Source organism: Streptosporangium sp. NPDC050148 (assembly GCF_055586505.1).
The window spans coordinates 170401-227310 of sequence record NZ_JBVJIA010000005.1; the positions used below are offsets into that span (position 1 = coordinate 170401).

Consider the following 56910-nt stretch of genomic DNA (forward strand, 5'->3'; position numbering starts at 1 on the left):
CGCGGTACCTGGGCGCGACCGAGTCCTCCACCGCCTGGCTGGAGCGCTGCTACCCGCCCGCGATCGAGGAGATCCCCGAGCCGTGGCGCGGCCGGGTTCGCGACTTCATGACGGGGGAGATCGGTCTCATGAGCGAGGACGAGGCGCGGCGCGTCGAGACGTGGGGGGTGGCGTGAAGGTCTACGTCTCGGTCGACATGGAGGGCGTCAGCGGGCTGACCGACCCCGAGGAGATGCACGCCGGAGGGCGCGGCTACGAGCGCGGCTGCGAGCTGATGACCGCGGACGCCAACGCGGTCGTGGCCGGGGCGTTCGACGGGGGCGCCACCGCCGTGCGGGTCAACGACGCCCACGGGTCGACCAAGAACCTCAGGATCGACCTGCTCGACGAGCGGGCGACCCTGCTGCGGGGGCCGGGCAAGCCGCTGCGGATGGGCGAGGGGCTCGACGCGAGCCACCGGGCGGCCTGCTTCGCCGGCTACCACGCGCGGGCCGGCGTCCGGCACGGCGTCCTCAACCACACCTGGATGGGCAGGGAGATCCACAACGTCCACCTCAACGGCGAGGTGTGCGGCGAGATCCGCCTGGTCGCCTCCTTCGCGGGGTCGCTCGGCGTGCCGGTGGCCCTGCTGACCGGGGACGAGGCGGCCTGCGAGGAGGTCAGGGAGCTGCTCGGCGACGTGGAGACCGTCGCGGTCAAGCGGGGCGTCGACCGGTTCGCCGCCGAGCTGCTGCCGCCCGCCGTCGCCCAGGCGCGCATCCGCGAGGCCACCGCCCGCGCGCTGGGCCGGGTGGCCGACTTCCGCCCTTACGCGCCCGAGCCTCCGTTCACCCTCGGCATCGAGTGGAACTCCACCGCGATCGCCGCCGGGTGCGCGCTGGTGCCCGGCGTGACGGCCGCGGGCCCCCGGCACACCGAGTTCACCACCGACGACTTCTCGCAGATCATGTCCCTGATGGGTGTCTTCGCCATGATCGGCGGCCAGGTCGCCTGCCGCAGCGGCGTGTACGGCTGATCCCGCGATGCCCTCCCCGGTGCCCCCGGCCTCTACGCTTCGACCACCCCCTTTGCGGCCTTTCTCGTGATTCCCCTCTTCCTAGACGTCTCCGGCCCTCCACCCCCAGCCCTCCCCCCGGACGTCCACCCCGAACCTCCACCCCGAACGTCCTCCACCGGACGGATCCCCGTACCCGACCACGACCACGACGGTGCCCGATGCCCCTGACGACCGCCGATGAGTGACGAGACCGGCGACTCCCCTCCCGTCCCCCCCGCTCCCCCCGCTCCCTCCGCGACCGCGTCCCCCGCGCCCGCTCCCTCCGGTTCCGCGCCGGAACGCGCCCCGGGCGGGTCCGCCGGTGGCCTGACGCGCAGGGCGCTGCTGGTCGGCGTGGGCGCGGCCGGGGGCGCCGGGGCCATGTTCGCGGCCATGGGCGCCCTGGGCCTGGCCCCGGACTCCCAGGACCGGAACTACACGCCCCCGCAGCCCTCCGACTTCACCCTGGGCGGCAGGGCGGCGGCCAGCGTGGTCGTCCTCGGCGCCGGTGTCGCCGGACTGACCTGCGCGTACGAGCTGGGCAAGGCCGGGTACGACTGCACGGTCCTGGAGGCGTCCGACCGGGTGGGCGGCAGGAACCTCACGCTGCGCGCGGGCGACCGGCTGGACGAGCTGGGCGGCGCGACGCAGACGGCCGGGTTCGGCGAGGGCGTCTACTTCAACGCCGGGGCCGGGCGGATCGCGCCGTGGATGGTCACCATGGACTACTGCCGCGAGCTGGGCGTCCCCATCGAGACGTTCGTCAACAACAACGCGTCGGCGTACGTCTACACGCGCGGCATGACCGCCCCGGTGCGGGCCCGCGCGGCCCGCGCGGACCTGTACGGCCACGTCGCCGAGCTGCTGGCCAAGGCGAGCGACGCGGGCGCGCTGAACCGCCGCCTCACCGCGGACGACCGCGAGCGGCTCGCGGAGTTCCTGCGGCGCTTCGGCGACCTCGGCCCCGACCTGTCCTACCGGGGCTCCACCCGCCGGGGCTTCGAGACCTGGCCCGGGGTGGGCGAGGGTGTGCCGCTGGGGGCGGCGCCCTCGCTGCGCCAGGTGCTCGCCGCGGGCACCGGCAGGGCCGTCACCATGGACTTCGGCTACGACCAGGCCACGCCGATGTTCCAGCCGGTGGGCGGCATGGACGGCATCGTCATCGCGCTCGCCGACGCGGTCGGGCGCGACCGGATCAGGACGGGCACGCCGGTCACCGGCATCAGGAACCTGCCCACCGGGGTGGAGGTCACCCACCCCGGCGGCGTCGTCCGCGCCGACTACTGCATCGCGACCCTGCCGCCCCACCTGCTGGCCCGGCTGCCGCACAACCTCGGCGCCCCGGTCACGGCCGCGCTCCGCACCCCCGTCCCGGTCTCCGCGGGCAAGATCGGCCTGGAGTACGGCAGGCGCTGGTGGGAGACGGACGACCGCATCTACGGCGGCGTCACCGAGACCGACCTGGACATCACCCACATCTGGTATCCCTCGCACGGCTACCACTCGCGCGGCGGCCTGGTCGTCGGCTACTACAACACCGAGGAGAACGCCGACCGGTACGCCGGGCTCACGCACGAGGCCCGCCGCGCCCGCGCGCTCACCCAGGGCAAGAAGATCCACGGCGAGAAGTACCGCGCCGAGCTGCGCTCCAGCGTCTCGATCGCCTGGCGGCGCAGGCCGCACGTGGAGGGTGGCTGGGTGCGGTGGCCCTCCTACACGGGCGCCTTCACCCTGCTGCAGCAACCGGCCGGCCGGGTCCACTTCGCCGGTGACTGGCTCACCCACCTGATCGCCTGGCAGGCGGGCGCGATGGAGTCCGCGCGCAGGACGGTCACCGAGCTGCACCACAGGGTGCTGCGGGCGACCTCCTGACCGGTCGCCGTACCCGCGACCCGGAGGTCCTCCGCGCCGTCAGCGCCGTCAGCGCCGCCCGCGCCGCCCGCGCCGTCCGCGGCCCGCGTCACGCGCTCCGCCGCCGTAAGGTCTTCGGTGCGGAGCCCGTCGGTACGGGAGGGGCTCCCGGTACGGAGGAGTGAGGGGGCCGACGGCGATGGCGATCGGGACGTTGGACTGGACGAGTGCCGGGAAGCGGCCGGACCTGCTGGCCGAGCCGGTGGCGCGGGCGGTCGCGGAGCTGGCGGGACGAGACGGTGCAGGGGACGTCACCGTCGCCGAGATCGACCCGGAACTGGCCGACACCGCGGCCTTCTGCGAGCGCTACGGCGTGGACCCGGGCGAGTCGGCCAACTGCGTGATCGTGGCCGCCAGGCGGGCCGGGGAGACCCGCTACGCGGCGTGCCTGGTCCTGGCGACCACGAGGGCGGACGTCAACGGCGTGGTCCGGCGCCACCTGGACGCGCGGAAGATCTCGTTCGCGCCGATGGACGACGCGGTCACGCTGACCGGGATGGAGTACGGCGGGATCACCCCGCTCGGGCTGCCCGCCGGCTGGCCGGTGCTGGTCGACGAGGCGGTGGCGGCCCACCCGGCGGTGGTGATCGGCAGCGGTGTCCGCCGCTCCAAGCTGGCCGTGCCCGGTTCGCTGCTGGCCGGACTGGGAACCGCACGGGTTCTCGGCCTGGCGAACCGAAGCGAAAATGAGATTAAGTGAGAGAAGGAATCGGGAAACCGTCGGGGTTCCATGGACGTTGTTCAGTCGGAGAATGTGGCCCGATGGTTCATCTCGTGGGCGGGGTCTAAGCCGATATGGTGCTTCATGCCATGAATCAGGACGACCGATTGGGTCCTTACCGACTGCTGAGGCGGCTCGGCGAGGGCGGTATGGGCGTGGTGCACCTCGCGGTGGATCCGCAGGGCCGTCAGGTGGCCGTCAAGGTTCTGCGCGCCGAGGTGGCCGGTGACGACGTCGCCCGCCGCCGCCTCTCGCGCGAGGTCGAGACCATGCGCCGCGTGCGCAGCGAGTACATCGCCGAGGTCCTCGACGCCGACGTGACCGGTCACCGTCCCTACATCGTGACGCGCTACGTCCCCGGCCGCCCGCTGGACGAGGTGATCAAGCAGGACGGGCCGATGGAGCTGCCCGCGCTGCTGCGGGTCGCGCACGGCGTGGCCTCGGCGCTGGCCGCGGTCCACTCGGTCGGGGTGATCCACCGCGATCTCAAGCCCGGCAACGTGCTGATCCTGGACGGCGATCCGGTCCTCATCGACTTCGGCATCGCGCAGGCGGTCGACGCCACCCGCCTCACCCAGACCGGCATGTTCATCGGCACCCCCGGCTACCTCGCCCCCGAGATCATCGAGGGGCACGAGGCCGGTCCCGAGGTCGACGTGCACGCGTGGGCGGGCACCCTGGTCTTCGCCGCCACCGGCCAGCCGCCCTTCGGCAAGGGCACGCTGGAGATGATCTTCTACAACATCACCGCGGGCAAGGCGAACGTCGACGCCGTCCCGCAGCCGCTCCAGCCGGTGCTGCGCGCCGCGCTCCAGCGCGACCCGTCCAGGCGGCCCCCGGCCGCCGAGCTGGCCGCGCAGGTGGCGCGCCTGCTGCCGTCCACCGGCAGGCACCCCGTGCCCGACGAGATCAGCACGGTCGCGGCGTTCGACGACCAGGTCCGCGGCTCCGGCGTGTTCGGCGTCCCCGGCCCGCCCGGCGGTCAGGGTGTCCCGGGTGTGCCCGGTGTGCCGTCCGGCGTTCCCGGCACGTCGGGCGCGTGGCCCGGCGCGGGGACCCCGGGGGCCGGTGGCCGGGGCGAGGCGGACGGCGACCCGGGCGACGTGCCGACCCCGGTGGCCTCCCGGCTGTCCGTCCCGCACCCCGTCGTGCCCCCGCCGACCCCGGCGGCCCAGCCCCACGAGTACGTCTCGCTGCTCGGGCAGGACCAGGCCGACCCGTGGCCCACCCGCCGGGTGACGCCGGAGGAGCTGCGCCAGGCCGCCGAGGCACAGCGCTCCTCCCACGACCTGCCCACCGGCATGCTCGCCCCCGAGGACGTCCCCACCCGCACCCCGGGCGCGGCGCCCGAAACGCCGGCAGGCGGCCCGGCGGCCACGACGCCCGTCCCCGACGGGGACATCCCCACCCAGCGCGTCCGGCCGCAGGACCTGCAGGACTACATCCGCCGCCACGGCGACCCGCAGGGGGCGCCGGGCCCGCGGGACCGGCCGGGGGACCGTTCCGGCACACAGGCGGGCACGCAGGCCGGCGGGGCGGCGCCCGAGGCCGGTCCGCCTCCCTACCTGCACCCCCAGCCGTTCGAGCAGCAGACCCCGCACCGGCCGCGTCCCGCCGTGCCGCCGCCCTACCCCTACCCGCACCCCCAGCCGCAGCAGTACCCCCAGCACCCCCAGCATCCCTACCAGCACCAGCCCGTCACGCAGTCCCCGGCGCCCACGCCGCTGCATCCCGGACAGCGGCCGGGGAACGCGTTGCAGCGTTCCAAGGCGTACGGGGTGGCGAGCCTGCTGATGCTGGCCGTCATGACGGTCGCGGCGGTCCTCGCCCCGGTGCTCGTCGCGGCGGTGGTGATCCCGGCGGTGATCCTGCTGCGCGCCGCCGACATCGCCCAGCCGGTGTTCAACGGGCGCAGGGCCGCGGCGGCGGCGGCGACCGACGTCCTGCGGGTGCTCGGCCGGCCGGCCGAGCTGGCGAAGTCGATCGGCATCACCGTCGCCCTCGTGCCGTACGCGCTGATCCTCGGACTGCCGGTGACGCTCCTGCTCACCGTGCTGGTCGGGCGGATGCCCACCACCAACGCGCTGAGCTGGGGCGCCGCCGTGGCGCTCTGGACCGTCTGCGCCGGACCCGGCGTGGAAGGCCCCGGCCGCCAGATGCGACGTACGCTGGCATCACTGCTGCCGTCGCGCGGCGCGGCCATGGTCGCCGCCGCGGTGCTGGCCGCGGTGACGGTGGCGGTGCTCTTCGTGGCGAGCGGCACGGTGGGCGGTGGAGCACGGAAGGCGGTGTGGGCGCCGGTCGACGTCACATGGGTGGTACACGAACTGGACGACCTACGAGAGAAGGCGGCGTGATGACGGGGGACACGCGGGCGCCCGAGAGACTGGGGCCGTACCGGCTGCTGAGGAAGATCGGCGAGGGCGGCATGGGCGTCGTCCACCTCGGTCTCGACGAGGACGGGCGCGAGGTGGCCGTCAAGGTCCTGCACCCCCACGTGGCCGCCGACCTCAAGGCCCGCGACCGGCTCACCCGCGAGGTGGAGACCATGCGGCGGGTGCGCAGCCCGCACGTCGCCGAGGTGCTCGACGCCGAGCTGACGGCCAGGCAGCCCTACATCGTGACCCGGTTCGCCCCGGGCCGCACGCTGGAGGAGACCGTCCTGCAGGACGGCCCGCTCCCCGACGACCAGGTCATCCGGCTGGCGCGGGGCATGTGCGCGGCCCTGGTGGCCATCCACGCCGCCGACGTCATCCACCGCGACTTCAAGCCGTCCAACGTGATGATCGTCAACGGTGACCCGCTGGTCATCGACTTCGGCATCGCGCACCTGGTGAACGCCACCCGGCTGACCCAGACCGGCATGTTCGTCGGCACGCCCGGCTACCTCGCCCCGGAGATCATCCGGGACTCGGAGATCACCCAGGCCGCCGACGTGCACGCGCTGGCCTCGACGGTCTTCTTCGGCGCGACCGGCAAGCCGCCGTTCGGCACCGGCAGCTTCGAGGTCGTCTGCTTCAACATCATGGAGGGCCGGGCCAACATCGACCTGGCCCCGGCGTGGCTGCGGGGCTGGCTCAGGCGGGCGCTGGCCGTCGACCCGGCGGCCCGGCCGGCCGCCGTCGAGCTGCTGCGGCTGGCCCGCGACCTGGACCCGGCGGTGACGGCGTTCCAGGAGACCCCGCCCACCTCGGTCCTGGACGGCGGCGGGACCAGGGTCCTCGACGCCGACGGCACCAAGGTCCTGGACGGCCAGGCCCCGCCCCCGCCCGTCAACGGCACCCGGGCGCTGCCGCAGGACGCCTCGGGCTACTCCGACCTGCTCCCGCCGGTGAGGTACGCCGAGCCGGAGCGGCGTGAGCGCCGGCCCCGGCAGGAGCGCGGGCAGGCGTCCGGCTCGGTGGCGCCCTCGCCGTACACACCGGCCGCCGATCCCTCGCGGCCCCCGCCGTACGTCCCGGCCCCGCCCTCGGCGCAGGCCAGGGCGGCGGCCCCGCCGCCCTACCCCGACCAGCGGGTGGCCGGGTACCCGGCCCCGCCGCCGAGCGGCCAGGCGAGGCCGTACCCGCCGCCGGAGCGGTCACGGCCGCACGTCCCGACGCAGCCCTCGGGCCGCGCGCAGCCCGCGCCCCGCACCCCGCCCCGGGAGCGCTACCGCGCGGCCCACCCACTGGCCGGGATGCTGCTGCTGACGATCCTCGTGGCGCTGGCCTGCGTGCTGCCGGTGGTGGTGGGCGTGTTCGCCGTGGCCGCGGCGCTCTGCCTGCGGGTGGGCGAGTACCTCTTCGCCGACCTGGCCCAGCGCCGCTCCATCCGGGGCAACAGCGCCGGAGACCCCCTGCTCGCGCTGGTCGGCACGCCGTGGGCGCTGATCAGGTCGGCGTTCGCGACGGCGATCACCGCCGGAGTGTCGATCATGCTCGGCATGTGCGTGTGGGGGTTCCTGGTCTACGCCGGCGACATGAACAGGAACTTCGCCGCCGCCTACGCGGCCGGTGCCTTCGTGGCCGGGCTGTTCCTGCTGCCCGGCGGCGGCAAGCCCAGGAAGGCCGTCGCCCGCACGCTGAGCGCGGTCATCCGCAGCCCCGGCGCGGGCATGGTGACCACGATCGTCCTGGGCACGCTGGCGTTCTTCGCGGTGATGGCCGCGCTGAGCGTGGTCCCGTCCTTCGAGCCGTGGCAGAACCCGACCGACGCCGTCAAGGACCTCACCGACCAGTGGCGGCGGTCGGCGAACGAGGGCGCGATGGGCGCGTTCGACCTCGTCACCGGGCTGGTGGACGACCTGATGAAGAGCCTCGGCCTGGGGTTCCTGACGTTCTGGAAGTGACGGCCCGCCCGGGGCGGCGCGCCTCGGCGGGCGCGTCGTCCCCGGCACCCGGGCCGTGTCCGGTACCCGCGGTCGTCCCCGCAGGGCACGTCCGCCCGGCGTGCCCGTTCCGGGGTCCGGGCGGTCCCGGCCCGCGCGTCCGCCCGGTGCCCGATCCACGTCCGGCGCGGACGTTCGCGGCCCGCACCCGGTGCGGGATCGGCCTTCCTGCGGCACGATGGAGGGGACGAGCCGAAGGAGTCGCATGGTCGCGCCGGACGGTGAGAAGCTCGGTCCGTACCGCCTGTTGTCGAAGCTCGGCGCCGGAGGGTTCGGTGAGGTCCACCTCGCGCTGGACCCCGGCGGGCGCACGGTGGCGGTCAAGATCCTGCATCCGCACGTGGCGGCCGACGAGACGGCCCTGACCAGGCTCGCCCGCGAGGTGGAGACGATGCGGCTGGTCCAGGGCCCGTACGTCGCCGAGGTCCTGGACGCCTCGCTGACCGGGGCCCGACCGTACCTGGTCACCCGTTACGTGCAGGGCCGGCCGCTCAGCGCGGTGATCGCCGCGGACGGGCCGGTCGGCGGTGACGACCTGACGAGGCTGGCCCGTGGCCTGGCCGAGGCGCTGGCCGCGGTGCACGCGGCCGGGGTGGTGCACCGCGACCTCAAGCCCGCCAACGTGATCCTGGCCGACGGCGAGCCGGTGGTCATCGACTTCGGGATCGCCTGCGCGCTCGACTCGCCCTCGGTCACCGCCTCGGGGGCCGTGCTCGGCACGCCCGGCTACCTGGCGCCCGAGGTGCTGGAGGGCACCGGGTCCGGCGCCGAGGCCGACGTCTTCGCCTTCGGCGCGACGCTGGCGTACGCGTCCACCGGGCGGCACCCCTACGGGACGGGCCCGGCGTCGGCGATCGGCTACCGGGTCGTCCACCGTCCGCCGGACCTGGAGGGCGTCCCCGGGTGGCTGGAGCCGCTGTTGCGGGAGTGCCTGCTGCGCGATCCGGCCGCCCGGCCGCCCGCGGACGCGCTCCTGGCCCGGCTCGGCGTCGCCCCGCCCCCGCGGCCGGTGGTCGCGGAGCCGCGCGGGCGGTGGTCCCGGGGCGCGGGCGAGGCCGCGGTGCACGGCCTGGTCACCCGCGAGTGGCGGCCGGGCCGCCGTCCGCCCGCGGGGAGGCCCTCGCCCGAACAGGCCGCCGAGCGCCGCAGGGCCGTCCTGCACCGCCGCTGGGTGGTGGGCACCGGCCTGCTCGTCTCGCTGGCGGCGGCCACCGCCTCCGACCCGCTGCCCGAGGTGTCGCTGCTGTTGCTGACCGGGTACGGCTCGGTGCTGCTCGCCGACGCCGGGATCGCCCTGTTCGCCCGGCGGGACCGCGGGCGCCTGGCCGTGGACCTGGCCGCGGCGGCCGGGACCGTCGCGCTCTGGGCGGTCCTCGGCACGTTCTTCAGCACCCTCACGCTGGCGCTCGCGCTGGGGACCGTGGTCTTCGTGCTGGTCGCGATCCTGATCGCCGGTTGAGCCCGCCGGCGACACCCGGGGGCACGCGCCACCACCGGAACATAGTTCGGTATGGTAGGGAGGTGGCCGCCGGGGGAGGTTCCGGCGGTCCGGGGCGAGCCGTGCAACCTGGCGGTTTGCGCCTAAGCTACCGATGGGTAACATAATCTCGGGAGGCCGGGACGGGGCATGTCCCGACCGGGTCACCCGCTGCCACACCGCCTCCGGGCACGTGGCAGTCTTGGCACCGCGTGCACGTGCCCCGCGTGCACGTACCGAGCCGGCGTCAACCGCAGCGACGCGGTGGCGTACGCGAACACGGGAGGTCGGCCACCGGCCATGAACATCGTCGTCTGCGTGAAGCAGGTCCCCGACACGGCGACCGAGCGCAAGCTGAAGTCCGATGACAAGACGCTCGACCGCGACGCCGCCGACGGCGTCATCAACGAGCTGTGCGAGTACGCGGTCGAGGAGGCGCTGCGCCTGAAGGAGGCCCACGGTGGTGAGGTGACCGTCCTCACCATGGGTCCCGACAAGGCGAGCGACACCATCCGCAAGGCCCTGGCCATGGGCGCCGACAAGGCCGTCCACCTGGTGGACGACGCGCTGCACGGCTCGGACACGCTGGGCACCTCCCACGCCCTGGCACAGACCCTCAAGAAGATCGGTTTCGATCTGGTCGTGCTCGGCTCGGAGTCCACCGACGCCCGCACCGGCGTCCTCGCCGCCATGCTGGCCGAGCGCCTTGGCGTGCCGCAGCTCACCTTCGCCAACCAGGTGGAGGTCGACGGGAGCGCCATCTCCATCCACCGCGTCACCGACTACGGCTACGACCGGGTCGAGGCCTCGCTGCCCGCCGTGATCTCCGTCGTGGAGAAGATCAACGAGCCGCGCTACCCGTCCTTCAAGGGCATCATGGCCGCCAAGAAGAAGCCGGTCGAGAAGCTCGGCGTCGCCGACGCCGAGATCGACGCCTCCCAGGTGGGCCTGGTCAACTCCTGGAGCGAGGTCGCCGACTTCGAGGCCGCCCCGGCGCGCGCGGCCGGCACCGTGGTCAAGGACGAGGGTGACGGTGGCGTGAAGGCCGCCGACTTCCTCGCGTCGAAGAAGTTCGTCTGAGAGCGGGGGTAGCTGGAAATGTCTGAGGTTCTCGTTCTGGTCGAGCATGTCGAAGGCCAGGTGAAGAAGGTCACCCTCGAGCTGCTGACGCTCGCCCGCAGGCTGGGCACCCCGTCGGCGGTCTGGACCGGGGCGGGCTACTCCCCGCAGGCCCAGGCCAGGCTGGCCGAGTACGGCGCGGAGAAGATCTACCTGGCCGACTCCGCGGAGGTCGCCGACTACGTCGTCGCCCCCAAGGCGGAGCTGCTGGCCCACCTGGTGACCGAGAAGTCCCCGGTCGCGGTGCTCGTCGCCGCCACGGCCGAGGCCAAGGAGATCGCCGGGCGCCTCGCCATCAAGACCGACTCCGGCGTGCTCACCGACGTGGTGGGCATCGAGGAGGGCCTGGTCGCCGACCAGTCCATCTTCGGCGGCGGCGTCAACGTCCGCTCCCGGGTGACCAAGGGCATCCCGATCATCGCGGTGCGTCCCAACGCGACGCCGGTCGAGGTCTCCACCGGCGCGGGGACCGAGGAGCAGGTCTCCTTCACCGTCTCCGACGCCGCCAAGAGCGCCAGGATCGTGGAGCGGGTCAAGGAGGACAAGGGCGCGCGTCCGGAGCTCACCGAGGCCGCGATCGTGGTCTCCGGCGGCCGGGGCGTGGGCTCGGCGGAGAACTTCTCGATCATCGAGGAGCTCGCCGACTCGCTCGGCGCGGCCGTCGGCGCCTCCCGTGCCGCGACCGACGCCGGCTGGTACCCGCACCAGTTCCAGGTCGGGCAGACCGGCAAGACCGTCTCGCCGCAGCTCTACATCGCGGCGGGCATCTCCGGGGCCATCCAGCACCGGGCCGGCATGCAGACCGCCAAGACGATCCTCGCGATCAACAAGGACCCGGAGGCGCCGATCTTCGAGCTCGCCGACTTCGGGGTCGTGGGCGACCTGCACCAGATCGTCCCGCAGCTGACCCAGGAGGTCGGCAAGCGCAAGTGATCGGCCTCACCCGGAGGGCCGGACGGTGCGGACCGTCCGGCCCTCCGGCATGTGCGGCCGGCATGTGCGGCCCCTCCGGCAGGTCCCTCCGGTAGGCGGCCCTTCCGGAGGGTGCACCTCCGGCCGGTGCCTTCCGGCCGGTGCCTTCCGGGCCGCCGGGGTGTTCTCTCAGGCCGCCATGGACAGCTCGCGCGGGGCGGTCCGCGCCGGAGCGGGCAGGGCCGTCGCGCGGAAGCGGGGCAGGAACCAGGCGAGCGCGGCGATCAGGACTCCGAGCACCACGGCGATGCCGAGGCCCGCCCTGAGCGTGGCCACGTCGGCCAGAAGGCCGATGAGCACCGGCCCCAGCAGCAGCCCCGCGTACCCCATGGCACCGGTCTGGGCGATGGCCGGTCCGGGGTCGGTGGTCGCGCCGCCCGCCAGCGACATCGCCATCGGCGAGACCGTCGCCACCGCCACGCCCACGAAGAGCATGGCCGAGAGCGCGACGAGCGCCGTCGGGGCGGTGAGGACCACGCCGAAGGTGGCGGCGGTGGCCAGGCCGGAGGCGACCATCATGCCGCGGGCGCCGAACCGGGCCCGGACGCGGTCACCGGCCAGCCGCCCGGCCAGCATGCCCGCCTCGAAGATCGGGTAGCCCAGCGCGGCGGCCGCCTCGGTGGCGCCGAGCACGTCGCGCAGGTATAGACCGTTCCAATCGGCGACCGTTCCCTCCACCATGAACGCGCAGAAGGCGATCACGCCGAGCAGGTAGACCACCGGCGGCATCCGCCTGCCGGAGGCCCGTGCGGCGCCGCGGCCGGGGGAGAGGGCCGGGTCGGGCAGGCAGGTACGGCCGGCGAAGGCCGTCGCCGGGAGCGCGAGCAGGGCGACCAGGGCCAGGTGGACCGTGACCGGGAGTCCCGCCGCGATGGCCGCGGCGCCCAGCAGGCCCGCGGAGATCGCCCCGGCGCACCAGCCCGCGTGCATGCCGTTCATCAGCGGGCGCCCGTAGGCGCGCTCGACCACCGATCCCTGCGCGTTCATCGCGACGTCCACCGCGCCGAACGCCATGCCGAACAGGGCGCTCGCGGCCAGGGCCAGCGGGAACGACGGCGCCAGGGCGAGCAGGACCAGGGTGACCGCGGTGAGGGGGGCCGCGACCCGCAGGACGCTCCGGCTGCCGACGCGCGCCATCACCACGCGCATGGACTGCATGGTGACGAGCGCCCCCAGGCCCCAGACGAGCAGGATGGCACCCACCGACGCCTCGGACAGGCCGAGTTTGTCGGAGAGCGCCGGGATGCGGACGGTCATCGATCCACAGAGCAGTCCGGCGAGCACGAATGTGAGAACCGCCCCGGTTCGAGCCGTCCTCAGGTCGCGGGTCATGACGAAGTCCTTTCAATACACGTTTTGACAAAGTGCGGAGCGGGCACAACAGAATCGGTCGCTTCCGCGCAGGCGGAAGCGACCGCCAATCCGTCGGAGGGCCGCACCCCGGCGGGGTGGATGATCGATCGGCGAGGCCGTGGTCGGTCCGGCGAGGCATCCGGCAGCGGGCCCGGTCGACCCGGAAGACAGGGTCGTGACCGGCCCGGTGGGACGCCGGATCCGGCAGGAAGCCCGGCGGGCTTCGGACGATCAGTGCGGCAGGGCTCCGGTCAGGGGGCCAGCAGCGCCAGCAGACGCCTCTCCAGACGCGCGTAGTGCCCGGCGTCGTAGAGATCGGGGTCGTGACTGGCCACGTCCCACAGGCCCTCGCAGGCCAGGCGCACGATCTGCGCCGCCTCCGGATCCGGCTCGTCGCCGAGCCCCTCGCGGTGCCAGCGGGCCATCGCCGTCCGCAGCGGCGCGAGCAGGTAGGGGTTGCCCGAGGCGCCGGTCACCACGGCCCAGCGCCGTAACCTGCCGCTCTGCACGGCGGCGAACGTGGCCGCCAGGTAGTTCTTCGTGTAGGTGTCGTGGCCCTGCGCGGCGACGAGCTCGTCGAACTCCTCGATCAGGCGCTCCACCATGCCCTTGATCAGGGCTTCCTTGGTGCCGAAGTGGTAGAGCAGGCCGCCCTTGCTGCATCCGGCGCGCTCGGCCACGGTCGCCAGGGTGAGAGCCTGGGAGCCCTGGTCGCCGAGGAGATCCTCCGCCGCGTCCAACAGCTCTTCCCGTCTCATGAAAGCGACTGTACCGTCTGGACGGTTCAGTGGTCAACTCCGGGGGTGAGCTCCCCGACGGGCGCGGATACCCTGGGGAGGTTGACAGCCGACTTGGGGAGGGGAATGCGGTCGTGAAGTCCGCCTATCTCGATCACGCGGCGACCACGCCGATGCTTCCCGAGGCGATCGAGGCCATGACGGCCCAGCTCGGCCAGGTGGGGAACGCCTCCTCGCTGCACGCCGCGGGCCGCCGTACCCGCCAGGTCGTGGAGGAGTCGCGGGAGACCATCGCGGCCGCCCTCGGCGCCCGTCCCAGCGAGGTCGTCTTCACCTCCGGCGGCACCGAGGCCGACAACCTGGCGGTCAAGGGGCTGTACTGGGCCCGGCGCGCCACGGGTGCCCACAGGATCCTGATCAGCGCGGTCGAGCACCACGCCACCCTGGACCCGGCGCACTGGCTGGCCGACCACCAGGGCGCGACCGTCGAGCCGCTGGAGGTCGACGAGTTCGGCCGGGTGAGCCCGGACACGCTCAGGCGGGCCGTCGAGCGCGACCCCGCGAGCGTCGCCCTGATCAGCGTCATGTGGGCCAACAACGAGGTCGGCACCGTCCAGCCGGTCGAGGCGCTGGCCGGGACGGCCCGGGAGTACGGCATCCCCTTCCACACCGACGCGGTCCAGGCGGTCGGCCAGCTCCCGGTGTCCTTCGCCGACTGCGGGGCCGACGCGCTGACGCTCTCCGGGCACAAGGTCGGCGGGCCGATGGGCGTCGGCGCCCTGCTGCTGGCCCGGGGCGTCGATCCGGTGCCGGTGCTGCACGGGGGCGGCCAGGAGCGCGACGTGCGCTCCGGCACGCTCGACGCGCCCGCCGCCGCCGGCCTGGCCACGGCCGTGCAGATCGCGGTGGCCCGCCAGGCCGAGACCGCGGCCCGCCTGTCCGGGCTCCGCGACGACCTGATCCACCGGGTCCGCCTGGCGGTGCCGGACGTGATCCTCAACGGCGATCCGGTGAACCGCCTGCCCGGCAACGCCCACTTCTCCTTCCCCGGCTGCGAGGGCGACGCCCTGCTCATGCTGCTGGACGCCAAGGGCGTGGAGTGCTCGACCGGCTCGGCCTGCTCGGCCGGGGTGGCGCAGCCCTCCCACGTCCTGCTCGCGATGGGCGCCGACGGCTTCCGGGCGCGCGGCTCGCTGCGCTTCTCCCTGGGACACACCTCGACCGAGGAGGACGTGGACCGGCTGGTGGAGGTCATCGGCCTCGCGGTCGAGCGGGCCCGCCGCGCGGGCCTGAGCTGACCCGGGCCTGAGCCGCTACGACGCCGAGCCGGTCAGGTGAGGAAGGGGGAGACGGCGATCCAGCCGGGGTCGGCGGTCACGTCGACCCGGGGACGGCCCTCCTCCCAGCCCTCGACCAGCTCCCTGGCGCGGACGGCCGCCTCGCTCAGCGGGTCGGCGTAGACGTGCAGCACCCGCTGTCCCTCGGCGCTCAGGTGCGCGGCCAGGACGGCGCGGCCGCTCAGCCGGCCGATCCACCCGGCGAGGCGTTCCTCGACGTCGCGCAGCGCCTCCAGCGACGAGCCCGCGGGCAGCCCTTCGGCGTCCCGGTGCGCGTACGGCAGCGTGATCTCGATGTGCTGGTCGAGCAGGGGGTGGTCGACCGGGCGGAGAGGGTGGCGGGCGGTGGCGACCAGGCGGGCACCGGAGGCGGTCCGCCCCTCCAGCAGCGCCCACTGCTCGTCCCGGTACCCGGAGGCCAGGTCGGCGACCACGCCCGGCAGGTGCACGGCGGGTACCGCGTCGATCGGCTCGTAGGCCGCGGCGGAGACGTCGCCCACCCAGCGGGCCACCTCGTCCTCGCCGAGCAGCCGGTCCAGGGCGAGCAGCGCCGCCTCGGTACGGGTCTCCTCGTCCAGCAGGGTGAAGACCGGGTGATGGGCGACCACGTCGATCCGGGGGCTGCCGTGCGGGACGCGCAGCCCGAGCACCAGCCCGTCGAGCGCGAACTCGTAGCCGCCGACGTCGAGGACGAGGCCCGTCGCGTCCGGGACGGCCCGCCGGGACGGGTGGAACTCCCACGACCCGTCGGCGGGCGGGGCCGCCGCGGCCCAGCGGTGCGCGGTGGGACGCAGCTCCGGGTCACCGGCCGAGGTGACCACCAGGGCCCGCTCGGCTACCGGGCCGGGGACGATCTCCCAGACCAGCGAGGGGTGCACGACCCGTACCGCCGGGCCGATCCACTCGGCCAGCCGCCCGGTCTCGCCCGCGGCGGCCATCGCGTCCAGCTCGGGCCTGGCCTGTGCCCACCACGCCCAGAACTCGGCGATGCCGCCCGCGGGGTCGGGGGCGGGCTCGTTCCTCCGGCCGAACAGTCGCATGACCCCGGATTCTCCCAGCCCGCCGGGGCACCTGCCAACGCGGGTACGCTCAAGGGGTTATGAGTCTCCGTGTGCTTGCCGCCATGTCCGGCGGCGTCGACTCCGCCGTGGCCGCCGCCCGCATCGCCGATGCGGGCCACGACGTCACCGGCGTCCACCTCGCCCTCTCCGCCAACCCCCGCTCCCACCGCACCGGCGCCCGGGGGTGCTGCACGATCGAGGACTCGCGCGACGCCCGCAGGGCCGCCGACGTGATCGGCATCCCCTTCTACGTGTGGGACATGGCCGAGCGCTTCCAGCGCGACGTGATCGAGGACTTCGTCAGCGAGTACGCCGCCGGCCGCACCCCCAACCCGTGCCTGCGCTGCAACGAGAAGATCAAGTTCGAGGCGGTGCTGGACCGGGCCCTGGCGCTGGGGTTCGACGCGGTGGCCACCGGCCACCACGCCCGCATCGCCGACGGCGTGCTGAGCCGCAGCCCCGACCACGGCAAGGACCAGTCGTACGTGCTGGGCGTCCTGACCCGGCAGCAGCTCGCTCACGCGATCTTCCCGCTGGGCGACTCCACCAAGGCCCAGGTGCGCGAGGAGGCGGCGCGGCGCGGGCTCACGGTGGCCGAGAAGCCCGACAGCCACGACGTCTGCTTCATCGCCGACGGCGACACCCGGGGCTTCCTCGCCGACCGCCTCGGCGCGGCGCGGGGCCCGATCGTCGACGAGTCCGGCGAGGTGGTGGGCGACCACGAGGGCGCGTACGGCTTCACGGTCGGCCAGCGCAAGGGGCTGCGCATCGACCGCCCGGCCCCCGACGGCCGCCCGCGCTACGTGCTGTCCATCGAGCCGGTCTCCAACACGGTCACGGTCGGCCCGCGCTCGTCGCTGGAGGTCACCTCGATCGTGGCCGGGCGCCCGGTCTGGAACGGGCCGGTGGACGCGCCCCGCGAGCCGCTGGCCTGCACGGTCCAGCTCCGCGCGCACGGCGAGGTGTACGGCTGCCGGGCCCAGCTCTCCGGCGATCAGGTGCACATCACGCTGGACGCCCCGGCCACCGGGGTCGCCGCGGGCCAGGCCGCGGTGCTCTACCTCGGCGACACCGTGATCGGCTCCGCGACCATCGCCTCGGCCTCCTGAGCCCGCGGCCCGGTCACCGGGCCGGCGGGCGGAGGTTCGTCGCGCGGGTCCGGTCTCCCGCCCCCGGGGTTCCCGCCCCGCGGGTCCCGGGCCCCCGGGGCGCCGGACGGGATCACGGCAGGGTGACCGACTCGCCCGGCGGAAGGCGCCGCATGTCCGCGTGCTGGTGGTCCGACTCCATCGCCAGCCACCTGTCGACCATGCGGAGCCCGTCGTCGTTGAGCAGGCCGTCATGGGTGGAGAAGGCGCGGGCCGGGCGGATCTCGCGCAGGTAGTCGATCATCTCCCGGACCTTCATCCACGGGGCGTTGGCCGGCACCAGGAGGGTGGGCACCTCCTGCTCGGGCACCGTGAACGCGTCCCCCGGGTAGAAGACCTCCTCGTCCACCATGAAGCCGACGTTGCCGATGATCGGCATGTCCGGGTGGACGGGGGCGTGCCACTCGCCGACGACCCGCACCCCGAAACCGGCCGCGTCGAAGGTGTCGCCGTCCCGTACCGTGTGGACCTTCGCGGGGAGGCCGGTCAGCGTGGCGGCCACCGCCTCGCCGGTCCAGATCTCCAGGGCGGGATCGGCCTCGGCCGCCCGGCGCAGCCGGTCGGCGTCCACGTGGTCGAAGTGCTCGTGGGTGATGAGCACGGCGCGGGCCCCGTCGAGCGCGGACTCCTCGCTGAAGGACCCCGGATCGATCACCAGGGCGAAGCCGTCCTTCTCCAGGCGTACGCAGGCGTGCCTGAACTTCGTGAGTCTCATCTTCCCAGGCTAGGGGGCCGGTTCCCGGGGAGCGCGGCCCGGTCGTGGCCGGGGCGCGCCCGGCCACGGTGCGTCCCGCGTCGCGGCCGGAAGGGGGCCTTCCCGGTCCCGGACGCAAGACGGGGCCGGCCCGGGACGCGGTACGCCCCGGGCACGGTACGTCACGGGTCCCGCCCGGGGGTGGGGTGCCCCCGGGCGGGACCCGGTCAGGTGAGTCAGGTGATCACGGCCGGAGCCGTGCCGCCGTCACCGCCCCAGACGTCCTCGTCCTCGACGAGCCAGGTGGACCGCTCGCGGTCCTGGTTCCCCTCGCCCGGCGAGCCGCCCATCGGCATGAACGGCATGCCGCCCATGCCCATACCGGTGCCCATGCCGGCGCCCCGCGTGCCGCCGACACCGTTGACGGCGTTGAGGCCGCCCCCGGCCCCGCCGGTGGTGGCGCCGTTGCCGACCCAGGTGCCCGGCCCGGCGCCGGTGGGGTTGTTCAGGCCGTTCGGCCCGTTCAGGCTGTTCGGTCCGTTCAGACCGTTCAGGCTGTTGGGGCCGAGCGAGGTGGTGGTCGGGCCCGTGCCGATACCCGGGCCGGTGCCGTTGTAGGGAGGCAGGCCGACACCCGGGCCGGTCCCGGGACCCGTCGGCACCGCCGGTGTCGTGGGCTCGAAGCCGGCCAGGTGGGTGGCGCGCGGGTCGTTCGGGTTCAGGCCGCCCTGCTGGTCGGGGGAGTACCCCGCCGGCAGGGTGCCGGTCCCCGGCTGTCCCGAGCCGGGACCGCCGACGCCCGGATACCCCGGGTTGTTCCCGCCACCCGGCAGGCCCGCGCCGGGGTCGGTGACCCCCGGGTAGCCTCCCCCGCCGGGCAGGTTCCCCCCGCCCGGAAGGTTGCCGCCACCGGGAAGGCCGCCCCCGCCGGAGCCGCCACCCGGGTAGCCGCCGGGCAGGCCGCCCCCGCCGGAGCCGCCACCGGGATAGCCCGGCAGGTCGGGGCTGGAGTAGCCGCCCCCACCGCCGGGATAGGCTCCGGAGCCTCCGGGATAGCCGCCGTACCCGCCACCGCCCGGGTAACCCCCGCCGGGCAGGCCCCCGCCGGGGATCCCGCCACCGGGCAGACCTCCGCCGGGGAGACCCCCGGGGAGACCTCCGGGGTAGTTCTGGCCGGCGAGCGCGGGGTCGGTCGGGGCGCCCAGGAGGGGCAGGTTCTTCTCCACGGTCGGCGGGATGTTGTTGTAGAGCTCGACCAGGTTCTTGTTGAGGTTCACCAGGTCGTCGCGGGCGAAGTCGTTGTTCGACTTGTTGGTGAACAGGACCGTGTTGCCGATCTTCCCGAAGGCGATGTCGTCCCCCGGGAGGATGTCGACCCCGTCGAGCATCGACCCCATCGACGGCCTCTGGACGGCGGCCTCGATGAACTGGGGGAGCACCTGCCCGCCGTAGTGGACCAGGGGCGGTCCGAGCTGGCCGCAGCGGTTGGCCAGCTCGTGAACCGTCCCGTGGACCAGCTGGAGCGCCTTCTGCGCCTCGATCGAGGCGTCACCGCTCCAGACCTGGGCGAGTTCACCGGCGACCTGCCGGAGCAGGGCGCGGCTCTCGCCCAGCGTGCTCGCCGCGGTCTTGTAGGTGTGGCCGGCCTCCTCGATGGCCCGGGGGTTGGTGGCCTCGAGCATCGACTTGATCTCGGCGGCGCCGTAGCCGCTGTAGTGGTCGCGGCTGCCGATGGCCGGTGCGCTCTCACCGTCGAACTTGATGTGGTGAATCGCGTGGTCGTTGCCCATCGCCTCAGCTCGCCTTGTTCGTGGTGCTGGCCTGCTCGGCGTCCTGGTAGTTGTAGGCGGCGACCCGCAGCAGCTCGATCGCGGCCCGGTACCTGGCGATGGTGTCCTGGTAGACCGCGCCGATCTTCATGTGGGCCTTCTGGGTGGTCCTGGCGACGTCCTTGGCGGTGTCCCAGGTGCCGAACTCGGCCTCCGTCAGGTTGGTCATGGCCCGCAGGTCCTGCAGGGCGCCCTCGTTGGAGCCCTCCAGGCGCGCGACGTCGTCCTCCAGGGCCTTGAGGAGCTGCTTGATCCGGTCGCGCTTGATCTCGACGGCGGGACGGTTCTTGTCGATGCCGGGCCAGGAGGGCTCGGGTCTGTCCTCGGGAGGTAACATGCCTCTCTCCCCGTTGCTGAGGGGCCGCGGCGTCACCGCGACCCGATCGGTCCTACCCGGTGACGAGGGGCCCCGGCGTCGCCGTGGCCCGCTCGGTTACCAGGTGTCAGCGCCCGTCGAACATCGACACGTTGACCTTCTCGGTCTGCGAGAAGTTCTCCCTGCCGACCTCGATGACGCCACCGAGGCGCTGGAGCAGCTGGGCCATCCGGCCGGACGCGGCGTCCCACTGGGCGCGTGCGGCGTAGTAGGCGGTGCGGGCGTCGCCCTCCCAGTCGCCGAGCAACCGGTCGAGGTCTCCTTCGAGCGTCTGGAGGGTTCCCTCCAGCATCTGCCACTGCCGCGCGAAGTCCGCGGCAGAGCGGTCCATCTGGCCGAAATCGACAAGAGTGCGGTCAAGGTCGTTAGCCATTGGTGATCCCCGTTTCTGAGCTGTGTCAGCTGTTGATGTCGGCGGAGAGCCTGCTCGCGAAGGCGGCCTGGTTCTCTTCCGTCGACTGGTAGTTCTTCTGGGTGAGCTTGAGCTTCTCGGAGAGGCCTTCCAGCTCGCGCAGGATGATGGCCATCTCGGTGTTCCAGGCGTTGAACACGCTGTCGAAGGAGACCGCGGACTGGCCGTCCCAGCCGGAACGCAGCTCGCCGCGGTGTCCCTCGAGCTGGGTCTTGATCTGGGTGATCGTGTTCTTGGCGTCCTGGGTCTTCTGCGAGGACTCGACGAGCCGCGCGTGATCCGCATTGGTTCTAACCACGTGGCACCTCCATGGTGCTCGATGGACATGAGTGCTTCGATCATTACAAAGTGGACAGTGAGATGATCTCGCCCTTATAACGGGGCGATGTCCCGTTGGTAACGGGAATCACCGCTGCCCCAGTGGCACCGGGTTTCTCGCCGCTGCGGGGTCGAGCGTAGGCCCCTGCGGGATCAAATGCACGATATGGGCGGGTAAGGGGGCGACGTCGGCGGCCGTGTACCCCAGGCTCGGCAGCGACTCCGCCGAGGTGATCGCGTGCCGCCGCCCCTGGTCGCTGATCAGGAAGAGCGAGCCGACCGCGTCCAGCCTGCCGTTCCCGGGCAGCACGCCCACCAGTGAGGCGCTGCCCGGCGGCAGCACGACCTGGTCCACCGAGTCCTGGTCGAACCGCCCCCCGGGCGGCGCCGGGATCCGCACCGTGCTGCCGACGGTCAGCCGGGCCCGGGTCGATCCGCGCTCGGTGTCGGCGTAGACCGCGCACACCGGCGAGGCCGGGTCGGGGGAGACGACCTTCGGCATGACCTCGGGCAGACCGGCCTGCCCCATGCGGGTGGCCGAGCGCCGCATCCCGTTCGCGGTCGCCGCGTCGATCTCCACGGCGCGCACCGGTGCCCTGCCGTACGCCCGCTTGCTGGCCGGGTCCTGGAGCAGCAGCTCGGCCTGGGCGGGGGTGAGCGGGGCCAGGCCGTCGGCGAGCAGGACGTACCACTTGGCCGTGCCGCCGGCGACCGCCGGCACGGTGTAGATCCTGCCGACCGCCGAGCGCCCGCCGTCGGGGCCGCGTGCCGCACGGCCGCGGGCGGCCATCGCGGGCGCGCGGAAGTCCGGGCCGATGGGCAGCGCGTTGAGCCAGACCGCCGGGACCTGCCGGGGCTGCTCCTCGGTCAGCGCCCGCAGGCTCTGGGGCGGTACCCGCATCCGCCGGTCCCCCCACAGCAGCCAGGTCTGCGATCCCTCCTCCACGACCATCGCGGCGCTCCGCCCGAACGGCGCGCCGCCGACCCCGGAACCACCGATCAGCGAGGTGTACGGCGCCCGCGCCCCGGTCGCGTCCACGCCCTCGACCACGCAGGCCGACCAGGGCGAGCGCACCAGCCGGGTACGCGGCGGCAGCGACTCGGGGGCCCCGGGGATGCCGACCATCAGCCCGCGGGAGAAGCGCGACAGGGAGGCGTTGGTGACCGTGCGCACCTTCACGCCCTGCGCGCCGCCGATCAGCAGCCGGGCCGAGGTCACGTTGGCGACCGGGATCATCCGGTTCTGGGACGCGCTGTAGACGAAGGTCGCGCCCGACTCCTCCTCGACGATCACCGTCCCGGGCGCGGTGAGCGCGGTGGCGCCGCCCGGCCGCAGCAGCCCGTAGATGCCGAACCCCGCCGTCACCAGCACCGCGACCAGCACGCCGCAGAGCGTGGCCACGTTGTGCCTGCGCATCGGCGACTCGGGCACGTCGGGCTCACCCTGGAGCAGGGCCATGCCCAGGCGCTGGGTCATCAGCCTGTGCGCCTGGTAGAGATCACGACGGGTCTGCATCCCACCTCCGCCTCGCAGGGTGCGCGGTCGCCGACAGCATAGAAGCGCCGGTGACGCGTGGGGTACGCGGTGCCGATGGTGAACGGTGAGGGGCGCGGACGTTTCCGATCATCGGCGAGCGTGTGAACAGGCCTTCGAAGCAGCCGGAAGGGCCGGGTGGGGATGGTAGGAGATGTCCGGGAACATGCGATCACGGGAGGCCACATGACCCAGGAGAGGTACGTCACCTCCATGGCGATCGAGAGCATTCGCGCCGAGATCGAGGAGGACGTCATCCCGAAGCTCAAGGAGTTCCGCGCGATGATCGGCGACACCACGGTCGGTTTTCCCGGCTGGGGGGCCATCGGTGAGGTCGCGGTCGGGATGCGGTACCGGGAGGTCCAGCGGGACGTGGGGGAGAAGTTCGACGACGCCGTGGCGGCGCTGGAGTCGTGGACGGTCGCGCTGACCACCGCCCGCGCCAACTGGCGCGCCGCGGAGGACAACAGCACCGTCGTCTACCAGTGATCCGCGGAAGGGGGAGGCGGCATGGCCGTGGCATCGGGGGGTAGGCCGACCGCGCTGACGGCGGGCAGGAGCGCCAAGGGGGTGATCACGAACTCCGGCAAGGTGCTGTCCACCCTCAAGGGCGGCGCGCGGCTGGCCCCCACCGCCTGGGCGGGCGTGGCGGTCGCGAGCACCGCCGTGGCGAACGTGCCGGGCATGGCCGACGCCTACAACAACTGGGAGTCCATCCACTCGCGCCTGGACACCGCGGTGAAGAGCTACGTCGCCGTCCTGCTCACCAAGGAGAAGGAGGGCTGGATCGCCGACGACAGGGAGGCGTTCGACGACGCCGTCCAGCGGATGCAGGAGGCCCTGGAGAGCCTGCGCGCGTACATCAAGAACATCTCCGGGATCGTGGACGAGATGGGCGACGCCTACCGCGCGTACTGGCTGGCCATCGCCAAGGTCGCGGCGACCCTGCTGGCCCTGGCCACGATCGCGGCGGCCATGCTGGCGACCCCGTACGCGGCCACCGCCATGGTCAACCTGAGGACGCTGGGCACCCTGGCCAGTCAGATCATCGCCGTCTCGACCGGTGCGCTGGGCAAGCTCATCGCGGCGGCGGCGGGCAGCATGTCGATGTACTTCTCCGGCAAGGCGTGGGTCCAGTCGTTCAACCTGGAGCCCACCGGCACGGCCAAGGTGGACTTCACCAAGGCGAGGATCGACCCCTCGCTCCTGCCGTACCAGCCCGCCCCCGCCGTCGCCCCGGGCCAGGTGCCCCAGCTTCCCAAGGGCGGGACGTTCGAGTGGCTGGCCCCCAAGAAAGAGAAGCCGGAGCCGTACAAGTGATCCCTGTCGACCCCGACGGCCTGCGCCCGGAGGACCTGGACGCCGTCATACGGAACAGCGAGGAGACGCTGCGCCGTCTCGGCGACGTCGCCGTCGAGCTGAAGACCGTCACCGGAGAGGGGACGGGCGCCGACGGCCTGGCCCGCGCGCTGGTGGACGGCGCCGGGCAGATCAGGGAGATCACCCTTGAGCCGCGCATCATGCGGCTGGACAGCCAGGCCGTCGCCGAGGCGGTGACCGAGGCGGTGCGCGCCGCCCAGCAGGACGCCAGGCGCGCGAACGAGGAGCTGCTGCGCGCCGCCACCGGCGGCGAGCCGGTGACGCTCGACATGGACGAGGCCCGCCGCCGCTTCGAGGACATCGGCAACGACCTCGCCCGTGCCCTGGAGGACCTCAGGCGCGACTGAGCCCGCGGGCCGGAGCAGGTCAGCCGGACAGGCCCCTGACGGTGGCGTACACGTCCAGCACCCCGAGCGCGAGCGGGAGCAGGGACAGGATCAGGCAGAACTCCACGATGTCACCGGCGCGTCCCCAGAACGGCGAGGGCCGCCGCACCGGCAGGAACAGCGCCAGCCCGCACGTCAGCCCCGCCGCGCAGACCAGGCCGATCGTCACCGCCGGAGCCGAGCCCGGCACGGTGAGCGCGACGCCCACGATCAGCGCCAGCAGCCCGGTCATCCCCGAGCAGAGCAGCCAGAGCCGCTGGCCGGTCCCCTGGAAGACGCGGGCGCGCAGCAGCAGCGCCAGCGAGAGCGCGACCACGGTCGCCGGGGCGGTCCACCCGCTCGCGGTCAGCAGGGCGGGCAGCGCGCCCAGGGCCACCAGCGCGACCCCCGCGGTCAGGCCGGTGGCGAACCGCTCGGCCTCGGCGGCGCGCCGCAGGACGTCGGCGCCGTCGATGTCCTCGGTGTCGGCGCGCAGTTCCTCGGCGTTGGCCGGCAGCGCGGGCAGCGGGAGCCGCGCCAGCCGGAAGGACGTCGTCGGGATGAGCGGGGCGCAGGCCAGCGTCACCGCGGCGGCCACCGCGGCCACGCCTGCCGCCGGTACGGCGGTGAGCATCACCACGGCCGAGCAGATCGCCCCGATCACCGCGGCCAGCCCGACGCCGAAGAAGTTGGGCAGCCCCTCGGAGACGATCCAGCCGGTCACGGTGGCGACCAGCGCGGTCACCGCGAACCCGGCCAGCAGGCTGGGCGCCCCGAACGTGCCGGGACCGGCGGAGGCGGGCACGCACGCCCCGGCGAGGAACGCGTGGGGAAGCGCGGTGTAGCCGATGACCGCCCCGGCCCGGCCGTCGCCCGCGGCCCTGGACAGCGCGGCGCCGGCCACCATGGCCAGGATCGTGCAGACCGCGGCGAAGGCGACGACCACCACCCAGCCGGGCCCGCTCACCGCGAGCACGACGACCGCCGCGACCATCGCGACCGCGGCCGCGCCCAGCCCGGTGCCCCGGGTGTGGGCCGGACGCCAGCGGCCGGTCCGCTCCTTGACGCCGGTCGCCACGGTGTCGGCGACGTCGTCGAAGACCGCCTCGGGCAGCTGGGAGGCCCGGGGCAGCAGGTAGAGCACCTCGCCGTCCCTGATGCCCAGCTCGTTCAGGCCGGCGCCCGGGGGCATGGGGGCCGCGCCGATCCGCTGGAGCACCCAGCCGCCGGCCGGCGGGATCGCGTCGGCCTCGCCGGTGGCGGTCAGCAGGTCGGGCAGCAGGTGGGACAGGGGGAGGTCGGAGGGAACCGCCAGGTCGACCCGCCGACGCGGGGTGACGACGGTGATGCGGCACAGCGGGATTGCGGTCACCTGGTTCACGGGCGCATGGTAGCCATCCCGGCGGTCGTCCGATACCCGGCCCGGTCTCGGTTCCGTGCCGTTCACCCGGATTTCGCCGAGAAGGTGGAACGGGTTCGCTACGGTATGCCGGGGACAAAATTAGCTTTACTCACATCGGGGGCGAAGTGGGCATAGTGGTCGTCCGGCGGCCTGAACGACGTCCGTCGCCGGTACCACCTCGCGGCGAGATCCTGCTGGAGTCTCCGCCGGAGATCCCGGAGACCACCTCGGCGGGGTTCACCCAGGTGCTCACCTACCTGCCGATGCTGGCCGGCGCGGCCGCGATGGGGCTGATGTTCGCCGGCAACGGCGGCGGAAACCCGATCATGTACGTGGCCAGCGGCATGTTCGCGCTCTCCATGGTCGGCATGTCGATCGGCCAGATGGGCCGGGCCGGGGGAGAGCGCAAGCAGCGGCTCAACGGCCTGCGGCGCGACTACTTCCGCTACCTGTCCCAGACCCGCGCCAAGGTCCGCCGCGCCGCCCGCAGACAGCGCGAGGCGCTCGACTGGAACGGCCCCGACCCCGACGCCCTCTGGTCGATCGCGCTGAGCGCCCGCCTGTGGGAGCGGCGGCCGACCGACGCCGACTTCGCCGCCGTCCGGGTGGGCACCGGGACCCAGCGCCTGGCCGTCCAGCTCATACCACCGGAGTCCAAGCCGGTCGAGGACCTGGACGCGATGTCCGCGGGCGCGCTGCGCCGCTTCGTCCGCGCCCACTCGACCGTGACCGACCTGCCCATCGCGGTCGCCCTGCACTCCTTCGCCCGGGTCCGGCCCACCGGCCCCCAGGCGCCGGTCCGCGACATGATCAGGGCGCTCGTCGCCCAGCTGGCCGTCTTCCACTCGCCCGACGAGCTCAGGATCGCGGTCTGCGCCTCCGGGGAGTGGATGGCCCACTGGGAGTGGGTCAAGTGGCTGCCGCACGCCCTGCACCCGCACGAGACCGACGCCGCCGGGCCCGTCCGGCTGATGACGGGCGACCTGGGCGAGCTGGACCGGCTGCTGGGCGACGACTTCAAGAACCGGGCCCGGTTCAAGCCGGGCGTCTCGGCCGACGCGCTCCCGTACCACGTCGTGATCATCGACGGCGGCCACGTCCCGCAGGACTCCCCGCTGGGCGCGGACGCGATCGAGGGGGTCACGCTCATCGACCTCGACGGGACCACGACCCCGGCCGGGGAGAAGACGACGCTCCGGCTGCGCGTCACCGAGGACTCCTTCAGCCGGGTCACCACCGACCAGGGCGGCAAGGAGGTCGTCACCCTCCTGGGCAGGCCCGACCGCTTCTCCTACCTGCAGGCCGACGGGCTGGCCAGGCGGCTGGCGCCGCTGCGCGGCTCCCCGGCCGGGGCGGGGGGCGGTGACGCGCTGGCCGCCGACACCACCCTGGCCGAGCTGCTGGGACTCGGCGACCCGGCCGCGCTGGAGCCGGCGCTGCTGTGGCGTCCCCGGGCGCCGCGCAACCGGCTGCGCGTGCCGATCGGCGTCGGCACCGACGGGCGCCCCGTCGAGCTGGACATCAAGGAGTCGGCGCAGGGCGGCATGGGCCCGCACGGCCTGGTCATCGGCGCCACCGGCTCCGGCAAGAGCGAGCTGCTGCGCACGCTGGTGCTCGGGCTGGCCGTCGCGCACTCCTCGGAGGTCCTGAACTTCGTGCTCGTCGACTTCAAGGGCGGCGCGACCTTCCTGGGCATGGACTCCCTGCCGCACGTCGCGGCCGTGATCACCAACCTCGCCGACGAGCTGCCCCTGGTCGACCGCATGCACGCCGCCCTGCACGGCGAGATGGTACGGCGCCAGGAGCTGCTGCGGGCCGCGGGGAACTACGCCTCGCTGCGCGACTACGAGCAGGCCAGGGAGCAGGGCACCGACCTGCGGCCGCTGCCCACCCTGTTCGTGGTGCTGGACGAGTTCAGCGAGCTGCTCTCGGCGCAGCCCGAGTTCATCGAGCTCTTCGTGATGATCGGCCGGCTCGGCCGGTCCCTGGGGGTGCACCTGCTGCTGGCCTCGCAGCGGCTGGAGGAGGGCAGGCTGCGCGGCCTGGACACCCACCTGTCGTACCGGATCGGCCTGCGGACCTTCTCGGCGATGGAGAGCCGGGTGGTGCTCGGCGTGACCGACGCCTACGAGCTGCCCTCGGCGCCGGGCAACGCGTTCCTGAAGTTCGACACCAGCGGCATGGTCCGCTTCAAGGCCGCCTACGTCTCCGGGCCCTACACGCCCGAGCGCCGGGTGGTGCGGCACGAGCGCGCCGAGGGACGTCAGATCGTCCCGTACGGCGCCGCCTACGTCGCGCCGCCCCCGCAGGCCGAGCCCGAGCCCGAACCCGAGCCCGTCACCGCGGGACGCGAGTCGCTGCTCGACGTCGTCGTCCGGCGCCTGGAGGGACAGGGCCCGCCCGCGCACCGGATCTGGCTGCCGCCGCTGGCCGAGCCGCCCTCGCTGGACGAGCTGCTCCCGCCGCTGAGCGTCACCCCGCACCACGGGCTGACGACCGCGCAGTGGCAGGGACGCGGCGGGCTGCACGCCCTGCTCGGCGTGGTGGACCGGCCGTTCGAGCAGCGGCGCGACCCGTACTGGCTGGACCTGTCCGGCGCGGCCGGGCACGTGGCCGTGGCCGGGGGGCCGCAGAGCGGCAAGAGCACCGTGCTGCGCACGATGATCGCCGGTCTGGCCCTCACCCACACCCCCGCCGAGGTGCAGTTCTACTGCCTGGACTTCGGCGGCGGCGGCCTGGCCGCGCTGGAGGGGCTGCCGCACGTCGGCGGGGTGGCCAACCGGCTGGACGCCGACCGGGTCCGTCGTACCGTGGCCGAGGTCACCGCGCTGCTCGCGCGGCGCGAGCGCGAGTTCGCCGAGCAGGGCGTCGACTCGATCGCGACCTACCGGCGCCGGATCGCCCAGGGCGTCCAGGGCGCCCAGGGCGCCGGGGGCGGGGTCGACACCGGCGGCTTCGGGGACGTGTTCCTCGTGGTGGACGGCTGGCTCACGGTCCGCCAGGAGTTCGAGTCGCTGGAACCCGTCATCACCGAGCTGGCCGCCCGCGGCCTCGGTTACGGCGTGCACGTGGTGGCCGCGACCAACAAGTGGTCGGAGTTCCGCCCCTCCATCCGCGACCTGTTCGGCTCGCGCGTGGAGCTGCGGCTGGGCGACGCCTACGAGTCCGAGGTGAACCGCAGGGCCGCGCTGGCCGTCCCCGAGGGCACCCCCGGCCGCGGCCTGACCCGCGACGGGCTGCACTTCCTCGGCGCCCTGCCCCGCGTCGACGGCGGCTCCCGCGCCGAGGACCTGCCCGCCGCCACCCGGGCGATGGTCGAGGCGGTCGCCGCGGCCTGGCAGGGCCCGCCCGCCCCGCGCGTGCGGCTGCTGCCCGCGGTGCTCGGGCCCGAGAGCCTGCCCCGGCCCGACCAGACCGGCGCGCGCATCCCGCTGGGCATCGACGAGAGCACGCTGTCGCCGGTGCTCGCCGACTTCGACGCCGACCCGCACCTGGTCGTCATCGGCGACAACGAGAGCGGCAAGTCCAACCTGCTGCGCCTGGTGGCCGAGGGGGTCGTGGCCCGCCACGAGCCCTCGGCGGCCCGCCTCATCGTCATCGACTACCGGCGCTCGCTGCTGGACGCCGCCTACACCGAGCACCGCATCGGGTACGCGGCCTCCTCGACGGCCGCGGGCGAGTTCATCGCCGAGATCAGGGAGGCGCTGGTCAAGCGGCTCCCCCCGGCGAACCTCTCCCCGGAGGAGCTGCGCTCACGCGGCTGGTGGAAGGGGGCGGACATCTACATCGTGGTCGACGACTACGACGTGGTGTCCTCGGGCGCCAACCCCCTCATGCCGTTGATGGACCTGCTGCCCCAGGCCCGCGACATCGGCCTGCACCTGGTGCTGGCCCGTGCGATGGGCGGTGCCGGGCGCGCCATGTTCGACCCGGTGCTCCAGCGGCTCAAGGACATGGCCACCCCGGCCGTGATGATGTCGGGCCACAAGGACGAGGGCGTCCTGTTCGGGGTGCGCCCGCACCCGCTGCCGCCGGGCCGCGCCTATCTCTCCGACCGCAGGAACGGGGTGCGCCTCATTCAGACCGCGTTCATGTCGCCACCCGCCGACACGGACACGTGAACGGGAAAGTAAACAGAAGGCATCTAAAATCTGCCCTCTTCTGTAACAATGGGTACATAGCATCACCCCAAAAACGCACGTCACGTCCAGGGGGAGCGCCGTGTCCCATCCCGCAGAACCGACGGACATCAGTCCGACCGACCTGAACAAGCGCAAGGAGGACTTCCGCGCCGAGAACAACGAGCTCGGCAGGGCCGTCACCGAGGCGATGGCCGCCCTCGACGGGCTCGGGCCCTTCTGGGGGAACGACGAGATCGGGCAGAAGTTCGCGGGCGGCGGTGGCAAGGGCTACCTCGCGGCCCGTGACGAGGCCCTCAAGCACGCCGGGGAGCTCAGGGACGCCTACTTCAGGATCGGCGACAACCTGGGCCTGGTCGGCGACAACGTGGACGGGGCCAACTGGGCCACGGTCGGTGCGATGGTCACCGCGATCGTCGGTCCCGAGATCGAGGCGCACAGCAAGGCCGAGCTCGATTGAGCCCCCTGGGAGCCGCGGGGGCCCTCGTCAAGGCCAACCCGTTCAAGGCCGCGATGGTGGGCGGTTCCTTGGGCGGCGCCGCGTTCGTCACGCCCATGCTCGGCGTGCAGTGGCCGGAGGGCGACCCGGACAAACTGCGTGAGGCGGCGGACATCTGGGACCGCCTGGCCGACGTCGTCGAGCGCACCGGTGCCGACGCGAACGGCATCGCCGAGCAGGTCTGGAAGAACAACGGCGGCGCGGCGATCCGGGAGTTCAACGAGCTGTGGACGGGCACGTTCCGGCCCTACCCCGGACAGCTCGCCACGTTCTGCCGGGCGATCGCCACGGCCTGCCGTGACTACGCCCGCGCCGTGGAGATCACCCAGTACGTACTGATCGTCCTGGCGATCCAGGTCTGGGTGAACATGGTCTTCACGGTGGCCTGGGGCTGGGCCACCGCGGGCATCGGCGCGGCCGTGCAGAAGCAGATCATGGACAGGTTTTTCAAGGGCCGCGCGGTCCTGCAGATGAAGCTCTTCAAGATGAGCGTCGAGAAGATCATCTACAACTCGTTCTACTACCTGGGCGACAGCATCGGTTACGCGGGCGGCCAGCAGGTGATCCAGTGGAGCATCTTCGAGCTGGCCGGGGTCAAGAAGGACCTCACCGGCAACGACGTCACCGGCGCGGGGGAGAACGCCAAGCAGTTCGGCCGGGGCTTCGTCAGCAACCTCGCCTTCGACGGCGTCTACGACCTGACCAAGATCGGGCCCTGGGGCAAGGCGTTCCCGAGCAACGCGGTGGGCAACCTGATGTCCCGCCTCGCCGGTTCCGGGATGTACACGGTGATGGACAACACGCTCCAGGGGAACCCCGGGCTTCCCAGCTGGGAGCAGTGGGTCTCCAAGGTGATCGTGCACGGCTCCCGGGCGGTCAAGCCCCCGGCCTGAGCCCGCCTCCGAGAGGAGTGCGCCCGGACGACTCCGGCCCCGGGCGGGAGCCCGGGGCCGGATCCGTGTGTCGGGGACCGCCGATCAGTTCCGGAAGGGTTCCTCCAGAAGCGAGTTCAGCAGCCCGCCGGTCTGCTCGGCCGCGTCCCTGGCGGCCTCACCCGACGCCGCCAGGATCGCCTCGGCGAGGGCCTCCGAGCCCAGGCGCAGGGCGCGCGGGTCCAGGCGCAGTCCCGCCAGCTCGCCGCTGGCCAGCACCTCCACCTGGACGTGACCGTCGGCCGCCTCGCCCCGGCCCCTGGTCTCGGCGAGGCTCTGCCCCACCTCCTCCATGCGGTTCGTCTGTTCCCAGATCCCCGCGAGGAGCCGGTCCGCCTCAGGGTCCCCGGTCAGCGAGTACGTCTCGCCCGCGGCGTTCGGTGCGCTCTCCCGCTCGCCCGGCCTCATCGGCAGCCCCAGTCGAGACCGGCGGAGCCGCTCGGGACGCCGCCGTTGAAACGCACGCACTTGCCCTTGGCGGGAAGGACGACCGGTCCCGCGTAGTACTCGTGGCTGCGCCGGTCGGTCCTGCTCTGGGCGCCCTGGACGTCGAGCGTGGCCCAGACCGGTGACGCGGTGCCCAGGTTCGCGCTCTTGATGGTGACCGCGCAGCCGTTACCGGTGGCGGCGTTGAAGAGCACGTAGGCCGTCCCGCCGTTGAAGGGCGCCGAGCGCTGCACCGTGTAGCCCGCCCCGCAGACCTGCTCGGGGGTGTGCGGGTTGGTGCGCTGCACCGGGGGCGTCCAGGACGGCCTGGCGGTCGTCGAGAAGGTCGGCCGGACCGTCGGGACCACCGTCGGACGGACCGTCGGCCGGACCGTGGGCCGGACGGTGGGCTGGGTCGTCGGCCGGACCGTGGGCCGGACGGTGGGCTGGGTCGTCGGCCGGACCGTGGGCCTCGCGGGCTGCGAGGGGCTCGCGGTCGGCTTGAAGGTGGGAACGGCCGGCTGCGACGGCCTGGCGGTCGCCGGCTGCGACGGCCTGGCGGTCGGCTTGAAGGTGGGAACGGCAGGCTGTGACGGCCTGGCGGTCGGCCTGGCGGTCGGAGGGGCCGGCTGTGACGGCCTGGCGGTCGTCGGCCGCGCCGTCGGAGGAACCACCGGGGGAGCCGTCGGGGAGAGGGTGGGCACCGGGGTCGGCGTCCCCTGGCCCGTGCTCGGCGTCGGCGTCGGGAACACCGGCGCCGGGGTGGGCGTCGTGCCGGGCGCCGGCGTGGCGGGAGGGTCGCTCTGCCCCGGGGTGGGGGTGGGGCTCGGCACCGGCGTCGGCGTGACGGTCGGCGGTCCCTCCGGCGCGACGGTCAGCGACGGCACCGGGGTCGGGGTCGTCTGGACGGGCGCCGTGGACGACGCCTCGGCGGTGGGGGTCGCCGGGGCGGTCGCGGGGACGGTCGGCACCGCGGGCACCGTCGGGGCCGCGGTCAGCGGACCGGTCGGCACGGGGACCGGGGGACCGGTGTACGAGCCGATGGTCGGCACCGGGGGCGTGGGGGCGTCGCTGGGCAGCTGCAGCGGCCCGACCTCCGCGGACTCGGGGTCGGGCGTCGTGCCCCAGGGCACGGTGACCTTGCCCACCGGGTCGTCCCCGGGGGCCTGGCCGGGATCGGCCGCCTGCGGCTCCTGCTGCGAGCTGTCCGCCAGGCCGAGGGCGACCTCCGGGACGGCCCCGTTGGAGGAGGCCTGCTCCAGGTCGTTCAGGGCGGTGTAACGCCCGGCCGCCCACAGTCCGAGCCCGGAGAGCAGGACGATGGCGCCGACGCAGACGGCCAGCGCCATGGAGAAGTTCCCGCTCCTCGGCCTCTTCTCGGCGGCGGGCGGGGGTGCCTGGGCCGGGATGCCGGGTACGGGGGACGCGTCCTGGGGAAGCTGCGGAGCACCCCAGACCGACGTCGCCGGTGTCGCGGGCCGTCCCGGTGCGGCCGCACCGGGGGCGGCCTCGTCGGCCGGAACGTCCTCCCCGTGCAGGATCCCCGTGACGTCCGTGCCGTTCCGTGCCCCGGAACCGGAGGCCGCCCGTGCCCCGGTGTCCGAGATCGTGTCCGCTCCCGCGCCGGTCCGCGCGTCCGGCCCGGTGCCCGCCGCGGTGCCCGCCGCGGTGTCCGCCTCGGCCCCCGAGACGGTGCCGACGACGCCGGGGAAGGGGACGGGCTCCGGAGCGGTTCCGGCCAGGGAGGTCGCCGCGTCCGCCGCCGCACCCGCCGCCGCGTCCGCCGCCTCGCGCTCGCCCAGGAGGCGCAGCATGGCGGTCCTGGCGTCCGGCCGCTCCTCGTACCGCCCGGACAGGCAGGAGGCGAGGACGGGCCGCAGCTCCGCGGGCAGGCCGCTCAGGTCCGCCGGGCCCTGCTCCGGCCGTCCGCCGAACGGCGGGCGTCCGGTCGCCGCGTGGACGACCGTGGCCGCCCAGGCGAACAGGTCCGCGGGCGCGCCGTTGAGGGCCAGGGGGTCCTCACGCGGCCGCTCCGGGGCCAGGTAGTCCGGCTCCCACCCGCCGGTGGCGGGGACGAGGCCGATGTCGAAGACCCGCGGGCCGTCCGGTCCGAGGATCACGGTGTCGGGGGTGAGCGCCCCGTGGGCGAGGCCCGCCAGGTGCAGGGCGGTCAGCGCGGTGAGGGTGCCGACGGCGAACCGCTCCAGCGCGTCACCGGCGAGCGGGCCGTGCTCGGCGACCGCCTGCCGCAGGGTGGGACCCTCGACGTGCTCGCGGACGACGTACGGGGAGTCGTCGAACCAGCCGACCTCCAGCAGCCTGGCGGTGTGCGCCCCGGACGCCCGCTTGGCCGCGTTCAGCGCGGTCGTGATCTGTTCCCGGGCCTGCGCGTCGGCGTCCGGCCGGGGAGGGAGGAGGCGGATGACGCGAACGGTCTCGTCATCGAGGAGATGTCCCAGGTAGACGGTGTGCTCGGGGGCCGGGTCGAGCCGGCCGACCAGGACGTGCACCCCGATACGACTAGGATCTTCGGCCAGTAATGGGTACAAATACCCCATTGGATTCCTTCCAGCGCAGCTGTCAATAAAGCCGCTTTAGGCTAATTGGGTCCCATCCAACCAAATCCGGCGGGGTAGAGCGGGTTTTTAATACGTTTGTCATGTTTGATTCTCTGGTGTGCCCGGTCGCCAGCCCCGGCGACGGCCCATCGGCACCGCGATGCCGGCCGCGGTGACCAGAACGCCCGCGGCGAGCGCGCCCAGCGCCAGCCACAGGGCGCGCGAGACGGCCACGGGATCCCCCGTGGGAGCGGGCCGCACCGCGTCCGCCGGCAGCGGGGCCGCCTCGCGCGGCGCGAGCGCCACCTGCTCGGACGGCAGGATCGCCGAGACCGCCAGCAGCGGGTTCACCATCCCCGCGCCGGTGCCCGTCCCGGTGCCGCCGTCCGCGGTCAGCTCGATGCGCCGCCGGATCCGCACGTTGTCCAGCTGCGGGTGGCGGGCGCGCACCAGCGCGGCCACCCCGGCCACGTACGGCGCGGCGAAGCTGGTGCCCTCCAGGTCCTCGCGGTAGCTCCGCCCGGCCCAGGTGCTCGTGACCCCCCTGCCGGGGGCCAGGACCGTGACCGGGGTGACCGCGTTCGAGGAGTCGGCCCTGGCCCCGTCGGGACCGGCCGCCCCGACCGAGATGACCCCCTCGTAGGCGGCCGGGTAGGCCGGCGCCGGGGTGCCGTCCTCCTTCTGCACGTTGCCGGCCGCGGCCACCACGACCACGTCCCTGGCCAGGGCGTAGGCGACCGCGTTGCGCAGGTCGGCCTGGTCGCTCGCCTGCACCGAGACGTTGATCACGTCGGCGCCGAGCTCGGTGGCCCGCACGATGGCCGCGGCCAGCCTGCCCACGTCCCCGGTGCCGTCGGAGGTCTGCTTGACGGAGATCAGCCTCGCCTGCGGCGCGACCCCGGTGAAGGGCACGCCCTTCATCTCCGCCGCCCCGATGATGCCCGCCACGGCCGTGCCGTGGCCGAGGCAGTCGCGGACCCCGGTGGCGGTCAGGTCGACCGAGCGGATCCTCCTCAGCTGGGGATGCCGGGCCTCCACCCCGCTGTCGACGACCGCGACGGTCACCCCGGCCCCCTTGGTCAGCTCCCACACCTCGGAGAGGCTGAGCCGGCGCTGGGCCCAGGACTCGGAGATGCTGGTCGTACCGCGCCTGGGAGTGCATTTCTCCGGCGCCGATCCCGCACCGTGCGCGGAGGCGGAGGCGGAGGCGGAGGCGGAGGCCGCGACCGCCGTCCCCGCGCCGGGGGCCGGGGCGGCCGTCCCCCCGCCCGGAGCCGGGACCGTCACCGTCGTCACCCTCGTCACCGTCCCGGCCGCGGCCGGAGGGGCCGCGACCGCCACCAGCGTCAGTACCGTGGCGAGCATCCGACCGATCACGAAGAGCCCCCAGAACGACACGGCCCCTGAGCGCGACGGCCCCCTGACCGAGGCGCTCCGGAGCGCACAGGCCCCGGAAACAGGTGATACCGGGCAGCACCCTACTCAGCCCGGTGCCTTCCGTCACGGCGCGGCGGGATTTCCGGGCCGGGGACGCGATCGCGCGGCCATAAGCTGCGTGGGCGGGTGAGCCGGGCAGGCACCGGCGGAGCCCGCCCATGTTCCGACGCGAGACCAGGAGCAGTTGTGAGCCAGTACCCATGGGGTGAGGCGACCGCGACCGGCATCGGTTCGCATCCGGGCGAGGACCACGCCGAGGCGGTCAGGGTCGTCCTCGGCGAGTCGCCCGCGCTGCCGTACCTGCCGGAGCTGCCCGCCCGCGGCGTGGGCGCCGACATGATCGGGCGTACCGCGTCCCTCCTGCTGGAGATGCCGGTGGAGGTGCAGCCGTCGGGCTGGCGGTTCGCCGACCGGCCCGGACGTGACGCCAAGCGCGCCCGCGACCACCTGATCCGCGACCTCGACGGGCTGGAGGAGGTCGTCCAGGGCTACGAGGGCCCCTTCAAGATCCAGGCGTGCGGGCCGTGGACGCTGGCCGGCGCGATCGAGCTGCGGTACGGCGACAAGACCCTCGCCGACCCCGGGGCCGTGCGCGACCTGGTGGCGTCCCTGGCCGAGGGGCTCGCCGCGCACGTCGCCGAGGTCCGCCGCCGGGTGCCCGGCGCGTCGGAGATCGTGCTCCAGCTCGACGAGCCGGGACTGCCCGGCGTGCTGGCGGGCACCGTCCCGACCGCCTCGGGCTTCGGGCGGCTGGCCGCCGTGGACCGGCAGGTCGTCGCCGAACGGCTGCGGGCGGTGTTCCCGCCGGACGTGTTCACGGTGGTGCACTGCTGCGCCCCGCGCGTGCCCTTCGGCGTGCTGCGCGCCGCGGGCGTCCGGGGGGTGTCGCTCGACGCCCGCCTGCTGAGCAGGCGCGAGGAGGACGCGGTCGGCGAGATCGTCGAGGCGGGCACGGCCCTGTTCCTCGGCGTCGTGCCGGGCGTGGACTCCGCGATCGCCGACGCCGGCGCGGTGGCCGCGCCCGCGAAGGAGCTCTGGCGCCGGCTCGGCTTCCCCTCCGCGACCCTGGCCTCGCAGGTCGTGCTCACCCCCGCCTGCGGCCTGGCCGGAGCCTCGCCCGCCTACGCCAGGGCGGCCCTGGCCGCCTGCCGCGGGGCCGCCCGGGTGCTGCGGGACGACCCCGGCGAGTGAGGCCGGGGACGGCGGCGCGCCCGGGCCGACGCGCCGGTGACGCGGCACCGGCGGCGCATCGGCGCTGATCCGGCACGGGTGACCCCGGCACGGGTGACCCCGGCACCGGTGACCCGGTGGGGATGACGTGGTGGAGATGGCCCGGTATGGGGGGACGCGGTGCCGGTGACGTGGCGCCGGCGGCCGGTCGCCCGAGCCGGTTGTCGGTGTCCGGCGATAACGTTCACCCTGGGCGACGACGAGGGGAGGGCCCGGCGATGGGAGCTGAGGTCGAGGGTGTGCCGGTGGCCGCGCTGGAGCGGCACGCGGAGCTGAGCGAGCTGGCCGAGGAGGCCAACTGGCGCTACCACGTGCTCGACGCGCCCACCGTGAGCGACGCCCAGTACGACCTGTGGATGCGCGAGCTGCGTGCCCTGGAGGAGGAGCACCCCACCCTGCGCACGCCCGACTCGCCCACCCAGAAGGTCGGCGCGCCGATCTCCAGCGACTTCACCCCGGTCGAGCACCTGCAGCGGATGGAGAGCCTCGACAACGCCTTCAACGCCGACGACCTGGCCTCCTGGCGGGCCAGGGCCGAGCGGCTGGCCGAGCGCGACCCCGCGCCGTACCTGTGCGAGCTGAAGATCGACGGCCTGGCGATCGCGCTGCTCTACCGCAAGGGCCGCCTGACCCGGGGGGCGACCCGGGGCGACGGCCGCGTCGGGGACGACGTGACGGCCAACGTCCGCACGATCACCGGCATCCCGCACCGCCTGACCGGCGACGACGTCCCCGACCTGGTGGAGGTCCGCGGCGAGGTCTACATGCCGGTCGAGGAGTTCACGAAGCTCAACGAGCACCTGGTCGAGGCGGGCAAGGCCCCGTTCGCCAACCCGCGCAACTCCGCGGCCGGCTCGCTCCGGCAGAAGGACCCGCGCGTCACCGCGCAGCGCCCGCTGCGCATGATCGTCCACGGGGTCGGCAGGTGGGAGGGCACGGCCCTGCCCCCCACCCAGTCGGAGATCTACCGGCGGCTCGCCGGGTTCGGCCTGCCGGTCAGCGACCTGTACCGGGTCGTCGACGACCTCGGCGGCATCGAGGAGTTCATCGAGTTCTACCGCGAGCACCGGCACGACCCGGCCTACGAGATCGACGGCGTCGTGGTCAAGGTCGACCGCGTCGAGCTCCAGCGCAACCTGGGCTCCACCAGCCGGGCCCCGCGCTGGGCCATCGCCTACAAGTACCCGCCGGAGGAGGTCAACACGAAACTCCTCGACATCCAGGTCGGGGTGGGCCGCACCGGCCGGATCACGCCGTACGGGGTGATGGAGCCGATCGTCGTGGCCGGTTCCAGGGTCGAGCGGGCCACCCTGCACAACGGCTCGGAGGTCGCGCGCAAGGGCGTGCTGATCGGCGACACCGTGGTGCTGCGCAAGGCCGGCGACGTCATCCCCGAGATCACCGGCCCGGTGGTCGGCCTGCGCGACGGCACCGAGCGGGCGTTCACGATGCCGGAGCGCTGCCCGGAGTGCGGCACCGGGCTGGCCTACGAGAAGGAGGGCGACGCCGACCTGCGCTGCCCCAACACCAGGGCGTGCCCGGCCCAGCTCCGCGAGCGCATCTTCTTCGCCGCGGGGCGCAAGGCCCTCGACATCGAGGGGCTGGGCTACGTGGCGGCCACCGCGCTGACCCAGCCGCTGCCGCCGCAGCAGCCGCCGATCCGCACCGAGGCCGACCTGTTCGACCTGACGATGGAGCAGCTGCTGCCGATCAGGTCGGTGGTCCGCGACCTCGACACCGGCCTGCCCAGGACCGACCCGGACACCGGCAAGCAGAAGGTCGTCACCTTCTTCGCCAACCAGAGCGGCGAGCCCAGCAGGAACGCCGAGAAGATGCTCCAGGAGCTGGAGAACGCCAAGGACCGGCCGGTCTGGCGGGTGCTCGTGGCGCTCTCCATCCGGCACGTGGGGCCCCCGACGGCCCAGGCGATCGCCGCGGAGTTCCGCTCGATCCCGGCGATCGCGGCGGCCTCGGAGGAGGAGCTCGCCGCCGTGGAGGGCGTCGGCCCGCGGGTGGCCGCGGCGATCCGTGACTGGTTCGAGGTCGACTGGCACCGGGAGATCATCGACCGGTGGGCGGCGGCCGGGGTCCGGATGGCCGACGACCCCCCGGCCGAGCAGCTCCCGCAGACCCTGGCCGGGCTCACCTTCGTGGTGACCGGCACGCTGGCCGCCTTCACCCGCGACGAGGCCGGCGTGGCCCTGACCTCGCGCGGGGGCAGGGTCTCGGGCTCGGTGTCGAAGAAGACCTCGTTCGTGATCGCGGGGGAGAACGCCGGGTCCAAGCTCGACAAGGCGATCAAGCTCGGTGTGCCCGTGCTCGGCGAGGAGGGGCTGGCGGTGCTGCTGGCCGAGGGGCCGGAGGCGGCGGCCGCCATGACCGTCAAGCCCGAGGAATAGCCGGGGCTCCGGTGCCGGGTGATGAAAACGTGCGAATTCTCCGTGACGGAACGTGCGCAATCGGTTTCGCGAAGTGGCCCATAGGCCGTACTCTCCCATAGTGAACTAATGGGGGTTTTGTTACTCATGGCCGACCCGACCGATACCCGCGACACCGGACCGCGACCGGGATCGCCCCTGTGGGCCTATCTCGGTGCCGTCACCACCGTCGGGTTCACCGTGCTCGTCGTGTCCCAGCTGCGCCTGGACGCGGTCGACGCGGCGACGCTGGTCCGCAGCCCGGTGTTCTGGACGCTCGCGGTCCTGATCGTTCTGGGCGAACTGCGCCCGGTGGTGCTGTCGTCGTCGATGACGGTGGGCGGCACCTATCCGTCGACGATGTTCACCTTCGCCGCCCTGCTGCACTACGGCCTGCCGGTCGCCGCGCTGCTGCAGGCGGTCGCCATCGTGGTCAACGGGGTGGTGACCCGCAAGGCGTGGCACCGGGTCATGTTCAACATCGCCCAGGTGACGCTGGCCTGCAGCGCGGCCGGGCTGGTGCTGGGGGTCTTCGGCGACCTGCCCGTCATCGAGGGCTCGGGGGTGCCCGACGGCTCGGACCTGCTGGTGATCGGGGCGGCCGGGCTCGCGTACTTCACGGTGCGGGCGCTGCTGGTCTCCGGCGCGGTGGCGCTGCACGAGCGCAGGTCGATCCACCGGGTGATCCGGACCACCATCGGCCACCAGAGTCTGGTGTACGCGGGGCTGCTCGGCCTGGCCCCGCTCGTGGTGGTGGTGATGAACCACTCGCCGGCCATGGTGCCGCTGTTCCTGGCCCCGATGGTGGCGGTCTACTTCACGGCCACGATGTCGGTGCGCCGCGACCACCAGGCGATGCACGACGGCCTGACCGGCCTGCCCAACCGCAAGATGCTCGTGCTCAGCACCGAGGAGGCGCTGGCCGAGGCGCGGGACGGCGAACGGGTCGGCCTGTTCCTGCTCGACCTCGACCGGTTCAAGGAGATCAACGACACGCTCGGGCACCCGGTCGGCGACCGGCTGCTGCAGACGGTGGCGCACCGGCTCACCCACAGCGTCCGCCCCGGCGACGTGGTGGCCCGGCTCGGCGGCGACGAGTTCGCCGTCCTGCTGCCCTCGGTCAGGGACGCCGCGGCGGCCAGGGAGGTGGCGGCCCGCCTGCGGGTGGCGATCACCGAGCCGGTCCGGCTGGAGGGCATGAGCTTCGACCTGGACGCCTCGTTCGGCATCGCCCTCTACCCCGACCACGCGCCGGACTTCGAGATGCTGCTGCAGCGCTCGGACGTGGCGATGTACCTGGCCAAGGAGGGCCGGACCGGGGTCGAGATCTACGCCGCCGACAAGGACCGCAACAGCCCCGAGCGGCTCACCCTGCTGGGCGACCTGCGCAGGGCCATCGACCGCTCCGAGCTGCGGCTGCACTACCAGCCCAAGCTCGACCTGGCCGGGGGGCAGGTGCGGGGCGTGGAGGCGCTGCTGCGCTGGCGCCACCCCGAGCGGGGCATGATCCCCCCGGACGAGTTCGTCCCGATGGCCGAGCAGTCGTACCTGATGCGCCACCTCACCGGGTACGTCATCGACGCGGCCCTGGAGCAGGCCGCGCACTGGTGGCACACCGGGCTGCACGAGCAGATCTCGGTCAACGTCTCGGCCCGCGACCTGCTCGACTCGGCCCTGTCCGACCAGCTGGGGGCGGGACTGGCGCGCTACCGGCTGCCGCCCAAGGCGATCCAGCTGGAGGTCACCGAGCGCATCCTGATGACCGACCAGGCCTACACCGCCGACGCCGTCCGGGCCCTGGCGTCGCTGGGCGTGCCGCTCGCGCTGGACGACTTCGGGACGGGCTACTCCTCGCTGGTGCGCCTGCAGCGCCTGCCGGTCGCCGAGGTCAAGATCGACTCCTCGTTCGTCCGCCGTATCGCCGAGTCCAAGGACGACGAGCGGATCGTCCGCTCCATCGTCGACCTGGTCCGCTCCCTGGGGCTGCGCTCGGTCGCCGAGGGCGTCGAGTCGGACGAGGTGGCCAAGCGGCTCAAGGCCATGGGCTGCGACCTGGGGCAGGGCTGGCTGTTCGCCGAGCCCATGTCGGCCGCCGACGCGACCGTGTGGCTGCGCGAGCACCGCGCGCTGGCCACGCACGATCTCACCCTGCTGCGCCGCCGCGAGATCCTCGACGCGCAGCGGGCCTGACAGCCGCGGGCACGCCCGCGCGGGCCCCGTATCCGCCCGCCTTCGCCCGCCTCACCGGGCCCGGCCCGGTCCGGTGAGGGTCACAGGGGGGCCGTACGGGGATCGCGATGTGATCGCGGCGGGGTCAATGAGTCGGGAGCCTCAGGTCGCGAGCCATAGGATGACAGTGTCCAATTGACATTTCAGGAAACGGGTTCAACGACTCATGTCCGCCATAACCCGCGACGAGGTCGCTCACCTCGCCCGGCTCTCCCGGCTGGCGCTGGCCGACGAGGAGCTCGACCACTTCGCCGCCCAGCTCGATGTGATCATCGGTGCGGTCGCCCGCGTCGCCGAGGTGGCGGCCGACGACATCCCGCCGTCCTCGCACGCGCTCCCGCTCACCAACGTCTTCCGTCCCGACGAGGTCCGGCCCGGCCTGACCCCCGAGGCGGCGCTCGCCGGCGCCCCGGCGGTCGAGGACGGCCGCTTCCGCGTGCCGCGCATCCTCGGGGAGGAAGCATGAGCCTCATCCGCAAGACCGCCGCCGACCTGGGCGCGATGATCGCGAGCGGCGAGGTCTCCGCCGTCGAGGTCGCCCAGGCCCACCTCGACCGGATGGCCGAGGTCGAGCCGAAGGTCAACGCCTTCCTGCACGTCGACGCCGAGACCACCCTGGAGCAGGCGCGGGCCGTCGACGCCCGCCGTGCCGCCGGTGAGGAGCTGGGCCCGCTGGCCGGTGTGCCGATCGCGCACAAGGACGTCTTCACCACCTCCGACATGCCGACCACGGCCGGATCGAGGATCCTCGAGGGCTGGCGGCCGCCGTACGACGCGACCGTGACCCGGCGCCTGCGCGAGGCCGGGCTGGTGATCCTCGGGAAGACCAACCTGGACGAGTTCGCGATGGGCTCCTCCACCGAGAACTCCGCCTACGGCCCCACCCGCAACCCGTGGGACCTGTCGCGCATCCCCGGCGGCTCCTCGGGCGGCTCCTCGGCCTCGGTCGCCGCGTACGAGGCCCCGCTGTCCACCGGCACCGACACCGGCGGCTCGATCCGCCAGCCCGCCGCGGTCACCGGCATCGTGGGCATGAAGCCGACCTACGGCGGCTCGTCCCGCTACGGGCTGATCGCCTTCGCCAGCTCGCTGGACACCCCCGGCCCCTTCGCCCGGACCGTGCTGGACGCCGCCCTGCTGCACGAGGCGTTCTCCGGCCACGACGTCATGGACTCCACCTCGGTCGACGCCCCGGTGCCCTCGGTGGTCGAGGCGGCGCGCAACGGCGACGTGGCGGGCCTGCGCGTCGGCGTGGTCAGGGAGTTCGGCGGCCAGGCCGAGGGCTACCAGCCCGGCGTGCTGGCCCGCTTCCAGGAGAGCGTGGAGCTGCTGGAGTCGCTGGGCGCGAAGGTCGTCGAGGTCTCCTGCCCGTCGTTCACCACCGCCCTGCCGGCGTACTACCTGATCGCCCCCTCGGAGTGCTCGTCCAACCTGGCCCGCTTCGACGCCATGCGCTACGGCCTGCGGGTCGGCGACGACGGCACGCGCAGCGCCGAGGAGGTCATGGCCCTGACCCGGGCCCAGGGCTTCGGCCCCGAGGTCAAGCGCCGGATCATCCTGGGCACGTACGCGCTCTCCAGCGGGTACTACGACGCCTACTACGGCCAGGCGCAGAAGGTCCGCACGCTCATCGCGCGCGACTTCGAGGCCGCCTTCCAGCAGGTGGACGTGCTCATCTCGCCGACGACCCCCACCACGGCGTTCCCGATCGGCGAGCGCGCCGACGACCCCATGGCCATGTACCTGGCCGACCTGTGCACGATCCCGTCCAACCTGGCCGGCAACGCGGCCATCTCGGTGCCGTGCGGCCTGGCCGACGAGGACGGCCTGCCGGTCGGCCTGCAGATCATGGCCCCGGTGCTCGGCGACGACCGCTGCTACCGGGTCGGCGCCGCGGTCGAGCAGGCCCTGCGGGACCGCTGGGGCGGCGACCTGCTGTCCCGGGCCCCGGAGCTGTAGGGGACGGGTTCCGGCACATCGGGATTTCCAGGGCCCGTGGACCCGGGGCGACAGGACACCGGGACGGCAGGGGCGTCAAGGGCGCCGGGGGCGCCGAGGACGTCAAGGGGCGTCGGGGACGTCGAGGCCAGGGGGCGACAGGTGACAGGGAGAACGGCGGCATGATCACTCGGATCGAGATCGACGGGTTCAAGTCCTTCTTGAACTTCGATCTCGATGTGCCGCCCTTTCTCGTGCTGGTCGGCCCGAACGCGAGCGGCAAGTCGAACCTCTTCGACGCGGTCGCGTTCGTGGCCGCCGAGATCGAGGGGGCCGGCGGGCTGTTCGGCGCGACCCGAGGGCTGCCGGGCGACCAGTTCCACCGGGTCGCCCAGGGCTCGGCCGTGCCCGGCTTCGTGGTCTCGGTGGAGGCGATGGTCGCCCCCGAGCCGAGGTCGGTCGTGCCGATCAGGTTCGACGTGGGGGCGGAGATGGTGCTGAAGATCCCCAGGTCCAGCGGGGCCGTCGTCAGCCACGTGGCACAGCAGATCCCCCCGGAGCTGCTGGAGCTCATGATCGCCGACCCGGACCCGGAGGGCACGCCCCGCCGTACGGTCCGGTCCTGGCGCCGTTACGCGCCCTCGCCCGCGGCGATGCGCCGCCGCTGCCCGGCGGCCGACGCCGGGCCGCTCGCGGCCGACGGCGCGAACCTGGCCGCGGTGCTGGGCCGGATGGCCGGCACCGAGGCGATGACCGACCTCACGGTGGACCTGGCCGGGGTGGTCCCCGACGTCGCCGACCTGGTGCCGCGCACCGACCGGGGCGAGTGCTCCTTCGAGCTGGTCGTCGACGGGCAGGGGACGGTCCCGGCCGCGCTGCTGTCCGACGGCACGCTGCGCGTCCTGGGCCTGCTGGCCGCCCTGCACGACCCCGACCACCCGGGCACGCTGCTGGTGGAGGAGATCGAGAGCGGCGTCCACCCGGTCCGCCTGGGCGAGCTGCTCCGCCGGGTGCGCCGGAGGGTCACCGTTCCCGGGGGGCCGGAGCCGCTGCGGCAGGTGATCATCACCAGCCAGTCCCCGGTGGTCGTCGCGGAGGTCTACCGGACCGAGCCGGAGGCGCTGACGTTCCTCGACACCGCGGTCCGCGTCGACCCCGACAACGACCGGGTGTCGCGGGTGACGGTGGCCAAGCCGATCCAGCCGGACGGCGAGCCGGGCACGTTCGTCTCGCCCCGGCAGGTCCGCAAGTACCTGGGCGCGGCGGCGTGAGCAGCCGTCCGCTGGTTCCGGGACTCGTCGCCGAGGGGGAGGCCGACGAGGGCTTCCTCGGCATCGTGATCTCCCGGCAGCTGCGCGAGCTCACCTGGATGTCGCCGCACGCCGTCGACGTCGAGGCGACCGAGGTCGTCTCCTGCGACCGGGAGCGCCTGGTCGCCGCGCTGGAGGAGCTCGCGGCCGACTGCCACCTGCTGTTCACGCACGACGAGCAGCGGGAACGCCGCAGGCGCGACAGCGTCCGCTACCACTCGCACTACCTGGTGCCGGTGATCGGCCTGGGCGAGACCGAGGGCTGGCTGCTGGCGGACCGGGCCGTGTGGGCGGGGCTGGAGGGCAGCGACCTGAGCCTCCTGCCGTCCCGTCCCCGCGAGGTCGACAGGATCGCCGACCCCGCCGGGGTGCTCGCCGCGACCGTCCCCCGGCGCGGCAAGCCGGTGCGCGACTACTTCGAGTACGTAGGACGCAACATCGATCTCGCCGTCCTGGCACAGGTGCCCGCCTACGCGAACTGGGTGGCCGAGACGAGGAACGCGTTGAAGGGACTCGGCTATCTATGACGCGGACATCCATGACGCAGGTTTTCGCAACGCACGTTTTCACGACGCAGATTCTCACGGCGCGGGACGCGGGCACGGTGGGCACGGGCCGGTCCCGGCGCACCGGGCGCCCCGGCGCGCGAGGAACGATCGCTCCGCGGAGCGGAAGAGGAATGGTGAACGACCGATGAGCACCGAGACGTTGATGCCGTACGACGAGGCGCTGGAGCGCTTCGAACCGGTGCTGGGCCTGGAGACGCACGTCGAGCTGGGTACGGCGTCGAAGATGTTCTGCGGCTGCTCGACCACGTTCGGCGCCCCGCCGAACACGCACGTCTGCCCGGTCTGCCTGGCGCTGCCCGGTTCGCTGCCGACGGCCAACGCCGCCGCGATCGAGTCGACGATCCGCATCGGCCTGGCGCTCAACTGCTCCATCGCCGAGTGGTGCCGCTTCGCCCGGAAGAACTACTTCTATCCGGACATGCCGAAGAACTACCAGATCAGCCAGTACGACGAGCCGCTCTGCTTCGACGGGTACCTCGACGTCGAGGTCGACGGCAGGACCGTCAGGGTCGAGATCGAGCGCGTCCACCTGGAGGAGGACACCGGCAAGTCCACCCACGTGGGCGGCGCGACCGGCCGCATCCACGGCGCGGACTACTCGATCGTCGACTACAACCGCGCGGGCATCCCGCTCGTGGAGATCGTCACCAAGCCGATCCCGGGGACCGACCGGCTGGCCCCCGAGGTCGCCCGCGCGTACGGGACCGAGCTGCGCGAGCTGGTGCGCGGGCTCGGCGTCTCGGACGTGCGCATGGAGGAGGGCTCCATGCGGTTCGACGTGAACGTCTCCCTCATGCCGCGCGGCTCCTCGGAGTGGGGGACGCGTACCGAGACCAAGAACGTCAACTCGCTGCGCAGCGTCGAGCGTTCGGTCCGCGGTGAGATCGAGCGCCAGGCCGCGATCCTGGCCTCCGGCGGCCGGATCATCCAGGAGACCCGCCACTTCCACGAGAACACCGGCACCACCACCTCGGGACGGTCCAAGGAGGAGGCGCAGGACTACCGCTACTTCCCCGAGCCCGACCTGGTGCCGATCGCCCCCGACCCGGCCTGGGTCGCCACGCTCAAGGCCGCCCTGCCCGAGCTGCCGAGCGTGCGGCGCAAGCGGCTCCAGCAGGAGTGGGGCGTGTCCGACCTGGACATGGCGGCCATGCACAACGCCGACGCCATCGCGCTGGTCGAGGCGACGGTCGCCGCGGGGGCCCCGCCCGCGGACGCCCGCAAGTGGTGGATGGGTGAGCTGGCCCGCCGCGCCAACGAGTCCGCGGTCCCGCTGAGCGCGCTGCCGATCACCCCGGACCAGATCGCCCGGGTGTGCGCGATGGTCGCCGGGGGCGCGCTGAACGACAAGCTGGCCCGCCAGGTGCTGGAGGGCGTGCTGAACGGCGAGGGCTCCCCGGACGAGGTGGTGGCCGCCCGCGGCCTGCAGATCGTCAACGACGAGGGCGAGCTGATGGAGATCATCGACCGGGTGCTTGCCGAGAACGCCGACGCGGCCGACAAGGTGCGCGGCGGCAAGGTGGCCGCCGTCGGCGCGCTGGTGGGCGGGGTCATGAAGGCCAGCCGGGGCAAGGCCGACGCCGGCCGGGCCCGGGAGCTCATCCTGGAGCGCCTCGGCGTCTCGGGCTGACCGAGGGGCCCCGGCTCCGGCCGGGGCCCGTTCGGGGACCCTTCTCGACGGGAGGGCGGTCCCGCACGTCCGTTCTCCGATGGGTAGGGCCCGGATCTCCGATGGGTAGGGCCCGGACGAACACGGCCGGCCCGGACGGACACGTCTGAAAAGCGCGGGACCCTCGACGATTTTATGTGGTAATTCGCATTTCTGGAATTCACCAGCTATTGACGGAATTCGTGATTACTTGCACAGTGATCACGGCACTCTCGCCATTCACTCCGGTATGACCTGACCTCACGATCGGAAGAATGCACATGAGAAGATTCCTGGCCTCCGCGGCCATGGCGCTGGTGGCTTTCGCGGGGACGGCCGCCATGGCGGTTCCCGCCTCCGCGACCCCCGTGACCGGCGGTTCCGTCCTGTCCGCGGTCCCGGGGATAGACGCCGTGATCATCGCCGACGGGGTACGCCTGAGATCGACCCCGGGCGGCTCCAAGGTCATCGGTTATCTCTACTACGGCGATTACGGCCAGGTCGGTACGAGCTCGACGAACGGCTGGTGCTATTTCCGGCTGGGCGGGCGATCGGCCTCCGGATTGCCCGCGGGCACCGCGGGATGGGTCTCGTGCAGTTATCTGGCGAGAGAGGACGGCCTCGGGTACGACGGGCCGGCCGTCGACACCCTGGCGGGGTGAGCCCGGAATCCCGGGCCCGGCATCCCGGGCCCGGCATCCCGGCCCGGCATCCCGGGCCGGGCGTCATCCCTCCAGGAGCTTGAGGCCGATGACGCCGAGCAGGATGAGCGCCAGGCAGGCCAGCCGGGCGGGTGCCGCGCTCTCGCCCAGGGCGACGATGCCCGCGACCGCGACCCCGAGCGCGCCGAGCCCCACCCAGACGGCGTACGCGGTGCCCATGGGAAGGGTCTTGAGGGCGAAGGTCAGGATGACGAAGCTCAGGGCCGCGGTCGTCACCCCGACGACCGTCGGCCAGAGCCGGGTGAAGCCGTCCGAGCGTTCGAGCGCGGTGGCCCAGACGATCTCCAGCATGGCCGCGAGGACGAGCAGGAACCAGGCCATGACGGTTAGGCCGTGGTGCCCGCGTCGACGACGACGGCGGCACCGGTGATGTTCCTGCCGCCCTCGCCCGCCAGGTGGGCGACGGTGGCGGCGATGTCGGCCGGGTCGCAGTAGCGGCCCAGCGCGGAGAAACGCCGCTCCTCCTCGGCCTCCTCGCCGTCGGCCGGGTTCATCTCGGTGTCGGTCGATCCGGGGTGGACGAGGTTGGCCGTGATGCCGCGCGGCCCCAGATCCCTGGCCAGCCCCTTGGTCAGGCCGGTCAGCGCGGACTTGCTCATCGCGTACAGGGTCCAGCCCGGGTACGGCACCCGCTCGGCGAGGCTGCTGCCGATGCAGATGATCCGTCCCCCCTCCCTCATGTGCCGGGCGGCGGCCTGGGCCAGTACGAACGAGGCGCGGGCGTGGATCGCCAGGGTGGCGTCCACCTCGGCGAGCGTCACCTCCTCCAGCGGCCCGTACGGGGCGATGCCCGCGTTGCTCACCAGGACGTCGATCCGCCCGAACTCGGCGACCGTGCGCTCGACCGCCGCGACCAGCGCGCCGGCGTCGGCGGCCTCGGCCTCCAGGGCCAGGCCGCGGGCACCGGCGGCCTCGATCCGTGTGACGACCGCCGCGGCCCGCTCCGCCGAGCGCGCGTACGTGATGACGACGTCGGCACCTTCGGAGGCCAGGCGGACGGCGACGGCGGCGCCGATCCCGCGGCTCCCCCCGGTGACGAGCGCGACCCTGCGTGTCATGTCTTCTCCTCATACGGAATGCGTTCCGCTTGACCATAAAACGGAATGCATTCCGTTTGCAAGCCCGTCGGGCGTCCCGTGACCGTCTAACCTGTGACCGTGGACGCCGTCACGAACCCGCGCCCCGAGCGGGTGGACGCGGCGCGCAACCGGATGAAGATCCTTGCCGCCGCGGCCGACATCGTCGCCGCCCGCGGCGTCGAGGGGCTGGCGATGGCCGAGGTGGCCGCCGCGGCGGGCGTCGGCGTCGGCACCCTGTACCGCCGGTTCGGCGATCGCTCGGGGCTGGCGTACGCGCTCATCGACGAGCGGGAGCGCGAGTTCCAGGCGGCGTTCATCGAGGGACCGCCGCCGCTCGGGCCGGGCGCCGACGCGCCCGCCCGGATCCGCGCCTTCCTGCACGCCCTCGTCGACAGGACCGTGGAGCAGCTGGACCTGCTGCTCATGGCCGAGACGGCGACCCCGTTCGCCCGTTTCGGCGGTGCCTACGACGCCTACCACGCCCACCTGTCGCTGCTCGTCACGCGGGCCAGGCCCGGTGCGGACGCCCCCGTCCTGGCCGACGCGTTGCTGGCGCCGCTGGCCGCCCCGCTGCTCGCGCACCGGCTGCGCGGGAACCGGCCGGTGACGCCCGAGCGCGTCAAGGCGGCACTGGACGACCTGCTGGCCACGCTCACGGCCTGAGCGCCCGGGGCCCACCCGTCCTGGGGTCAGGCGGCCGAGGGCGGGGGCGGGGTCAGGCGGCGCGGCGGGCGACCGCCTTCCTGATCAGGGGCGTCAGCAGCGCCAGGAGCGCCACGACGAGCAGCGTCGCCGCGATCGGGCTCCTGACCAGCACCGTCACGTCACCCGCGCCGATGGCCAGGGCCCGGCGGAGCTGGATCTCGGCCATCGGGCCCAGGATCAGGCCGATCACCGCGGGGGCGACCGGCAGGCCGAAGCGGCGCATCGCGAAACCGAGCAGCCCCAGCAGGTAGAGGATGACCAGCTCCACCCAGGAGGAGTTCAGCGCGTAGACGCCGAGCGCCGCGAACAGCACGATCCCCGAGTACAGGTACGGCCGGGGGATGTGCAGCACCCTGGCCCAGAGCGGGGCCAGCGGCAGGTTGAGCACCAGCAGCATGGTGTTGCCCACGAACAACGACGCGATCATGCCCCAGACCAGCGCCGGGTTGTGGTCGAACAGCTGGGGCCCCGGCTGCAGGCCGTACTGCTGGAAGGCCGCCAGCAGGATCGCGGCCGTCGCCGAGGTGGGAAGGCCCAGGGTGAGCAGCGGGACCAGGGTGCCGGCCGCCGAGGCGTTGTTGGCGGCCTCGGGACCGGCGACCCCCTCGATCGCGCCGTTGCCGTACTCCTCGCGGGCGACCCCGCGGGCCATCCGCTTCTCGATCGAGTACGACAGGAACGTGGGGATCTCCGCGCCCCCGCCGGGCAGCGCGCCGAACGGGAAACCCAGCGCGGTGCCGCGCAGCCACGGCCGCCAGGAGCGCGACCAGTCCGAGCGGCCGAGGAACGCCCGGCCGACCGGGATCACCTCCGGCGGGCCGTGCCGCAGCCGGGAGGCGACGTAGAGCACCTCGCCCATCGCGAACAGGCCGACCGCGACGATCACCACGTCGATGCCGTCGAGCAGCTGGGGCACCCCCAGGGTGAGCCGGGCCTGCCCGGTCTGCTGGTCGATGCCGACCAGCCCGATGACCAGGCCGAGCCCGAGCGAGGCCAGCCCCCGTACGACCGAGCGGGACAGCACCGACGAGACGGCGGTGAAGGCGAGCACGGCCAGCGCGAAGTAGTCCTCCGGGCCGAAGGAGATCGCGAAGTCCACCACCAGGGGCGCCGCCAGGACCAGCAGCGCCGTGGCGATGGTGCCCGCGACGAACGAGCCGATCGCGGCGGTCGCGAGCGCCTGCGCGGCCCGTCCGCGCCGGGCCATCTTGTTGCCCTCCAGCGCGGTGATCATCGAGGAGCTCTCACCGGGCGTGTTGAGCAGGATCGAGGTGGTCGACCCGCCGTACATGCCGCCGTAGTAGATGCCCGCGAACATGATGAACGCGCTGGCCGGGGGGACGGTGAAGGTGATCGGCAGCAGCAGCGCCACGGTCATCGCCGGGCCGATGCCGGGCAGTACGCCCACCAGCGTGCCCAGCGTGACGCCCGCCAGCGCGTACAGCAGGTTGACCGGGGTGAGGGCGGTGGCGAAGCCCTCCATCAGCAACCGGAACGATTCCACTAGATCACCCCGGAGAGCAGCCCGGCCGGCAGCGTCACGCCCAGGCCCTTGACGAAGGCCAGGTAGGTGGCCGTGGACAGCAGAATCGCGATCACCGCCGCGCGCGGCCGGTGGGCGGCGCCCAGCGTGACCGACAGGCCGAAGAACAGCAGCGCGCCCGCGACGATCCAGCCCAATAGGTCGAGCAGCCCGGCGAAGGCCAGGAAGATCACGCTGACCAGCGCGACCGTGCGCCAGTCGGCCCGCACTCCGGTGTCGGCGTCCTCGGCCTCCTCGGGGTCCCCGTGCCCGCCCCTGAGCACGTCGATCACGTAGCACAGCCCGGTCAGCAGCATCGCCCCGCCGACCAGGACCGGGAAGAACCGCGGCCCCGGCCCGAGCGCGGCGCCCGCGGTGCCCACGTCGGCGGTGCCGACGATCACGAACGCGCCCAGCGCGAGCACCAGCGCCGCCAGCCCCAGCTCGGGCCGCCGCCACGACCGGCCGGGGCCGGTGGACGGGTCCTCGACGGGGGACATCAGGAGACGAGGCCCATCTCCGCGATGACCGCCTTGACCCTGGCCTGCTCGGCGGTGAGGAAGTCGGCGAACGGCTTGCCGGTCTGGAAGACGTCGGTCCAGCCGTTCTTGGTGACCGCGTCCTTCCAGGCCGGCGAGGCGTGCATCTTCGTGACCAGGTCGGTGAGCCTCTTCGTGGCCTCGGCGTCCAGCCCGCCGGGCGCGACGAACCCCCGCCAGTTGGCCAGCCGCACGTCCAGGCCGCCCTCGACGAGGGTGGGGGCGTCCACGTTGCCGAGCCTGGCGGGTGAGCTGACGCCGAGTGCGCGCAGCTTGCCCGACTTCACGTGCTCGGCGAACTCGCCGATGCCGGAGATCCCCACGGCCACCTTCTCGCCGAGCAGCGCGTTCAGCGCCTCGCCACCACCGGAGTGGGCGATGTAGTTGACCCGCTTGGGGTCGATTCCCGCGGCCTTGGCCATCAGGCCGGCCACGATGTGGTCGGTGCCCCCCGCGGAACCGCCCGCGACGGCGACCTTCGCGGGGTCGGCCCTCCACGCCGCCACCAGGTCGGCCAGCGTCTTGTACGGCGACGCCGCGGGGACCACGACGATCTCGTACTCCTCGGTCAGCTTGGCGATGGGCGTGGTGTCGGCCAGGGTGACCTTCGACCTGTTCTGCTCCACCGCGCCGACCATCACCAGCCCCATGGTCATCAGCAGGTCGCCGTTGCCCTTCTCGCCCGCGAGCTGGGCGAGTCCGATGGTGCCGCCCGCGCCGGGCACGTTGTACACCTCGACCTTGCGGGAGGGCTCGGCGGCCTTCAGCGCCTCCGCGGCCACGCGGGAGGTCTGGTCCCAGCCGCCTCCCGGGGCGGCCGGGGCCATGATTCTCAGCGCGCTCACGCCCGAGCCCCCGCCCGAACCGCAGGCGGTGAGGGCGGTGAGGGACACCACCGCGAGGGCGGCCAGCCTCCGAAGACGCATTGCAACTCCCAACAACGTAAGTACAGCGTGGTGAGGATGGTGGGCCCCGTCGCCTCCCCTGTCGATCCTTTGCGTGTTTGCCGTCGTATCGGTCATATTGGTCACACCTCCCGCGATCCCGCCGTTACCTCGGGCTGCTTTCATCGAGACCCCTGACCTGGGAGTCATCTCGTGCGACGCCTGCTGAACGCCTCGCTCGGCACCCAGCTCTTCGTCCTGCAGACGGTGATCGTCGTCCTCGCGGTCGGCGGTACGGCCGGTGTCTGGATGGAGCACACCCGAGGCCTGCTGGACCGGCAGTACCAGCAACGCGCCCTGGCGATCGCCGAGTCGGTGGCCGGGCTGCCCCAGGTGCGGGAGGCGTTCACCAGGGCCCGGCCCGAGCTGAGCCTGCAGCCGATCGCGGTCGGCGTGCAGGCGGCCACCGGCGCGGACTACGTGGTGATCGCCAACCGCGAGCAGATCCGCTACGCCCACCCCAACACGGCCCTGATCGGCAAGAGGCTCTCCACCGACGGCTCGGAGGTGCTGGCCGGCGGGCAGACCTGGACCGGCGTGCAGACCGGCACCCTGGGCCGCTCGGTCCGCGGCAAGGCGCCGATCTTCGACTCCGCCGGCCGCGTCATCGGCCTGACCTCGGTCGGCATCCTGGAGGCCACCGTCGCCGACCGGCTCGGCGAGGCGCTCCCGCCGCTGCTGTGGACGGTGCTGGCGGTCCTGGTCGCCGGGTCGGCCGCCACCGCCCTGATCGCGAGAAGGGTCCGCCGCCAGACGTTCGGCCTGGAACCGCGGGAGATCGCGGCCCTGCTCGAACAGCGCGAGGGCGTCCTGCACGGCGTCAAGGAGGGGGTGCTCGCCCTCGACCTCGCAGGACGGGTGACGCTGGTCAACGACGCGGCCCGCGACCTGCTCGGCCTGTCCCAGGACGACGTCGGCCGCAGCCTGCGGGAGATGCCGCTGTCGGACCGGATGCGGGACGTGCTGGACGGCGCGGACCCGGGGGAGGACCGGGTGGTGCTCCACCGCGACCGGGTCCTGGTCCTCAACCGGACCCCGGTGGCGGTCCGCGAACGGCGCAGCGGCTGGGTGGTCACCCTGCGGGACCGGACCGAGCTGGTCCGGCTGACCCGCGAGCTCGACCAGGCCAGCACCACGACCGGTGCGCTGCGCGCGCAGGCCCACGAGTTCGCCAACCGCATGCACACCGTGGTCGGCCTGCTGGAACTGGGCGAGCACGAGACCGCGGTCAGCTACATCACCCAGACCACCGAGGCCTACAGCAGACACGCCTCCGGGATCCGGGAGAAGGTCGCCGACCCGACGCTGGCGGCGCTGCTGCTGGCCAAGTCGGCCGAGGCGGCCGAGCGGGGCGCCACCCTGACGCTGTCGGAGGACTGCCGGGTGGAGGAGGGCATGCTCGGCGACCCGCACGACGCGGTCCTGGTGGCCGGCAACCTGGTCGCCAACGCCCTGGACGCGCTGCAGGAGAGCGGCGGCACGGTGGAGGTCTCGGTCCGCACCGAGGCGGACGGGCTGCACCTGCGGGTCGGCGACTCCGGCCCCGGTATCACCCCCGAGCTGGTCCAGGAGGTGTTCCGCGAGGGCTTCACCACCAAGGCCGCCCTGGCCGGGCCCCGGGGCCTGGGGCTGGCCCTGACCCGCCAGACGTGCGCGCGGCGGGGCGGGTGGGTGCGGGTGCACAACGCCGGCGGCGCCGTCTTCACCGCCTTCCTCCCGGTCCCGCCCGCGGAACGTACGGCCGGGCCGTCCCCGGCGGGGGGCCCTGCGGTCTCGCCGGTACCGTCCCCGGCCGATCCGCCCGCGTCGTCCCTGGCGGGCCCGCCCGCGTCGTCCCCGGCCGCGGGTCCGTCCGCGTCGTCCCCGGCGGGCTCGCTCGCGCCGTCCGAACGGGAGGCGACGGGATGAGCGGCGAGCGCGGACCGGCGCGGGAGATCCGCGTGCTGGTCGTGGACGACGACTTCATGGTGGCCAGGATCCACGCCGGCTACGTCACCAGGACGCCCGGCTTCACCGTCGCCGGCGTCGTGCACACCGGGCAGGCCGCGATCGAGTCGGCCGCGGAGTGCGGGCCCGACCTGGTGCTGCTCGACATCTACCTACCGGACATGTCGGGACTCGACGTGCTCGGGACGCTCAGGAGCGCCTCGCACCCGGTGGACGTCCTGATGATCACCGCCGCGCGCGACGTGACGACGGTCCGGGCCGCCATGCGCGGCGGCGCGGTCAACTACCTGATCAAACCCTTCACCGCCCGCGCCCTCACCGAACGTCTCGAACGGTACGCCGAGACCCACCGGCGGCTGGCCGGCCTCGGCGACGAGACCCGCCAGGAGGAGGTCGACCGGCTCTTCGGGGCGGTCAGGGGGGTCCCGCCACCGTTGCCCAAGGGGCTCTCGGTCACCACCTGCGCGCTGGTCGCGTCCGCGCTCAGGGAGAGCGGCACCGACCTGTCCGCGGCCGAGGCGGCGGCGGCCACCGGCCTGTCCCGGGTGAGCGCGCGCCGGTACCTGGAGTACCTCTGCACGGCCGGTCAGGCCGAGCTGCGGCCCAGGTACGGGACCGCGGGCCGGCCCGAACACCGATACCGCTGGACGGGCTGATTTGTTATTCCTTTTTAGACGGTGGTCATCCGATGTGGTTTAGGGTTGCCGGAGGTGAATGCTGCGAGGCAGGAGGAGACGGAGGCCGTGCGGAACGCCGGAGCGTCTGTGAACCCGCCGACCGACCCCTTCGAAGGGGTTCCGCTTCCCTCCGACCCCGTCCCGCCGGGCGCCCGCGAGCCACGACTCCCTCCGGCAGGACGGCAGCCCGGCCCGTCCAGGAACGGCTCCCGCCTGCCGCCCGGCGTGTCGTCCGACATCTTCGGCCCCACCGGCCTCGGCGGCTCCAGCGGGCCCGGCCGTGGATCGCCGGTCATCCCGCCCGCCGCGGACCCCCCGCAGCCCTGGCAGATGCCGCCCCCGCCCGAGCGCCCCTCCCCGCGCGACGAGCCCACGCTGGTCCCCGGCGGTGACGGGGGTTTCCCCCGGCCGGAAGGGTCCCGCTTCGAGGAGCCGCCCCCGCGCAGCCGCAGGGGGCGCAGGATCTTTCTGATCGTCCTCGCCGTCCTGTTCGTCGCCGGGCTCGTGTACGCGGTACCGGCGGTCGTCATGTCCGGCAAGGTGCTGCCGGGCACCACCGTACGGGGCGTCGACATCGGCGGGCTGACCGTGACCGAGGCGGCCGACGAGCTCAGGGAGCGCCTGAGCGCCGCCGCGTCCGAGGAGATGACCCTGCTGGCCGCGGGCAAGCGCTTCACGCTCGACCCCGACAAGGCCGGGCTGGAGTTCGACGTCGTCGCCACCATCAACCAGGCCCCCAGTGGCTTCCCGAGCCCCGGCCAGGTCTGGAGGGCCCTCACCGGCACCACCGAGCTCGACCCCGAGGTCTCCTCCGACCGCGAGACGCTGAACGGCGCGGTGGACGACCTGGCCAGGAAGATCGACCTCAAGGTCCGGGAGGGCTCGGTCACCTTCAAGGGGGTCGAGCCCGTCGTCGTGACGCCCCGTGACGGCCGGGAGCTGGAGCGGGAGGCGGCGGCCGCCGCGATCGAGGACGCCTTCCTCGGCCCGGCGCGGGAGGTCCGCCTCCCGGTCTCGGTGATCAAGCCCAAGGCCTCGGCCGCCGCGGTGCGGAAGGCCGCGGCCGGCGCGGCCAGGGCACTGTCCGGACCGGTCACCCTCACCTCCTCCGGCAGGCAGGTCCTGCTGCCGGTGGAGACCCTCGCGGCGCACCTGTCCTTCGAACCGGACGCCTCCGGCGACATGCGCCCGGTGTTCGACGCCGGGAGCGCCGTCGCCTCGGTGGAGAAGGGGCTCATCGATCCGGCCACGGCCCCGCGCGACCCCACGTTCCGGATCGTCGGGGGAGAACCGAGACTGGTGCCCGGCCGCAAGGGGAAGGGCATCGACGACGAGCGGCTCGCCACGGACGTGGCGGAGATGGTACGCCGCGACGGCGACCGGACGATCCCGGTGGCCCTGACCACCGTCCAGCCCCGCATGTCCGACGCCGAGGCCCGCGGGCTCGGCATCAAGGAGCGGATCAGCCAGTTCACCACCTTCTACGACTGCTGCCCGCCACGCGTCACCAACATCAAGACGATCGCCCGGCTCCTGGACGGCTACCTGGTGAAACCGGGCGAGACCTTCTCGCTCAACGAGATCGTCGGCCGGCGCGACACGGCCCGCGGGTTCGTGCCCGCTCCCATGATCGAGGGGGGCAGGCTGGTCGACTCGGTCGGCGGCGGCATCTCCCAGTTCGCCACCACCATGTACAACGCCGTGTTCTTCGGCGGGCTCGAGGACGTGCAGCACGTGGCCCACGAGTTCTACATCCCCCGCTACCCGGCCGGGCGCGAGTCCACGGTCTCCTGGCCCCAGCCGGACTTCCGCTGGAAGAACGACTCGCCGTACGGGGTGCTGGTGAAGACCTCGGCCGACGACAGGGGCGTCACGGTCGCCTTCTGGAGCAC

The 56910-nt window shown here is 73.5% G+C and carries 48 protein-coding genes (2 of these 48 cut by a window edge); 30 read left to right on the forward strand and 18 right to left on the reverse strand.

Translation table 11 applies throughout. The features are described from left to right. The 9 genes from ACZ6RT_RS07165 to ACZ6RT_RS07205 form a co-directional block, all read left to right on the forward strand. Nucleotides 1–176: the 3' portion of a DUF6395 domain-containing protein gene (locus ACZ6RT_RS07165; protein ID WP_470152535.1), read on the forward strand. The gene continues 1048 nt to the left of window position 1, outside the view; 176 of the gene's 1224 nt are visible here — the last part of the coding sequence; its start codon lies off the left edge, out of view; its stop codon occupies nucleotides 174–176. Further along, entirely contained in the window at nucleotides 173–1015 is an 843-nt protein-coding gene (locus tag ACZ6RT_RS07170) for a M55 family metallopeptidase (RefSeq protein WP_470152536.1), read from the forward strand. Before ACZ6RT_RS07165 ends, ACZ6RT_RS07170 begins: the two co-directional genes overlap by 4 nt. A gap of 219 nt (nucleotides 1016–1234) precedes the next feature. Beyond that, nucleotides 1235–2908 (forward strand): flavin monoamine oxidase family protein, encoded by a 1674-nt coding sequence (locus ACZ6RT_RS07175; protein ID WP_470152537.1) that lies wholly within the window; start codon nucleotides 1235–1237, stop codon nucleotides 2906–2908. A gap of 178 nt (nucleotides 2909–3086) precedes the next feature. Beyond that, nucleotides 3087–3647, forward strand: coding sequence for a YbaK/EbsC family protein (locus ACZ6RT_RS07180; RefSeq protein ID WP_399186675.1), 561 nt, complete (start codon nucleotides 3087–3089; stop codon nucleotides 3645–3647). Between the two features lie 128 nt (nucleotides 3648–3775). Next, the gene (locus tag ACZ6RT_RS07185; protein WP_470152538.1) at nucleotides 3776–6025 is read left to right on the forward strand and encodes a serine/threonine-protein kinase; all 2250 of its coding nucleotides are present in this window, start codon (nucleotides 3776–3778) and stop codon (nucleotides 6023–6025) included. Next, the gene (locus ACZ6RT_RS07190; RefSeq protein ID WP_399186529.1) at nucleotides 6025–7998 is read left to right on the forward strand and encodes a serine/threonine-protein kinase; all 1974 of its coding nucleotides are present in this window, start codon (nucleotides 6025–6027) and stop codon (nucleotides 7996–7998) included. Before ACZ6RT_RS07185 ends, ACZ6RT_RS07190 begins: the two co-directional genes overlap by 1 nt. 244 nt (nucleotides 7999–8242) lie before the next feature. Further along, nucleotides 8243–9496: a serine/threonine-protein kinase gene (locus ACZ6RT_RS07195; protein ID WP_399186528.1), complete on the forward strand. Its 1254-nt coding sequence runs from the start codon at nucleotides 8243–8245 to the stop codon at nucleotides 9494–9496. A gap of 318 nt (nucleotides 9497–9814) precedes the next feature. Continuing rightward, nucleotides 9815–10594 carry an electron transfer flavoprotein subunit beta/FixA family protein gene (locus ACZ6RT_RS07200; protein ID WP_344893996.1) on the forward strand — a complete coding sequence of 260 codons (780 nt, stop codon included), beginning with the start codon at nucleotides 9815–9817 and terminating at the stop codon, nucleotides 10592–10594. 18 nt (nucleotides 10595–10612) lie between these two features. After that, complete coding sequence (locus tag ACZ6RT_RS07205) at nucleotides 10613–11566, forward strand: electron transfer flavoprotein subunit alpha/FixB family protein (protein WP_470152539.1); 954 nt, start codon at nucleotides 10613–10615, stop codon at nucleotides 11564–11566. 168 nt (nucleotides 11567–11734) lie between these two features. Here the strand turns inward: ACZ6RT_RS07205 and ACZ6RT_RS07210 are convergent, their stop codons facing one another. Both ACZ6RT_RS07210 and ACZ6RT_RS07215 read right to left on the reverse strand, forming a co-directional pair. Next, the gene (locus tag ACZ6RT_RS07210; RefSeq protein ID WP_399186526.1) at nucleotides 11735–12937 is read right to left on the reverse strand and encodes an MFS transporter; all 1203 of its coding nucleotides are present in this window, start codon (nucleotides 12935–12937) and stop codon (nucleotides 11735–11737) included. Between the two features lie 272 nt (nucleotides 12938–13209). After that, the gene (locus tag ACZ6RT_RS07215) at nucleotides 13210–13716 is read right to left on the reverse strand and encodes a TetR/AcrR family transcriptional regulator (RefSeq protein ID WP_344894005.1); all 507 of its coding nucleotides are present in this window, start codon (nucleotides 13714–13716) and stop codon (nucleotides 13210–13212) included. A gap of 113 nt (nucleotides 13717–13829) precedes the next feature. Between ACZ6RT_RS07215 and ACZ6RT_RS07220 the strand changes: the two genes are divergently transcribed. After that, entirely contained in the window at nucleotides 13830–14993 is a 1164-nt protein-coding gene (locus ACZ6RT_RS07220; protein WP_470152540.1) for a cysteine desulfurase family protein, read from the forward strand. A gap of 32 nt (nucleotides 14994–15025) precedes the next feature. Here the strand turns inward: ACZ6RT_RS07220 and ACZ6RT_RS07225 are convergent, their stop codons facing one another. Next, on the reverse strand, nucleotides 15026–16072 hold the full coding sequence (locus tag ACZ6RT_RS07225; RefSeq protein WP_470152541.1) for a DUF695 domain-containing protein: 1047 nt from the start codon (nucleotides 16070–16072) through the stop codon (nucleotides 15026–15028). A 59-nt stretch (nucleotides 16073–16131) separates the two neighbouring features. Between ACZ6RT_RS07225 and mnmA the strand changes: the two genes are divergently transcribed. After that, on the forward strand, nucleotides 16132–17202 hold the full coding sequence (gene mnmA, locus ACZ6RT_RS07230; protein ID WP_399186523.1) for a tRNA 2-thiouridine(34) synthase MnmA: 1071 nt from the start codon (nucleotides 16132–16134) through the stop codon (nucleotides 17200–17202). A 112-nt stretch (nucleotides 17203–17314) separates the two neighbouring features. On the opposite strand, the gene ACZ6RT_RS07235 is transcribed toward mnmA, so the two are convergent. From ACZ6RT_RS07235 to eccB, 6 genes are all read right to left on the reverse strand, one after another. Then, nucleotides 17315–17956: an MBL fold metallo-hydrolase gene (locus tag ACZ6RT_RS07235; RefSeq protein WP_470152542.1), complete on the reverse strand. Its 642-nt coding sequence runs from the start codon at nucleotides 17954–17956 to the stop codon at nucleotides 17315–17317. A 215-nt stretch (nucleotides 17957–18171) separates the two neighbouring features. Then, nucleotides 18172–19725 carry a WXG100 family type VII secretion target gene (locus ACZ6RT_RS07240; protein ID WP_470152543.1) on the reverse strand — a complete coding sequence of 518 codons (1554 nt, stop codon included), beginning with the start codon at nucleotides 19723–19725 and terminating at the stop codon, nucleotides 18172–18174. Nucleotides 19726–19729: 4 nt separating this feature from the next. Further along, nucleotides 19730–20101: a hypothetical protein gene (locus ACZ6RT_RS07245; RefSeq protein WP_399186519.1), complete on the reverse strand. Its 372-nt coding sequence runs from the start codon at nucleotides 20099–20101 to the stop codon at nucleotides 19730–19732. Between the two features lie 106 nt (nucleotides 20102–20207). Continuing rightward, nucleotides 20208–20513: a WXG100 family type VII secretion target gene (locus ACZ6RT_RS07250; protein ID WP_399186518.1), complete on the reverse strand. Its 306-nt coding sequence runs from the start codon at nucleotides 20511–20513 to the stop codon at nucleotides 20208–20210. 25 nt (nucleotides 20514–20538) lie between these two features. Next, entirely contained in the window at nucleotides 20539–20850 is a 312-nt protein-coding gene (locus ACZ6RT_RS07255) for a WXG100 family type VII secretion target (protein ID WP_399186517.1), read from the reverse strand. Between the two features lie 108 nt (nucleotides 20851–20958). Continuing rightward, nucleotides 20959–22386: a type VII secretion protein EccB gene (gene eccB, locus ACZ6RT_RS07260; protein ID WP_470152544.1), complete on the reverse strand. Its 1428-nt coding sequence runs from the start codon at nucleotides 22384–22386 to the stop codon at nucleotides 20959–20961. A 204-nt stretch (nucleotides 22387–22590) separates the two neighbouring features. On the opposite strand from eccB, the gene ACZ6RT_RS07265 reads away from it, so the two are divergent. The 3 genes from ACZ6RT_RS07265 to ACZ6RT_RS07275 are packed head-to-tail and all read left to right on the forward strand — an operon-like array spanning nucleotide 22591 to nucleotide 24131. Next, entirely contained in the window at nucleotides 22591–22893 is a 303-nt protein-coding gene (locus ACZ6RT_RS07265; protein WP_399186515.1) for a hypothetical protein, read from the forward strand. Between the two features lie 21 nt (nucleotides 22894–22914). Further along, the gene (locus ACZ6RT_RS07270) at nucleotides 22915–23724 is read left to right on the forward strand and encodes a hypothetical protein (protein ID WP_399186514.1); all 810 of its coding nucleotides are present in this window, start codon (nucleotides 22915–22917) and stop codon (nucleotides 23722–23724) included. Beyond that, entirely contained in the window at nucleotides 23721–24131 is a 411-nt protein-coding gene (locus ACZ6RT_RS07275; protein WP_399186513.1) for a YbaB/EbfC family nucleoid-associated protein, read from the forward strand. Before ACZ6RT_RS07270 ends, ACZ6RT_RS07275 begins: the two co-directional genes overlap by 4 nt. Nucleotides 24132–24150: 19 nt before the next feature. Here ACZ6RT_RS07275 and eccD read toward each other — a convergent pair whose 3' ends face one another. Beyond that, on the reverse strand, nucleotides 24151–25530 hold the full coding sequence (gene eccD, locus ACZ6RT_RS07280; RefSeq protein WP_399186512.1) for a type VII secretion integral membrane protein EccD: 1380 nt from the start codon (nucleotides 25528–25530) through the stop codon (nucleotides 24151–24153). A gap of 146 nt (nucleotides 25531–25676) precedes the next feature. Between eccD and eccCa the strand changes: the two genes are divergently transcribed. From eccCa to ACZ6RT_RS07295, 3 genes are all read left to right on the forward strand, one after another. Beyond that, a complete protein-coding gene (eccCa, locus tag ACZ6RT_RS07285; RefSeq protein ID WP_470152545.1) occupies nucleotides 25677–29672 on the forward strand; it encodes a type VII secretion protein EccCa in 3996 nt (1331 codons plus the stop codon). Between the two features lie 100 nt (nucleotides 29673–29772). Further along, the gene (locus ACZ6RT_RS07290) at nucleotides 29773–30150 is read left to right on the forward strand and encodes a hypothetical protein (RefSeq protein ID WP_399186510.1); all 378 of its coding nucleotides are present in this window, start codon (nucleotides 29773–29775) and stop codon (nucleotides 30148–30150) included. Next, entirely contained in the window at nucleotides 30147–31082 is a 936-nt protein-coding gene (locus ACZ6RT_RS07295; RefSeq protein WP_399186509.1) for a WXG100-like domain-containing protein, read from the forward strand. Before ACZ6RT_RS07290 ends, ACZ6RT_RS07295 begins: the two co-directional genes overlap by 4 nt. Before the next feature lie 84 nt (nucleotides 31083–31166). Here the strand turns inward: ACZ6RT_RS07295 and ACZ6RT_RS07300 are convergent, their stop codons facing one another. The 3 genes from ACZ6RT_RS07300 to ACZ6RT_RS07310 all read right to left on the reverse strand — a co-directional run bounded on the left by ACZ6RT_RS07300 (nucleotide 31167) and on the right by ACZ6RT_RS07310 (nucleotide 35470). Next, entirely contained in the window at nucleotides 31167–31529 is a 363-nt protein-coding gene (locus ACZ6RT_RS07300) for a YbaB/EbfC family nucleoid-associated protein (protein WP_399186508.1), read from the reverse strand. Continuing rightward, entirely contained in the window at nucleotides 31526–34105 is a 2580-nt protein-coding gene (locus ACZ6RT_RS07305) for a serine/threonine protein kinase (protein ID WP_470152546.1), read from the reverse strand. Before ACZ6RT_RS07305 ends, ACZ6RT_RS07300 begins: the two co-directional genes overlap by 4 nt. A 99-nt stretch (nucleotides 34106–34204) precedes the next feature. Then, the gene (locus tag ACZ6RT_RS07310) at nucleotides 34205–35470 is read right to left on the reverse strand and encodes a S8 family serine peptidase (protein WP_470152547.1); all 1266 of its coding nucleotides are present in this window, start codon (nucleotides 35468–35470) and stop codon (nucleotides 34205–34207) included. A gap of 258 nt (nucleotides 35471–35728) precedes the next feature. Here ACZ6RT_RS07310 and ACZ6RT_RS07315 point away from each other — a divergent pair, with 258 nt between their 5' ends. From ACZ6RT_RS07315 to ACZ6RT_RS07355, 9 genes are all read left to right on the forward strand, one after another. After that, a complete protein-coding gene (locus tag ACZ6RT_RS07315) occupies nucleotides 35729–36733 on the forward strand; it encodes a methionine synthase (protein ID WP_399186505.1) in 1005 nt (334 codons plus the stop codon). 257 nt (nucleotides 36734–36990) lie between these two features. After that, a complete protein-coding gene (ligA, locus tag ACZ6RT_RS07320) occupies nucleotides 36991–39171 on the forward strand; it encodes an NAD-dependent DNA ligase LigA (RefSeq protein ID WP_470152548.1) in 2181 nt (726 codons plus the stop codon). Between the two features lie 126 nt (nucleotides 39172–39297). Beyond that, nucleotides 39298–41379, forward strand: a complete 2082-nt coding sequence (locus ACZ6RT_RS07325; protein WP_399186674.1) for a putative bifunctional diguanylate cyclase/phosphodiesterase — start codon at nucleotides 39298–39300, stop codon at nucleotides 41377–41379. Between the two features lie 205 nt (nucleotides 41380–41584). Beyond that, on the forward strand, nucleotides 41585–41884 hold the full coding sequence (gatC, locus tag ACZ6RT_RS07330) for an Asp-tRNA(Asn)/Glu-tRNA(Gln) amidotransferase subunit GatC (protein WP_362799866.1): 300 nt from the start codon (nucleotides 41585–41587) through the stop codon (nucleotides 41882–41884). Continuing rightward, nucleotides 41881–43377: an Asp-tRNA(Asn)/Glu-tRNA(Gln) amidotransferase subunit GatA gene (gatA, locus tag ACZ6RT_RS07335; protein ID WP_470152549.1), complete on the forward strand. Its 1497-nt coding sequence runs from the start codon at nucleotides 41881–41883 to the stop codon at nucleotides 43375–43377. Before gatC ends, gatA begins: the two co-directional genes overlap by 4 nt. 161 nt (nucleotides 43378–43538) lie before the next feature. Continuing rightward, on the forward strand, nucleotides 43539–44627 hold the full coding sequence (locus ACZ6RT_RS07340) for an AAA family ATPase (RefSeq protein WP_470152550.1): 1089 nt from the start codon (nucleotides 43539–43541) through the stop codon (nucleotides 44625–44627). After that, nucleotides 44624–45193, forward strand: a complete 570-nt coding sequence (locus ACZ6RT_RS07345; RefSeq protein ID WP_344894080.1) for a hypothetical protein — start codon at nucleotides 44624–44626, stop codon at nucleotides 45191–45193. The genes ACZ6RT_RS07340 and ACZ6RT_RS07345 overlap by 4 nt, the downstream gene beginning before the upstream one ends. Before the next feature lie 166 nt (nucleotides 45194–45359). Next, nucleotides 45360–46865 carry an Asp-tRNA(Asn)/Glu-tRNA(Gln) amidotransferase subunit GatB gene (gene gatB / locus ACZ6RT_RS07350; protein WP_470152551.1) on the forward strand — a complete coding sequence of 502 codons (1506 nt, stop codon included), beginning with the start codon at nucleotides 45360–45362 and terminating at the stop codon, nucleotides 46863–46865. 299 nt (nucleotides 46866–47164) lie between these two features. Then, the gene (locus tag ACZ6RT_RS07355; RefSeq protein WP_470152552.1) at nucleotides 47165–47545 is read left to right on the forward strand and encodes an SH3 domain-containing protein; all 381 of its coding nucleotides are present in this window, start codon (nucleotides 47165–47167) and stop codon (nucleotides 47543–47545) included. A 63-nt stretch (nucleotides 47546–47608) separates the two neighbouring features. On the opposite strand, the gene ACZ6RT_RS07360 is transcribed toward ACZ6RT_RS07355, so the two are convergent. Both ACZ6RT_RS07360 and ACZ6RT_RS07365 read right to left on the reverse strand, forming a co-directional pair. Further along, nucleotides 47609–47926, reverse strand: coding sequence for a DMT family transporter (locus tag ACZ6RT_RS07360; protein ID WP_344894089.1), 318 nt, complete (start codon nucleotides 47924–47926; stop codon nucleotides 47609–47611). 5 nt (nucleotides 47927–47931) lie between these two features. Next, on the reverse strand, nucleotides 47932–48663 hold the full coding sequence (locus ACZ6RT_RS07365) for an SDR family NAD(P)-dependent oxidoreductase (protein ID WP_470152553.1): 732 nt from the start codon (nucleotides 48661–48663) through the stop codon (nucleotides 47932–47934). A 99-nt stretch (nucleotides 48664–48762) separates the two neighbouring features. Between ACZ6RT_RS07365 and ACZ6RT_RS07370 the strand changes: the two genes are divergently transcribed. Further along, nucleotides 48763–49347, forward strand: coding sequence for a TetR family transcriptional regulator (locus ACZ6RT_RS07370; protein ID WP_399186498.1), 585 nt, complete (start codon nucleotides 48763–48765; stop codon nucleotides 49345–49347). A gap of 52 nt (nucleotides 49348–49399) precedes the next feature. Here the strand turns inward: ACZ6RT_RS07370 and ACZ6RT_RS07375 are convergent, their stop codons facing one another. The 3 genes from ACZ6RT_RS07375 to ACZ6RT_RS07385 are packed head-to-tail and all read right to left on the reverse strand — an operon-like array spanning nucleotide 49400 to nucleotide 52376. Next, nucleotides 49400–50893 (reverse strand): tripartite tricarboxylate transporter permease, encoded by a 1494-nt coding sequence (locus ACZ6RT_RS07375; RefSeq protein ID WP_470152554.1) that lies wholly within the window; start codon nucleotides 50891–50893, stop codon nucleotides 49400–49402. Next, a complete protein-coding gene (locus ACZ6RT_RS07380; protein ID WP_470152555.1) occupies nucleotides 50893–51411 on the reverse strand; it encodes a tripartite tricarboxylate transporter TctB family protein in 519 nt (172 codons plus the stop codon). Before ACZ6RT_RS07380 ends, ACZ6RT_RS07375 begins: the two co-directional genes overlap by 1 nt. Next, a complete protein-coding gene (locus ACZ6RT_RS07385; RefSeq protein WP_470152556.1) occupies nucleotides 51411–52376 on the reverse strand; it encodes a Bug family tripartite tricarboxylate transporter substrate binding protein in 966 nt (321 codons plus the stop codon). The genes ACZ6RT_RS07380 and ACZ6RT_RS07385 overlap by 1 nt, the downstream gene beginning before the upstream one ends. Before the next feature lie 171 nt (nucleotides 52377–52547). On the opposite strand from ACZ6RT_RS07385, the gene ACZ6RT_RS07390 reads away from it, so the two are divergent. The 3 genes from ACZ6RT_RS07390 to ACZ6RT_RS07400 form a co-directional block, all read left to right on the forward strand. Then, nucleotides 52548–54302, forward strand: coding sequence for an ATP-binding protein (locus tag ACZ6RT_RS07390; protein ID WP_470152557.1), 1755 nt, complete (start codon nucleotides 52548–52550; stop codon nucleotides 54300–54302). Beyond that, on the forward strand, nucleotides 54299–54997 hold the full coding sequence (locus ACZ6RT_RS07395; protein ID WP_399186493.1) for a response regulator: 699 nt from the start codon (nucleotides 54299–54301) through the stop codon (nucleotides 54995–54997). Before ACZ6RT_RS07390 ends, ACZ6RT_RS07395 begins: the two co-directional genes overlap by 4 nt. A gap of 246 nt (nucleotides 54998–55243) precedes the next feature. Then, a protein-coding gene (locus ACZ6RT_RS07400) for a VanW family protein (RefSeq protein WP_470152558.1) crosses the window boundary here: on the forward strand, nucleotides 55244–56910 show its 5' portion. 214 nt of this gene lie beyond the right edge of the window; the window shows 1667 of its 1881 coding nt (coding positions 1–1667); its start codon is at nucleotides 55244–55246; its stop codon lies off the right edge, out of view.

What these genes read in the sequence shown, in the direction of transcription:
- ACZ6RT_RS07175 (WP_470152537.1), top strand. Translation starts at nt 1,235, where the DNA reads ATGAGTGACGAGACCGGCGACTCCCCTCCCGTCCCCCCCGCTCCCCCC.
- ACZ6RT_RS07180 (WP_399186675.1), top strand. Translation starts at nt 3,087, where the DNA reads ATGGCGATCGGGACGTTGGACTGGACGAGTGCCGGGAAGCGGCCGGAC.
- ACZ6RT_RS07190 (WP_399186529.1), top strand. Translation starts at nt 6,025, where the DNA reads ATGACGGGGGACACGCGGGCGCCCGAGAGACTGGGGCCGTACCGGCTG.
- ACZ6RT_RS07195 (WP_399186528.1), top strand. Translation starts at nt 8,243, where the DNA reads ATGGTCGCGCCGGACGGTGAGAAGCTCGGTCCGTACCGCCTGTTGTCG.
- ACZ6RT_RS07200 (WP_344893996.1), top strand. Translation starts at nt 9,815, where the DNA reads ATGAACATCGTCGTCTGCGTGAAGCAGGTCCCCGACACGGCGACCGAG.
- ACZ6RT_RS07205 (WP_470152539.1), top strand. Translation starts at nt 10,613, where the DNA reads ATGTCTGAGGTTCTCGTTCTGGTCGAGCATGTCGAAGGCCAGGTGAAG.
- ACZ6RT_RS07210 (WP_399186526.1), bottom strand. Translation starts at nt 12,937, where the DNA reads ATGACCCGCGACCTGAGGACGGCTCGAACCGGGGCGGTTCTCACATTC.
- ACZ6RT_RS07215 (WP_344894005.1), bottom strand. Translation starts at nt 13,716, where the DNA reads ATGAGACGGGAAGAGCTGTTGGACGCGGCGGAGGATCTCCTCGGCGAC.
- ACZ6RT_RS07225 (WP_470152541.1), bottom strand. Translation starts at nt 16,072, where the DNA reads ATGCGACTGTTCGGCCGGAGGAACGAGCCCGCCCCCGACCCCGCGGGC.
- mnmA (WP_399186523.1), top strand. Translation starts at nt 16,132, where the DNA reads ATGAGTCTCCGTGTGCTTGCCGCCATGTCCGGCGGCGTCGACTCCGCC.
- ACZ6RT_RS07235 (WP_470152542.1), bottom strand. Translation starts at nt 17,956, where the DNA reads ATGAGACTCACGAAGTTCAGGCACGCCTGCGTACGCCTGGAGAAGGAC.
- ACZ6RT_RS07240 (WP_470152543.1), bottom strand. Translation starts at nt 19,725, where the DNA reads ATGGGCAACGACCACGCGATTCACCACATCAAGTTCGACGGTGAGAGC.
- ACZ6RT_RS07245 (WP_399186519.1), bottom strand. Translation starts at nt 20,101, where the DNA reads ATGTTACCTCCCGAGGACAGACCCGAGCCCTCCTGGCCCGGCATCGAC.
- ACZ6RT_RS07250 (WP_399186518.1), bottom strand. Translation starts at nt 20,513, where the DNA reads ATGGCTAACGACCTTGACCGCACTCTTGTCGATTTCGGCCAGATGGAC.
- eccB (WP_470152544.1), bottom strand. Translation starts at nt 22,386, where the DNA reads ATGCAGACCCGTCGTGATCTCTACCAGGCGCACAGGCTGATGACCCAG.
- ACZ6RT_RS07265 (WP_399186515.1), top strand. Translation starts at nt 22,591, where the DNA reads ATGACCCAGGAGAGGTACGTCACCTCCATGGCGATCGAGAGCATTCGC.
- ACZ6RT_RS07270 (WP_399186514.1), top strand. Translation starts at nt 22,915, where the DNA reads ATGGCCGTGGCATCGGGGGGTAGGCCGACCGCGCTGACGGCGGGCAGG.
- ACZ6RT_RS07300 (WP_399186508.1), bottom strand. Translation starts at nt 31,529, where the DNA reads ATGAGGCCGGGCGAGCGGGAGAGCGCACCGAACGCCGCGGGCGAGACG.
- ACZ6RT_RS07305 (WP_470152546.1), bottom strand. Translation starts at nt 34,105, where the DNA reads ATGGGGTATTTGTACCCATTACTGGCCGAAGATCCTAGTCGTATCGGG.
- ACZ6RT_RS07310 (WP_470152547.1), bottom strand. Translation starts at nt 35,470, where the DNA reads ATGCTCGCCACGGTACTGACGCTGGTGGCGGTCGCGGCCCCTCCGGCC.
- ligA (WP_470152548.1), top strand. Translation starts at nt 36,991, where the DNA reads ATGGGAGCTGAGGTCGAGGGTGTGCCGGTGGCCGCGCTGGAGCGGCAC.
- ACZ6RT_RS07325 (WP_399186674.1), top strand. Translation starts at nt 39,298, where the DNA reads ATGGCCGACCCGACCGATACCCGCGACACCGGACCGCGACCGGGATCG.
- gatC (WP_362799866.1), top strand. Translation starts at nt 41,585, where the DNA reads ATGTCCGCCATAACCCGCGACGAGGTCGCTCACCTCGCCCGGCTCTCC.
- gatA (WP_470152549.1), top strand. Translation starts at nt 41,881, where the DNA reads ATGAGCCTCATCCGCAAGACCGCCGCCGACCTGGGCGCGATGATCGCG.
- ACZ6RT_RS07340 (WP_470152550.1), top strand. Translation starts at nt 43,539, where the DNA reads ATGATCACTCGGATCGAGATCGACGGGTTCAAGTCCTTCTTGAACTTC.
- gatB (WP_470152551.1), top strand. Translation starts at nt 45,360, where the DNA reads ATGAGCACCGAGACGTTGATGCCGTACGACGAGGCGCTGGAGCGCTTC.
- ACZ6RT_RS07355 (WP_470152552.1), top strand. Translation starts at nt 47,165, where the DNA reads ATGAGAAGATTCCTGGCCTCCGCGGCCATGGCGCTGGTGGCTTTCGCG.
- ACZ6RT_RS07360 (WP_344894089.1), bottom strand. Translation starts at nt 47,926, where the DNA reads ATGGCCTGGTTCCTGCTCGTCCTCGCGGCCATGCTGGAGATCGTCTGG.
- ACZ6RT_RS07365 (WP_470152553.1), bottom strand. Translation starts at nt 48,663, where the DNA reads ATGACACGCAGGGTCGCGCTCGTCACCGGGGGGAGCCGCGGGATCGGC.
- ACZ6RT_RS07380 (WP_470152555.1), bottom strand. Translation starts at nt 51,411, where the DNA reads ATGTCCCCCGTCGAGGACCCGTCCACCGGCCCCGGCCGGTCGTGGCGG.
- ACZ6RT_RS07385 (WP_470152556.1), bottom strand. Translation starts at nt 52,376, where the DNA reads ATGCGTCTTCGGAGGCTGGCCGCCCTCGCGGTGGTGTCCCTCACCGCC.
- ACZ6RT_RS07395 (WP_399186493.1), top strand. Translation starts at nt 54,299, where the DNA reads ATGAGCGGCGAGCGCGGACCGGCGCGGGAGATCCGCGTGCTGGTCGTG.